A 46,848-nucleotide genomic window follows, 5' to 3' on the forward strand; every position below is an offset into this window, starting at 1 on the left:
GCCCCTTCCCGCGCTCCGCCGCCCCTCTCCGCCCGCTTCGCGCGCCCGCGGATCGACCCGCGGCGCCGGAGGCCCGCCGGGCTATGCATACGGATATGCATAACGCCGGACGCCGAGGTCACCCCCGCACGACGGCCGTCACATGATGTTGAGCTGCGTGAACACGGCAAGTCCGCCCACCGTCGATCTTCTCGAAAAGTCGGCGACCAGGTGTTGAATCGTCGTTGTGAATACGCATACACTGCCCGGACCTGAGACCCCCGTCACCCCACGGCGAAGGAGCCCGCAGTGAAACCGAGGTCCCCAGCCCCCGCCTGGACCGTGCCATGGTGACGGCGACGGCCGAGCGCTCCGCCGCGTCCGGCGCCGCCCCGGCCGGGCGGCCGCCCGGGCCCGGCGCGGGGCGCGGGCGGCGGATGCGCCGCGCGGCACAGCCGTACCTGCACCTCGCCCCCGCCCTCGCCGCGGTCCTGCTCACCACTGTCTACCCGCTGGTCTCGGCGCTCGTGACCAGCTTCCGGCACTGGCGGCTGAACGAGTCCACGGCGCCCGGCGGGTTCGTCGGACTGGAGCAGTACCAGCGGGCCTTCCAGGACGACACGTTCTTCAACAGCGTCATGGTCACGCTGTGGTTCACGTTCGTGTCGGTGGTGCTGTCGGTCGGGATCGGGCTCGCGATGGCCCTGGTCCTCAACCGGCGCGGCCCGCTCACCGGGCTGACGAAGGCGCTGCTGATCCTGCCGTTCGCGGTGGCGCCCGCGCTCAAGGGCTTCTCGTGGCGGTTCATGATGAACCCCGACCACGGCGTCTACGACAAGATGATCGACGCCGTGTTCCCGTTCGCCGCCGACGTGAACTGGCTGGGGGAGCCGTTCTGGGCGCAGATGGTGCTGGTCCTGACCGAGGTGTGGGGCTGGGCGCCGCTGATCGCGCTGATGCTGCTCGGCGGGCTCGCGTCCGTCCCGGGCGAGGTCAACGAGGCCGCGCGGGTGGACGGCTGCTCGGCGTGGCAGCGGTTCCGGTACGTGACGTTCCCGCTGCTGCGGCCGCTGCTGCTGATCGTCGTCTTCCTCAAGGCGGTCTTCTCGCTGAAGCTGTTCGACCAGGTCGTCACCATCACCGGCGGCGGGCCGGGCCGGGCGACCGAGACCCTCAACTACTACGCCTACACGCAGGGCTTCACGTTCCTCGACATCGGCTACGCCTCGGCCGTCTCGTGGATCCTCGTCGTCGCCCTCGGCGTCCTCGCGACGGGCTACCTGATCGCCATGAACCGGCAGGAGGCGAAATGACCACCCGTGACCTGACCGCGCGGAAGGCGCTGGGCGGCGGGGCGCACCTGGCCGCCGTGCTGGCGATCCTGTTCTTCGTCCTGTTCCCCATCGTGTGGCTCGCGCTCACCGCGTTCCGCCCGGCGGCGGAGGCGTTCTCGACCTCCCCGCTCTTCGCGCCGACGCTGGAGAACTTCCGCGCGATCATCGGCGGGGAGAACGACCTCACCGCCGCCGCCGTGAACAGCGTCGTGGTGGGCACCGCGACGACGCTGATCTCGCTGCCGATGGCGCTGCTCGCCGCGTACGCGTTCTCCCGGCACCGGTTCCCCGGGCACCGGTCGATGCTGCTCGCGATGGTCGCGACCCAGTTCATCCCGGGCGTCGCGATCGCGCTGCCGTTCCTGACGCTGTTCCACGACCTCGGCCTGCTCGACACCCGCACGTCGCTGGTGGTCGTGAACCTGTCGCTCGTCGTCCCCTACATCACCTGGCTGCTGAAGGGGTTCGTGGACGGGCTGCCGATCGAGATCGAGGAGGCCGCGCGGCTCGACGGCTGCGGCCAGGTCCGGCTGCTGTGGCGGGTGGTGACGCCGCTGGCCGCGCCCGGCCTGTTCGTCTGCGCGGTGTTCTCGTTCCTGCTGTCGTGGAACGAGTTCCTGTTCCCGACGTTCCTGGCCAAGGAGAACGCGACGACGCTGCCCGTCGGGCTGATGACGCTCGTCCGCCCGGAAGGCGTCGCGTGGGGGCAGATGGCCGCCGCCGGCCTGCTGGTGATGGTGCCGATGCTGGTGATGTCGCTGTTCGTCCGCAAGCACTTCGCGCAGGGCATGACGATGGGAGCGATCAAGTGAAGCGAGGGTTCCTGCGCCGGCGGGCGTCCCGCCCCGCCGCGGCCGCGCTCGCGGCCGTCCTGCTCGCCGCCGGGTGCGGGACGGACGCCGAACGGCACGAGCTGGCGGACGTCGTCCGCGCCGGCCCCGTCGACGACCTCGGGCTGCGCACCGGCAAGCCGTACGACGGGACGAAGATCCGGCTGCTGATCTGCTGCAACACCGCCGCCCAGTTCCTCGCCATGCAGGACCGGACGGGCACGGAGTTCACGAAGCGGACCGGCATCGAGGTCGAGTGGGCGAACATCCCGTACGAGTCGTTCCTGCAGAAGATCGTCGCCGAGAGCGCGCTCGGCACCGGCACCTACGACCTGGTCGCCTGGACGGACGCGTTCGGCGCGTCCGTCCGGCTCGGGGTGCAGCCGCTCGACGGGGTGATGGAGCGGGCGGGCATGACGCTCGAGGACTACCCGCCGCCGTTCCGGGAGGCCGCCACCGCCGGGGACCCGGGGACGACGTACGGGCTGCCGGTCCGCGGGTACGCGTACTCGCTGTACTACCGGCAGGACGTCTACGAGAAGTTCGGGTTCGAGCCGCCGGAGACCTGGAACGAGTACCTCGGGCAGCTCGACGAGCTGAAGGAGTCGAGCCCGCGGCACCCGATCGCCGGGCAGTACGGGCGCGGCAGCGGCCAGAACCTGTTCACGTGGCTGTCGATGCTGTGGAGCAACGGCGGCGAGCTGTTCGACGAGGACGGGAACGTGGCGTTCACGAGCCCGCAGGGCGTCCAGGCCACCGAGAAGTACATCGAGATGATCCGCAAGGGGTACAGCCCGCCCGCGTCGGCGAACTGGACCGAGACCGAGGCCACGCAGTCGATGGAGCAGGGCCACGCGGACACCGTCCTGACCTGGACCTGGCAGTACGACGACTTCACGAACCCGGAGAAGGTGAAGCCGGAGGTCGCGGAGAACATCCGGGCCGCGCAGCTCCCCGGCTGGGAGGGCAAGGAGCGCGCGTCCTACGGCATGACGTGGCTGATGGGCGTGCTGCGCAGCTCCGAGAAGCAGGGCGCGGCGTGGGAGTACCTCAAGTGGGTCTCCAACGCGAAGACCGAGCGGGCCATCGCGCTCGACAAGTCGAAGCCCGAGCAGGCCACGGGCATCACCGTCCACACCTCGAACATGCTCGACCCCGAGGTCAACGAGGTGAACGGCGGCATCCCGAAGCTCCAGTACGAGGCGCTGCGCACCGGCCGCGTCATCCCGACCTCGATCAACTGGCCGCAGATCCAGGACACCATCGAGGTCGCGATCAACAAGATGGCGCACGGCGCCGACGTCCGGTCCGAGCTGCGGAGCGCCGCCGCCCGCATCAAGAAGATCGAGGAGACCGGTGGCTGACACGCCGACCCCTGACCCGACCGGCCTGCAAGAGGTCGCGTACGCGCCGTACCGCGACCCCGAGGAGTTCATCACCGAGTGGACCGACCGCATCTGGGTGCGGCGCGGCGTCGGGCTGATCCGCGAGAACTACGCGGCCGACTCGATCGTCCACGGCGCCTACGGGACCGTGCGCGGCGTCGAGCCCGTCGTGGCGTCCACCCTGCAGAAGATCAGCGCGTTCCCCGACCGGGTCGGGCAGGCCGACGACGTCGTGTGGGAGGCGCGCGGCGACGACGCGTTCGTCAGCTCGCACCGCGTGTTCAGCGCGGGCACCCACACGGGCGTCTCGCCCTACGGCCCGCCGACGCACCGCCCGTTCGTCTCCCGCACGATCGCCACCTGCCTGTACCGGCGCGGCGTGATGGAGGAGGAGTGGGTCGTGCGGGACGAGCTCGCGGTCGTCCGGCAGCTCGGCCTCGACCCGGACGCCGTCGCGCGGGGCGTCGCGTTCCCGGCGGGCGGCGGGCGCATCCTCGGCGACCCGCCCGCCGACCCGCTGGCGTGCGGCGACTCGGGGCCGCGCCCGGCGGGCGGGGCGCGGCGCGGCGAGTGCGAGCACGTCCTCGGGCTGATCGAGGACGTGTGGAACGGGCGGCGGCTCGACCGCGTCACCGACTTCGTCGCCCGCGACGTCACCTGCCACACCACCGGGCACCGCGACGTGATCCGCCCGGACGGCTACCAGCGCACGCTCCTCGACCTGCTGGCGCCCTTCCCGGACGCCCGGGTCGAGGTGCGGGACGTCGCCGCGCACGACTCGGCGGCGCACGGCGGCGTGCGGGTCGGCGTCGTGTGGTTCCTGCGCGGCACGTACGGCGGGACGCCCGCGTACGGGGCGCCGACGGGCTCGCCCGTCGAGGTGCTCGGCGCGTCCCAGTTCCTGTTCCGCGGCGGGCGGATCGTCCGGGAATGGCGGATCTACGACGAGATCTCCGTGCGCGCGCAGATCGCGCACGCCCGCGGCGACGAACCGTCCCCGGCGAACTGACCCGCACCGCTTCCTGCCCGCTCCCTGCCCGCTTCCTGCCCGCTTTCTGCTTCGTCCCCTTCTTCCCGAAAGGTTGATCCATGCGTTTCTCTCCCGCCCGGCTCGCCGAGCTCGAAGGGTCCTACCGGATCCTCAAGGCGCCGGGCTCCACGCGTCCGGCGGCGCAGACCGACCCGGCCGTCGCCGAACGGGTGTCGTCGATGCTCGCCGACATCGAGGCCGGCGGCCTGGACGCCGTCCTGCGGTACGCGCGGGAGCTGGACGGCTGGGACCGGCCGGACGTCGAGGTGTCCGGCGCCGACCTCGCCCGCAGCGGCGACGCGCTCCCGCCCGGGCTGCGGGACGCGCTGGCGCTCGGCGTCGAGCGGACCGCGGCGTTCGCCCGGGAGCAGCGCGCCCGGCTGACCGACTTCGAGACCGAGCTGGCGCCCGGCCTGGTCGCCGGGCAGCGGTACGTGCCGGTGCAGCGCGTCGGCGCGTACCTGCCCGCGGGCCGGTTCCCGCTGCTGGCCGGGGCCTGCATGACGGTCGGCGTCGCCAAGACCGCCGGCGTCGGGACGGTCGTGGCGTGCACCCCGCCGCGCCCGGACGGCAGCGCCGACCCGGCCGTCCTGTACGCGGCGCACCTGTCGGGCGCCGACCGCGTGTTCGTGCTCGGCGGCGTCCAGGCGCTCGCCGCGATGGCGTTCGGGCTGCTCGGCGAGGCGCCCGTCGACATGCTCGTCGGCCCCGGCAACGCGTACGTCGCGGAGGCGAAGCGGCAGCTTTTCGGGACGGTCGCGATCGACCTGCTCGCCGGGCCGTCCGAGGTCGCGGTGCTCGCCGACGACACCGCCGACGCCGAGCTCGTCGCCGCCGACCTGCTCGGGCAGGCCGAGCACGGCACCGAGTCCCCGGCGGCGCTGGTCACGACGTCCGAGCGGCTCGGGCTGGCGGTCGTCGCGGAGGCGGAGCGGCAGCTCGCGGCGCTGAAGACCCGCGACATCGCCGGGCCCGCCTGGCGCGACTTCGGGTCGGTGACCTGGGCGGCGGACGAGGCGACCGCGGTGGCGCTGATGGACGACCTCGCCCCCGAGCACCTCGAGATCCTCACCGCCGACGACGACCGGTACCTGGACGCCCTGCACAACTACGGGTCGGCGTTCCTCGGGCCGTGGAGCACCGTCGCGTACTCCGACAAGGGCATGGCGGGCACCAACCACGTGCTGCCGACCGCGGGCGGCGCGCGGCACAGCGCCGGGCTGTCGGTGTCGCGGTTCCTCAAGCCGCTCACCTACCAGCGCGCCGCGCGCGAGGCGACCCCGCTGCTGGCCGAGGCCGTCGAGGTGATCTCCTCGTACGAGGGGATGGCCGCGCACGGCGCGACCGCGACGCTCCGGCTCGCCCGGTACCGCTGAACCCGTCCACGAACGACACGAAAGGCAGACGAACATGGCGGACGACGAGCGCCGCGACGAACGGAACGACGAACAGGCCGGCGGCGGGCCGGCGCCGGCGGGCTCCGGCGGGCGGATCCCCGACCGGGCGCCGGGCGCGGCGGTGGCGATGTCCGCGCCGGTCCCGCGGACCATGCCGTCCGACTTCCGCATCTCGCTGCGGCCCGGCCACGGCGCGGACGTCCCGGGGACGGTGCACGGCGCGCGGCGGCAGCCGCTGCGCGGGTTCGAGGACGCCTACACCGACATCGTCGACTACATCGTGCGGATCACCCACCGCATCTGGGAGGACCAGGACGTCGGCTACATCTACGACACCTACAGCCCCGGCTGCCGCCTCTACGACGACACCGGGTTCAAGTACGGCGTCGAGCAGCTGGTGACGGGAACGATCCAGAGCATCAACGCCTTCCCCGACTGCCGGCACTACGCCGACGACGTGATCTGGGCGGGCGACGAGGACCACGGGTTCGTCACGTCGCACCGCGCGATCAACATCGGGCACCACACCGGCCCGTGGCGCTGGAGCCCGCCGACCGGGCGCCGCATGGAGACGTGGGTGATCGCGAACTGCGTCGTCCGGGAGAACGAGATCTACGAGGAGTGGGTCCTCTACAACACGGCCGCGAAGCTCGCGCAGCTCGGCATCGACGTGCGGGAGGCCGCCCGGATCTACGGCAACGAGGGCGGCGTCGCGCCGCTCGGCGAGCGCGGCGTCACCGAGGTCGAGCGGCTGGCCGGCGGCCGCCGCCCGCAGCCGTACCCGGCGGCGGACCCGCGCGCCGGGTTCGACCTGGAGCACACCGTCCGCGCCCTGTTCCACGACACCTACAACCGGCGCGACCTCAGCGCGGTCGACCGCGCGTACGCGCCGAACGTCCGCTGGCACGGGGCGTCGAACCGGTCCGGGTACGGGCGCGCGGACGTCCGGGGGATGGCGCGGAACCTGCTCGCCACGTTCCCCGACCTGGGGATGCAGGTCGACGAGGTGTACTGGATGGGCAACGACCGCGACGGGTACGCGGCGTCCGTCCGGTGGACGGCGGCGGGCACGCACCGCGGCCACGGCCTGTACGGGCGCCCGACCGGACGGCGCGTCCACCTGTGGGGCATCTCGCAGCTGTACTTCTCCGGCGGCCGCATCGTCGAGGAGTGGACGCTGTTCAACGAGTTCGACGTCCTCGCGCAGCTCCTGCGCGACGACCCGCCCGCGGCCTGACCGCCGTGCACCGGTGCCGGACATGACGCGGATCGTCTGCGCGCAGCTCGCCCCGGTCGTCGGCGACCTGCGCGGCAACCGGGTGCGGTCGGCGGCGGCGGTGCGGGACGCCGCCGCGCTCGGCGCGCACGTCATCGTGCTGCCCGAGCTGGTGACGTCCGGGTACGTGTTCGCGTCCGCCGCCGAGGCCGCGTCCGTCGCGATCACCCCGGCCGACCCGGTCTTCGGGGCGTGGGCGGACGCGGCGGGCGGCGCCGTGGTCGTCGGCGGGTTCTGCGAGCGGGGCCCGGACGGGCGCCTGTACAACAGCGCCGCCGTCGTCGACCGCGGCGCGGTCGCCGCCGTCTACCGCAAGACGCACCTGTGGGACACCGAGCAGCGGGTGTTCGCGGCGGGCGACCGCCCGGTCCCGGTCGTCCGGACGGCGGCCGGGCCGATCGGCGTCCCGATCTGCTACGACCTGGAGTTCCCGGAGGTGGTGCGGGCGCTCGCGCTCGGCGGGGCGCGGCTGCTCGCGGCGCCGGTGAACTGGCCGCTGGTGGACCGCCCGGCGGGCGAGCGGCCGCCGGAGGCGGTGATCGCGATGGCCGCCGCCCGCGTCAACCGGGTGTTCGTCGCGTGCTGCGACCGGACGGGCGACGAGCGCGGCGTCGCCTGGACGGGCGGCACCGTGATCGTCGGCGCGGACGGCTGGCCGCTCGCGACGCCCGGCCCGTCCGGGTTCGCGGTCGCGGACGTCGACCTGGCGGACGCGGCCGACAAGACCGCGAGCCCCCGCAACGACCTGCTGGGCGACCGGCGCCCCGAGCTCTACTGACCGCGCGGGTCGGGGATGATCCGGAACGCGACGAACGCCGGGAAGGTGCTCAGGGACGCGTGGTCGTCGGGGTGGCTCTCGGCCATCTCCGGGACGGGTCGCGGTTCGAGCAGCTCCTCGATGAGGAACCCGGCCCGCCGGAACACGGCGCCGAGGTCGGTGAGGGGCCGCCGCCACGCGCGGATCGGCCAGTCGTGGCCGTCGCTGAGCGACTCCTCGACCGCCTCGACGTCGAAGTAGGAGCCGCCGCGCCGCCACCACGACATCGCCGGGTGCTCGGTGGACAGGACGACCGCGCCCGCGGGCGCCAGCACCCGGCGGAACTCGCGGAGCAGCGCGACCGGGTCGTCCAGGTAGTGGACGGCGAGGGCGAGGACGACGAGGTCCACCGAGCCGTCCGGCACCCAGGCCAGCGGGTCGGCGAGGTCGTGCACCCGCAGGTCGGCGCGGCCGCCCGTCCGCTCCCGGGCCAGCTCGACGAACGTGGGGCTGGCGTCGCAGCCGAGGACCCGCGCGCCCCGCTCCAGCAGCTCCGCCGCGTACAGGCCGGGGCCGCATGCCGCGTCGAACACCGTCGCGCCCGCGACGTCGCCCGCGAGCCCGAGCACGGCCGGCCGGTCGTACAGGGCGTTGTAGGCGCTGGTCTCGGCGTGCGCGGCGTATTCGCGGGCGAAGCGTTCGTACATGCCCCGATCATCCCAGACAAGATCAACCGCGCTGTTCGCGCAGGTGGCCGCGGTACGCGCGCCCCGTGCCCCCGGCGTCGGCACGGGCCGCCGCCGCGGCCTCGCCGGGCGGGCGCCGCGGCAGTACGGTGATCGCCGGGAATCCGGGAGAACCGGATGAAACCGTCCGGGCTCGCCGCGGGTCAGATCTTCTGACGCGCGCAGGCGGCGGTCGGAGGGAGAAGAGAACCGTGAGCAGTGCCGACGACCCCGCCGACCGGACGTCCACGCCCGGGCCGTACGCCGACCTGTCGCGCGCGCCCCGCCCGCAGCCGCCCCGCCCCCACTCGAACCGCCCGCACGCCGACCGCGCGGGCGCCGACCGCGCGGGCGCCGACCGGGCGGGCGCGCCCCGGCCGTCCGGCGGCGAGTACGCGGGCCCCGCGTGGATCGTCGTCCCGCTGCGCGCCGTCGCGTTCGTGATCGTCCTGCCGTTCCGGCTGCTGTACGACCTGATCCGGGTGATCGGCAAGGGGCTCGGGTGGGTGCTCGGCGGCATCTGGAACGCCCTGTACAGGTGGGTCCTCGCCCCCGTGGGCCGCGCCGTCGCCACGACGCTGCACTACCTGCTCGTCGTCCCGGCGCGGTGGATCTACCGCGCCCTGCTGACCCCGCTGGGGCACGCGATCGTCGCGGTCCTGAAGTGGATCGGGTGGCTGCTCGACCTGGTGCTGCTGAAGCCGCTCGTCTGGCTGCTGAACGTGCTGGTCGTGATCCCGGCCGTCTGGCTGTGGAAGTACGTCCTCTACCCGCCGCTCGTGTGGATCGGGAAGGGGTTCCGGGCCCTGGGGCGCGGCATCGCCTGGATGTGGAACGTCCTGGTCGTGACGCCGTGGGGCTACGCCGCGCGGTTCCTCAAGTGGACGTGGCGGGTGTTCGTCGCGACCCCGTGCTCGTGGCTGTGGAGGAACGTGCTCAGCCCGGTCGGGCGCGCCGTCGGCGCCGTGCTGAACGTGGTCGTGGGCATTCCGTACCGGGCCGTCCGGCAGGCGCTCCGCGACGTCCGGCTCTCGCTCCGCCGCATGTTCCGCGGCGTGTAGGACGCTTCCGGGCGCCCTCCGCCGCCGGGCACGGGAAGCGCGCCGGCTCCCGGAGGAACCGGCGCGCGCCCGATCACTTCTCGTTCTGGTCGGCCTCCGCGCCGCGCCGCTCGTTGCGCTCCCGCATCTTCGCGAGCAGCTCGCGCTTCGCCGCGGCGGCGTCGTCGCGGTCGCCGGACGTCCGCGCCGCCTCGCCGCGCAGCGCGCGCCGCGAGACGTTGCCGCGCTGGCCGCCGACACCCAGCATGTTGTTGCGCTTCTTGGCCATGGTCACTCCCGTGGTTCGTGCTCTGGACAGTGCTGCACGTCCGGCCCCGGGAGCACGGCGGGTCTCAGCCGCCGATCACGCTCCGCCCGGACGGGTCGGCGCGGCGGGGGCGGTACGCCCGGATCGGAAGCGGCCACCATCCGGTGGCCACGGCATTGATCAGCATGGGGCCAGGTTATGCGGCGGCACCCTGAATCGTCGACACGAAATCCCTGGGATACTGGCGGGCGATGTACCGACTCCTGTTCGCACTGGTCATCGCCCGGGTCCCGGCCGAGACCGTGCACCACCTGACGATGCGGGCGCTGCGGGCGGTCCAGTCCGTGCCGGGACTCGCCCCGCTGCTGCGCCGCCTGCTGGTCCCCCGCGACCCGGCCCTGGCCGTCCGCGCGCTCGGGCTCGACTTCCCGAGCCCGCTCGGCCTCGCCGCCGGGTTCGACAAGGACGCCGTCGCCTACGAGGCGCTCGGCGCCTTCGGGTTCGGGCACGTCGAGATCGGCACGGTGACCGGGCGCCCGCAGCCCGGCAACCCGCGGCCGCGGCTGTTCCGGCTCCCCCTCGACCGGGCCGTCGTCAACCGGATGGGGTTCAACAACGCGGGCTCCGAGGCCGCCGCCGAGCGGCTGCGCGGGCGCGGCTCCGGCACGGTCGTCGGGGTCAACATCGGCAAGACGAAGGCCGTGCCGGAGGCCGAGGCCGCCGCCGACTACGTCGCGAGCGCCCGGCGGCTCGCCCCCCACGCCGACTACCTCGTCGTCAACGTCAGCTCGCCGAACACCCCCGGCCTGCGGAACCTCCAGGCCGTCGAGCATCTGCGCCCGCTGCTCCGCACGGTGCGCGAGGCCGCCGACGGCGCCGCGGGCCGACACGTCCCGCTGCTGGTCAAGATCGCCCCGGACCTCGCGGACGCCGACGTCGACGCCGTCGCCGACCTCGCCCTCGAACTCGGCCTGGACGGCGTCATCGCCACCAACACCACCATCGGCCGCGACGGGCTGCGCAGCGCGCCCGAGCTGGCCGCCGAGACCGGCGGCCTGTCCGGCGCGCCGCTCAAGGACCGCTCGGTCGAGGTGCTGCGCCGCCTCCGCGCCCGCGCCGGCGACCGGCTCGTCCTCGTGTCCGTCGGCGGCGTCGAGACCGCCGACGACGTGTGGGAGCGCGTGCGTGCGGGCGCCACGCTCGTCCAGGGGTACACGGGGATGATCTACGGCGGGCCGCTGTGGGCGCGCCGCGTCCAGCGCGACCTGGCCCGCCGCCTGCACGGCAGCGCCTTCGCCACCATCGAGGACGCCCGCGGCTGACCCGCCCGGCAGGCCGCGCGGGTTCGGTGGAAGCGGACGTCAGTGGAAGAAGCCGTCGGCGATGAGTTCCGGCAGGACGGCGTCCGCGTGCGCGCGCACACTGCCGGCGTCCATTCCGGTGAGGCGCGCGATGGCGTCGAGGAGCGGTTCCAGGGGCAGCGAGCCGTCGCAGACGCCCGCGAGCCCGGCCTCGACCGTTCCGACGCCCGCCGCCCGGCGGAGCCGGCCGGTCTGGCGCAGCACGATCCGCTCCGGGTCCTCGGCGCCGGGCGGGCCGATCTGCTCCTGCACCAGACCGGGCGCCGCGCGCAGCGTTCGTCCACAGGCTGTGGAAAACTCGGCGCCCGCCCGGAACCCGTCGAGGACCTCGTCCACGTAGGCGCCGACGGGCTCCTCGACCGCGTGCCGCAGCTCCTCGACCCGCACCGGCCCGCCGCCGCGCCGCAGCGTGATCCACCCGAATCCGACGCCCGTCACCCGGTGCCGCTCGAAGTGCTCCAGCCACGCGTCGTACCGCGCGCGGTACTCCGGCGTGCCCGCCTCGCACGAGTCCCGCAGCCACAGTTCCGCGTACTCCGCCGGGTCCTGGACGTCCCGCTGGACGACCCACGCCGCGCACCCGGACGCCTCGGCCCAGCCGCCGACGCGCTCGTCCCACGGGACCCCGTCGACGTGCAGCCAATTGGCCAGGAGCTGGCAATATCCCCCGTCGTTCAGCATTTCCGCGGACTCCGTGACGAGCCGCCTGCAGAAGTCGTCGCCCGGCATTCCGGACTCGCGGTAGGTGAACGTGCGGTCGCCGGGCGGCGCGATGACGAACGGCGGGTTCGACACGATCAGGTCGAAGCGCCGTCCCCGCACGGGCTCGAACAGCGGCCCCCGGAGCGTCTCGGCGTTCTCGGTCCCGGACAGCGCGAAACTCATCTCCGCGAGGTCGAGCGCCCGCGCGTTGACGTCCGTCGCGGTGATGCGCCGCGCCTGCCCGCGCGCCCCGAGATGCACCGCCTGCACGCCGCATCCGGTCCCGAGGTCGAGCACGTTATCCACAGGGCTGTGGACAACCAGGCGCGCGAGGCTCCCGGACGCCCCGCCCGCGCCGACCACGTGATCGGGCGCCGGGACCCCGTCGCCCGGCCGCACCTTCCGGTCCGACACGACGTACCCGGCGTGGCCGTCCCCGCCGACGGCCTCCAGCGGCTCGACATGGAACAGCCCCCGGACCTCGCCGGCCGACTCCTCCGCGAGCCCCGCGCGGACGAGCTCGTCCGTCGTCCCGTCCGGGGGCACCGGCACCTGGAGCCACAGCAGCCGGGTCAGCACCTCCAGCGCCGACCCGCCCCGGGTCGCCCGCAGCGCGGGCACGATCTCGTCCCGCGCCAGCGCCCCGCCCGCCACCGGCCCCAGCAGCGCGCGCACACCGGCGACGGTGTACCCGGCCTCCTGCAGGACGTCACGGACACGGCTCAGCGGCACAGCAAGATCGGACATCCCCCCATCCTGCCCGCCGCCCCGCTCCCGCACCGCCGAACACCCCGGACGGGCGCGGACGGGCGGGCGCGGACGGACGGGCGCGGACGGACGGGTCAGGCGCGCCGCTGGTCGGGCGTCCTGCGGGTCAGGCGAAGTAGCGCTCGAAGCCCTGGGCGAGGGAGTCGGCGATGCGCTCGCGGAACCGCGGGTCCTTCATCTTGGCCGCCTCGTCCGCGTTGCGCATGTTGCCAACCTCCAGGAAGACCTTCGGGACGGTCGACATGTTCAGGCCGCCGAGGTCGTCGCGGAAGTCCATCCCCTTCTCGCCCAGGTAGTTCGAGTAGGGGACGCCGGTGCCCTCCTTGAAGGCGTCGCGGAGGGCGAGGCCCAGGTCGCGGGACGCGGGCACCACCGCGGCGTTCCGGCCGATCGACTCGGGCGCGATGATGTGGAAGCCGTGCCCGGACGCCGACGTGCCGTCCGCGTGGACGGACAGGGCCGCGTCGGCCTTCAGCTTGTTGGCGAGCCCGGCGCGCTCGGTAATGCACGGGCCGACGCCGTCGTCGCTGTCGCGGGTCAGGGTCACCTCGGCACCCTCGGCCTCCAGGGCCTTCTCGAGCCGCTTGGAGACGTCCCAGGTGAACGCGTGCTCGCTGTAGCCGTCGTCGGTGCTGGTGCCGGTCGTGTCGCACGCCTTGCTGCCGTTGCCGATCTTGACCTGCTTGTTGATCTCGTCCGGGTGGTCGGCGTTGCCGCCGTTGTGCCCCGGGTCGATCACGATCACCTTGCCGTCCAGCGGGGACGACGCGTCGGGCGACGCGGAACGCTGCTGTTCGGCGCCCGCGGGGGACGTGGCGCCCGCCGTCGGAGGCTGCGCCGCGTCCCCGGACCCGCCGCCCGTGCCGCAGGCGACGAGGGCGCCGAGGCTCAGCGCGAGGCCGACGACCGCAGGGCCGCCTCGTTTGATGCGCACAGGCAGATTCCTCCGTGATGGGTTCGTTATCGCCGATGCCAGTCTGCACCGGGCATCGAGTTCGTCAAACGAAAGTCACGGGGAAAGGCATTCCCGATCAGCGGAAAGGATCTTCCCGGCCGAGCAGCGCGGCGAGCGCCCGCGCCTCCTCCGCGTCCAGGCCGAGCACCACGCGGGGACGTCCCCACGGATGGTCGATGGAGTGCGCCACGTAACTCGCGACGGACTCCGACACCTGCTCGGTGAGGCCGCGCGCGTGCCTCCACCGCGACCAGGCCCGTTCCAACTCGCTCGCGGCGCGCTGCGCGCACGACACCAGCTCCGGATCACGCACGGCTGACCCCCCGATCGTCCACGACCCTTCCGTGCCGCCCCGGCGCGCGGGTCCGGGCCGGACGGCCGCGCCGGCGCCCGGCCGGGGGCCGTCCGGCCCGCCTGACCCCGGCCCGCCGAACGGTGAGTCCATTAACCCCCCGGCGGCCGTCCGGAGTCCGGCGAATGCCCCGGCCTTGGCCCGCCCGTTACCCGATGCGGACCGGTTCGGGAGACGTCAGGCGGGGACCGGGCCCGTGGTCGAGCGGACCACCAGGTGCGGGACGACGAGGTTCTGCCGGGCGGCGCGGGAGGGGTCGCCGATGCGGGCGGTGAGCATCTCGGCCGCGAGGCGGCCCATGTCGCGGCGCGGCTGGTCGACGCTCGTGAGGGAGATGTGCCGGATAGCCGCGAGATGGGTGTTGTCGTAGCCGATGACCGACAGGTCGGCGGGGACCCGCAGGTCGAGCTCCACCGCCGCCGAGAGCGCCCCGGTCGCGACGAGGTCGTTCGGCGCGAAGATCGCGGTGGGGCGGCGGTCGCGGCGCAGCAGGCCGCGCGCGGCCCGGTAGCCGCCCTCCTCGGTGAAGTCGCCCGGCTGCACGGCGATCTCGTCCTCCAGCCCGTGCCGCCGCATCGCCCTCTCGTAGCCGATGCGCCGGTACCGGGCGGCGGTCGAGCGGGTGCCCTCGATGTGGGCGATGCGCCGGTGGCCGAGCGACACCAGGTGGTCGACGGCGAGGCTGGCGCCGAGCTCGTCGTCGTCCACGACGATGTCGACGCCCTTGACGTCCCGCTCGCCGACCACGACGACGGGGACGCTCGCCGCCGCGTCCTTCAGCGAGTCGGGGACGACGCTGAGGAGCACCAGCCCGTCCACCCGCATCTCGAGGAACGCCTCGACGGCCTCGGCCTCGAACATCGGGTCCCAGCGGCCGCTGCCGACGAGCATGCGGAGCCCGGCGCCGTGCAGGCTCTCCTGCAGCCCGTCGAGGAACTCCGCGAAGAACGGGTTGTGCAGGTCGGCGACGATCGCGCCGATGAGGCGCGTGCGTCCCTCGACGAGGCTGCGGGCCACGGCGTTGGGCCGGTAGCCGAGTTCCCGCGCGGCCTGCAGGACGGCCTGCCGGCGGCGCTCGCTGACGTGCGGGGAGCCGCGCATCACCAGGGAGACGAGGGATTTGGAGACCCCGGCCCGCTCGGCGACGTTGCGGATCGTCGGCTTCGGCGCGGGCACGGACCTCCCCTCGTCGCGGGCGGCCGACGAGGGGCGCCGCGGCCTGGGCACCACGACGTCCCTCTGCGTCTTGTGCGGGGGGTCTACTTCACCAGACATGGCACTCCGTCCAGGGGGGCCTGCGGGACCTGCCGTCACGGCGCGCCTGGGGCCGCGGCGCGCCTCCTCCGCGCGGGAGGAGATGCCATGATGCCTTGGCTTCCCCACAAATCGTCGCAACAGGGAGTAACGGTCCGCCGCCAAACCGGGTTCGGGTCTGTGGTGTCCCGGATCACATCGCGGCACGGAGCGGGTCGCGCGAGGGGAACGGGACGCCCCGCGGCCGGCTCGGTACGGCGTGCCCCGGGCGGCGCCTCGGATACCCTGCGCAGGTGGCAGAACGTGCGGTGACCGGTGACAGGGCGCGGAGCCGGCAGCGCGGCGGGCAGGGACGTCGCAGGCTCAGCGTGGACGAACGACGGGAAGAACTGATCGAGGCCGCCCTGCAGCTGTTCAGCACGCGGTCGCCGGAGGACGTCTCCATCGACGACGTCGCGGCGGCGGCGGGCGCGTCCCGGGCGCTCGTCTACCACTACTTCGGCGGCAAGTACGAGCTGTACATCGCGGCGCTCGGCAGCGCGGCGAAGAAGCTGTCGGTGCTGCTGGAGCCGCCGACCGAGGGCAAGCCGCTGGAGCGGCTCGGCGTCTCGCTCGAACGGTACTTCGACTTCGTGGAGAGCCACGCGGCCGGCTACACGGCCCTGCTGCGCGGCGGCCCGGCCGACCGGTCGGGCGAGGTCGGCGAGATCGTCGACGGCATCCGCCAGCTCCTGCTGGACCGGATCCTGCACTCGCTGGCCGTGGACGTCCCGGAGCCGACGCTGCGGATCACGCTGCGCGCGTGGATGGCGGCCGTCGAGACGGCGGGGCTCGACTGGCTCGAGAACCGCGACGTCGCGCGGGCCGACCTGGAACGGCTCCTCGTCGACCACCTGGTCGTGATGCTGCACGTCGCGGGCCGGCACGACCCCGGCACCGGCGCCCTGTTCGACCGTCTCGCGCACGAGGAGCTCACCCCGGGGCAGGCGGCCGGGCCGCTGTCCGGGCAGGCGTGAGGTCCGGCCGGGCGGCCGGCTGAGCACCGCCGGGCCGGCGGGCCCCGCCGGGGCGATCGGTCCACTCGGGACGGGTGTGACCGCCGTGACTCGGGTGACCACTATCGGCCACCCCCTTGCCGCGCGCGCCCGCCGTGGTTCCGTCCATGTTCCGGGCATGCCGGAGTCCCGCCCGGCGAGTCGCGGGCGGGACGTCCGATCGAACCGTGAGCGGGCCGGGACCGCGATTCTCGGATGACCGTGGTCCCGGGCCGTTCCCGGCCCCCCTGTGATGCGTCCGGCGTGCCGGTGCGGGGCGCGCCGGCCCGGCGCGGCTACTCCGAGCGCTGCTGCGGGATTCCCGCCAGCAGCGCCCGCACCTCCGCCTCGCGGTAGCGCCGGTGCCCCCCGAGCGTCCGGATGGACGTGAGCTTGCCCGCCTTCGCCCAGCGCGTGACGGTCTTGGGGTCGACGCGGAACATCGTCGCCACCTCCGCCGGCGTCAGCAGGGGCTCGGCCTCTGGCGTACGTGCTGACATGTTTGCGGCCTCTCCTCCGTGGACCGATGACAGCGATCCTGCGATTGATCCTCGCGCGGTCACTGATGTCCCCTATGGCCCGAAAGAGCCACTATGACATCACAACGTGTAACCTTGCCACCACTGAGCGCAACAAGCAAGTTCCTGGCGTACGTTGCGGGCAAACATCCCCTCGTACGCCACGAGCTGCGCATCGGCGATGAACATCGGGTCACGCTGTGTGATTCTAGCGACACGTATAGTCGTATCGCGCGCAGATTCGGGAATTTTGTTCAGTACGTCCACGGGACCGGCATCCCGACGGGCTTCAGTTGGCGGACTCCAAAGCCCGGACGGGGCGCCAGCGGGCCAGGAGCCGCTTGTACATCGCGACGGTCAGCTCCGCCTCACCGCGCTCCATCCCGGTGAGGGCCACCGACATCTCCGCGACCGACTCGTCCGCCCGCAGCGCCTCGTCGTCCAGGAGACGGACGAGCCCGCCGTAGTCGAGCTCGACGAGCGCGCGGGGATGGAACTCGCCCAGCCACCGGGACAGCGTCTCCAAGCGCCCGGCGGAGAGCAGGTACACGTCGCCCGAGCCGTCCCCCAGGGTCTCCCGGACGATCGGCAGCGCGTGGTCCACGCGGCGGCGGGCCTCGCCCATCGACGTGACGTAGAGCAGCGTGCGCGGGGGCGCGGCCGTCGCGGGCCCCTGCCCCGCGAGCTCGCACGCGGCGCCGCCGTCCGGTCCGGGGGCGCCCAGGGTCAGCGAGCGCTCGGTGCGGACGAACGGCACGAACCAGTCCAGCGGGACGTGCCACGTGCTCGTCAGGATGTGCGGGCGCATCGGGCGCCCGGCCCGCTTCCAGCGCTCGAACGCCTGCGCGATGCGCTCGGACTGCGGCGGCGGGACGAACGCGGCGGCGACCCCCGCCGGGTGCTCGTCGCGGAACCGCTCGAACGCGATCCACGAGCGCAGCCGCGTCTCCCACGGGCACACGTAGATCATGTCGTCGGTGCGGCGCACGTAGGCGTCGCGGCTCTCCCGGTCCGGGACGGCCTCCGGCGGGACGGCGGCGAGCCGGTGGGCCGCGTCGCGCTGCTCGGCGCCGAGCGCGTGGATCCGTCGCGGGCGCCGCCGGGACTCGGCATAGGCCGTCCACAACGTCCGCGCCGGTTCCTGGAAGGCGGTCACCGGTTCGTATACCCGTAGGTACGCGGCGTACGGAAACACGAACGCATCGTGGCACGAGACCCGCCCGGCGGTCGCGGCGACGGGCCCGGCGAGACGCCCGCGTTACCTCCCGGTGGGGCTCCGCGCGCCCTAGGCTGATCAGTGGACAGGAAGGAGGGCACTACCGTGCCTAACGTCTTCGGGTCGCCCCACAAGGGCTCGGAACCCCGCCACGAGCAGGTCGTCTTCTGCCAGGACGAGGCCAGCGGCCTGCGCGCCATCATCGCGATCTACTCCACCGCCCTCGGGCCGTCCCTGGGCGGCACCCGCTTCTACCCGTACGGGTCGGAGGAGGAGGCGCTCGCCGACGTGCTGAACCTCTCCCGGGGCATGGCGTACAAGAACGCCCTCGCCGGGCTGGACCACGGCGGCGGCAAGGCCGTCATCCTCGGCGACCCCTCCAAGGACAAGACCGAGGCGCTCCTGCGCGCCTACGGACGGTTCGTCAGGTCCCTCGGCGGCCGCTACTACACCGCGTGCGACGTCGGCACGTTCAGCGAGGACATGGACCTCGTCGCCCGCGAGTGCGAGTTCGTCACCGGGCGGACCGTCGCGAACGGCGGCGCGGGCGACTCGTCCATCCTGACGGCCTACGGCGTGTTCCAGGGGATGCGCGCCGCCGCCGAGACGGTGTGGGGAGCCCCCACCCTGCGCGGCCGGCGGGTCGGCGTGGAGGGCGTCGGGAAGGTCGGCCACCGCCTCGTCGAGCACCTGCGCGAGGACGGCGCGGACGTCGTCGTCTGCGATGTGAGCGAGGCCGCCGTCGAACGCGTCCGGGCGCTGCACCCCGAGATCGAGGTCGTCGCGGACGGCGACGCGATGATCCGCGCGGACCTCGACGTGTACGCCCCGTGCGCGCTCGGCGGGTCCCTGAACGACGACACGGTGCCCGCCCTCGGCGCCCGGGTCGTCTGCGGCGCCGCCAACAACCAGCTCGCGCACCCCGGCGTGGAGAAGAACCTCGCCGACCGGGACGTCCTGTACGCGCCCGACTACGTGGTGAACTCGGGCGGTGTGATCCAGGTCGCGGACGAGATCACCGGGTTCGACTTCGAACGCGCCAAGTCGCGGGCGTCCGGCATCTACGACACGACCCGGAAGATCTTCGAGCTCGCCGCCGACGAGGGGGTCCCCCCGGCGGTGGCCGCCGACCGCCTCGCCGAGCGCCGGATGTCCGAGATCGGCCGTCTGCGCGGCATTTTCGTCTGACCCCGCACCGGCCGTCGTGGGGCGCCGTAACCGCGTCCCACGACGGCCGTCGGGCTCTTGACGTTCCGTTCGGCCCGGCGTGACCAGCGCTCACATGACGTCAAGTCGGTCCACTGGCACCTACCGGATACACTGGAGTTCCCGAACAAGAGCGCCGCCACGTACCGCCGAAGTACCGAGCCGGGCGCAAAACGGGTACGGTTGTACTCGTGACTGACGCATGGCTCATCAGGCATCGGTTCGTGTGGTACACGCGCGCGTTGATGGGCCCACGAAAGCCCTGACCATCGAGGGGGTCGAGCCAATGGGTCGCGGCCGAGCCAAGGCCAAGCAGGTGAAGGTTGCCCGCCAGCTCAAGTACAACAGCGGCAACACGGACCTCGACCGCCTGAAGAGCGAACTCGGAGTCAAGGACTCCGCCGGCGACGACTACGACGAGCTCGCCGAGAAGTACGCCGACTATGCCGATGACTACGGCACCGAGGACCGCAAGGACCAATCCTCGGGTTGATGTCTGACACCAGCGCCATCCCCCGCGTCGCGGGGGGTGGCGCTGGTGTTTGTTCACCCTGTTCTCTTGCGTCGCCCTCGGCGCGCTTCGGCCTGGGCGCGTTCGTACGGCTCTGAGAGCGCCGTGAGGCGTCCGGGGTTACCGGGTTTTGGCCAGGAACGCTCCAAAGGCCCTACGAGGCTTCTGGGGCCTTCGGGGGCGTCCGGGGCGGTCAGGTGAGGGTGGCCTGGCCGGTGCCCTCGGTGGTCTCCCCGAGGATCCAGGACGGGACGCCGCGCTCGGCGAGCAGACGCAGCGCCGCGTCGGCCCTGTCGGGCGCGACGATCGCGGCCATGCCCACACCGAGGTTGAACGTCTTGTCCATCTCGGCCTGGGGCACGTCGCCGTGGCTCTGCAGCACGCGGAACAGGGGCGGGACCTCCCAGGAACCGCGGTCCAGGACGGCGTCGACGTTCGCGGGCAGGGAGCGGGCGAGGTTCGCGGCGAGGCCGCCCCCGGTGATGTGCGCGAACGCGTGGACGCCCCCGGCGGCGGTCAGGGCGAGGCAGTCCTTGGCGTAGATCCGCGTCGGGGTGAGGAGCTCCTCGCCGAGAGTGCGGTCGAGGTCGCCGGGGCGGGAGTCGAGGGCCAGGTCCGTCGTGGCGAGGATGTGCCGGACGAGCGAGTAGCCGTTCGCGTGCACGCCCGACGAGGCCATCGCGATGACGGCGTCGCCCGCGCGGACGCGTTCGGGGCCGAGGATGTCGTCCGCCTCGACGACGCCCGTTCCGGCGCCCGCGATGTCGAACTCGTCCGGTCCGAGGAGGCCGGGGTGCTCGGCGGTCTCGCCGCCGACGAGGGCGCAGCCCGCGAGGGCGCACGCGTCGGCGATGCCGCCGACGATGTCGGCGATGCGCTCGGGGACGACCTTGCCGCAGGCGATGTAGTCGGTCATGAACAGCGGCTCGGCACCGCACACCGCGAGGTCGTCGATGACCATGCCGACGAGGTCGTGGCCAACGGTGTCGTAGACGCCGAGGCGGCGGGCGAGGTCGACCTTGGTGCCGACGCCGTCGGTGGAGGTGGCGAGCAGCGGGCGCTTGTAGCGCTGGAACGCGGAGGCGTCGAAGAGCCCAGCGAAGCCGCTGGCGTCGTCCACGACCTCGGGACGGCGGGAGCGGGCCACCCGGGACTTCATCAGCTCGACGGCGCGCTCGCCGGCCGCGATGTCCACCCCGGCGGCCTCGTACGAGGTCATCGTCCGGCCTCCAGCAGGTGCTTGCCGCGCTCGGACCGCTCGACCTCGATGGGGTAGACCCCGTCGAAGCAGGCGCGGCAGAGGCGGTCCTTGGCGATGTGCGACGCGGAGATCAGCTCGTCCAGCGAGATGAAGCCGAGGCTGTCGGCGCCGATGGAGTCGCGGATCTCCTCCACCGACAGGTTCCCGGCGATCAGCTCGGCGCGGGTGGCGAAGTCGATGCCGTAGAAGCAGGGCCACGCGACGGGCGGGCTGGAGATGCGGACGTGCACCTCGGCGGCGCCCGCGTCGCGCAGCATCCCGACGATCGCGCGCTGCGTGTTGCCGCGGACGATCGAGTCGTCGACGACGACGAGGCGCTTGCCCTCGATGGCCTCGCGCAGCGGGTTCAGCTTCAGCCGGATGCCGAGCTGCCGGATCGTCTGGGACGGCTGGATGAACGTCCGTCCGACGTAGGAGTTCTTGACGAGCCCCTGACCGTAGGGGATGCCGGACGCCTCGGCGTAGCCGATCGCGGCCGGGGTGCCCGACTCGGGCGTCGGGATGACCATGTCGGCCTCGACGGGGTGCTCGCGGGCCAGGCGGCGACCCACCTCGACGCGGGTGGCCTGGACGCTGCGCCCGGCGATGGTCGTGTCGGGGCGGGCGAGGTACACGTACTCGAACAGGCAGCCCTTGGGGCGGGCCTCGGCGAACCGCTCGGAGCGGACGCCGTCCGCGTCGATCGCGATCATCTCGCCGGGCTCGATCTCCCGGACGAACCGGGCGCCGACGATGTCGAGGCCGGCGGTCTCGGACGCGACGACCCAGCCGCCGTGGCCCTCCAGGGAGCCGAGGACGAGCGGGCGGATGCCCTCCGGGTCGCGGGCGGCGTACAGGGTGTGCTCGTCCATGAAGACCAGCGAGTACGCGCCGCGGGTGGCGGGCAGGACGTGCCGCGCCGCCTGCAGCGGGCCGCCCTCGCGGGCGCACAGCAGGGCGGTGAGGACCTCGGTGTCGGTGGTCGCGGTGAGGGTGCCCGGGGGCAGCTCCTCGGCGAGTTCGCGGGTGTTGATCAGGTTGCCGTTGTGGACGAGCGCGAGCCCGCCCGCGTCGGTCGGGCGGAACGTGGGCTGCGCGTTCTCCCACGTCGGCGAGCCCGTCGTGGAGTAGCGGCAGTGGCCCACGGCGATGTGGCCGCGCAGGGTGTTCAGGACGGACTCGTCGAAGACCTGGGCGACGAGGCCCATGTCCTTGAAGACGACGATACGGTCGCCGTCGCTCACGGCGATGCCCGCGGACTCCTGCCCGCGGTGCTGGAGCGCGTACAGGCCGTAGTAGGTGAGCTTGCTCACCTCCGCCTTGGCCGCCTGGTCCCCGGGGACCCAGACGCCGAACACCCCGCAGGCGTCCTGCGGGGGGCGGTCGGTGGGATCGATGTCGTGGCTCAGACGTCCATCACGGAGAGGCACGCCCGTCAGTCTAGATGCCACCTTCACCTGCTCGGATCGGTGGATCTCATTAAGCGACCTTTACCCCCTGCTACCACGGGCTTCAGGCGCGGCACGGAAATGTATGGCCCGAGACGGGGAGGACTGGATGACGCTGCCTGGGTACCACACCTACACACCCCCCGCCCCGCGCCCGCGCAGCGGGCTGGCGCGGGCGTCCCTGGTGCTCGGGATCGTCGGGCTCCTGGGGCTGGCGGTGTGCCTGCTGGGCGTGGTGCCCGCGCTCGTGGGACTCGTCCTCGGCGCCGTCTCGCTGGCCCGGCACGACGCCGACCGCTGGCCCGCCGTGGCGGGGGTCGCGTGCGCCGCGGTGGCGCTCGTCCTCGGCGGCGTGGCGCTGTTCGTCCTGCTGAGCAAGGCGGCGGAGTGCGGCGACGAGAGCCGGTACCCCAGCGCGGACGAGCGCCGCGGCTGCGTCGAGCGCGAGTTCCCCTTCGCGCGCTCCAGCCTGGCGCCCATCTCCAGGTGACGCCCGCTCCACCGACCGGCGCTAGGACGGCCCTCGGTCGGCCAGGATCCGGACGGCTTCGGCGTCGAGCGCGGACGCGTACACGCGGAGGTCGTCGATCAGGCCGCCGAACCCCGGTTTCGTCTGCTCGCTGCCGAGGAGGATGGGGCCCGCGGGCGGGACGACGGGCTCGTCCAGTCCCTCGGCCACGTCCTGCACACCGTCGACGTACAGGACCATCCCCTGGGCGTTCACGACGAACGCGATGTGGGTCCACTCCCCGACGGTGAGGCGCGCGTGGGTGTCCATGTAGTCGGGGCCCTTGGCGGTGAACAGCTGGAGCCGGAGACGCATGGCGTCCGGGTAAAGCCACAGGCCCAGACCTCGTGCGTCGTTCTCCCCGACCGGCTTGTACAGGAGGCTGCGCCACTCCCCCGTGGGTTCCTCGGTCACGTTCACGGAGAACGCCACCGTGAAACCGAAGATCTGGCTGAAGACGAGCTGGGGCGCGGCGGGGATCACGGCGCGCGCGTGTGCGCCGAGAGCGAGCGCCTCCCCGGCGCGTCCCGGGACGATCTCGGCGACCTCGTCCAGTTCGGCGTCCGGTGCGGCGCCGGACGCGACGTGCACCCGGCGGCCCTCCACGGTCGCGACGTCGAACGTCCAGTGCGCGACGAGCATGGCGTCACCTCCATGCCCCCGATCGGCCGGTGGTGACCACGCTCCCAGCGCGGGGGCGCGGTGGCAAGACCCGAATCCGGGCCCTACTCCAGGGGGAGGTAGGGCGACAGGTCCGCGCGCGCGCCGCTCGCCCGGACGCGGCCGTCCGCGACGGCGTCCGCCCATGCGAGGCGTCCGGTCGCGAGGGCGATCCACGTGGCCGCGTCCGTCTCGACGACGTTCGGCGGGGTGCCGCGCTTGTGGTGCGGCCCCTCGATGCACTGCACGGCCGCGTGCGGCGGGACCCGCACCTCCACCGACCGTCCGGGCGCCCGCCCGGCGAGGTCGTCCAGCAGGTGCCGCACCGCGCCCCGCACGACCGGGCGGGCCGCGCCCGTCCCGGCGTCCCCCATGGCCGCGACGGTCTCGAAGGCGGCGCGCCGCAGGTCCGCGGCGTCGTCCCCGCCGGTGTACGGCGGCAGGCCGAGCGCGGCGCGCTGCTCGTTCAGGACGGCGGCGGTCAACGGTTTCCGGGGCACGCACCGAAGCTACCGCGTCGGCGCCCCGCCGCCTCCGCCCGCGACCGGAGGCGGCGGGCGCGTTTTTGCGCGGCACGCCCCATGCGCCTACGCTCCGGGCGGCTGGCGCGCTCACCCGGGCGGTCGTCCCCCCAAAAGGCACGAGCCGCCGGAAATGACGGTAAAAAAGGACCGATGCCAGGCGGGGAGTGAACAGGACGGGGAGGCGGCGAACTCGCTCCCCGGAGGACACGGAGGTTCGTCAGATGCCCGAGGCGCTGCCCCTGCAGCCTGGTGACCCGCGAAGACTCGGCGCGTACGGGATCACGGGCCGGCTCGGCGTCGGTGAGCAGGGCGCCGTCTTCCTCGGCGCGGACCCCGCCGGGCGCACGGTCGCGGTCAAGCTGCTGCACGTGCGGCTGAGCGGCGAGCCCGCCGCCCGGGGCCGGTTCACCGCGGCGTTCGAGGCCGCCCGCCGGATCTCCGGGTTCTGCACCGCCGCGGTGCTGGACGCCGACGTGCAGGACGACCGCGCCTACGTCGTCTCCGAGTGCGTGGACGGCCCGTCCCTCCAGCAGCTCGTCGACGAGGAGGGCCCGCGCGGCGCCGCCGTCGTGGAACGCCTGGCCGTGGGCCTGGCGGTCGCGCTGGCGGCCGTGCACCGCGCCGGCGCGGTGCACCACGACCTGAAGCCCGCGAACGTCCTGCTGGGGCGGGACGGCCCCAAGATGTGCGACATCGGCGTGCACGGCGCGCTCGACGCGGTGCTCGGCGACACCCGCTGGGACCCCGACGCGAGCGACCCGTCCCACCTGCTCTACCGGGCACCCGAGCAGCTCAGCGGCCTGCGCGCGGACCCGCCCGCGGACGTCTTCGCCTGGGCCTCGACGCTGCTGTTCGCCGCGACGGGGGCGCCCCCCTTCGGCGACGGCTCGCCGTCCGAGACCGTCCAGCAGATCATGTACGACGACCCGGACCTGTCCGCGGCGCCCGACGCGCTCCGCGAGGTGCTGGCGGCCGCGCTCGCCAAGGACCCGGCCGCGCGCCCCACCGCCAAGGGCCTGCTCGAACGCCTCCTCGACGAGGGCGGCCCCCTCGCCGCCCGGATGCCCGCCTCGCTCGTCGCCGAGGGCCGCGCGCTCGCCGCCGGGGCCGTCCCGGCGCCGAAGCCCCCGCCCGCCGTGGAGCTCGACCCCGGCGCGTTCGAGGCGACCACCACGTTCGGCGCCGTCGCCGACGACCGGACGACCACCATGGGCGCCGTCACCGACGACCGGACGGCCGTGATCGGCGCGCTGCCGGCCGGGGACGGCGAGACCCGCACGTTCGACGCGGTCCCCGAGACCCGCGACCCGACCGCCCCCCACCTCATCCCCGGGCTGCGGGCGGTCGACGACGACGAGCCGCCGCGGCGCTCGCCGTCCTTCCCGTCGCTCCGCGGGATGCGCCGCCCCGGCAACCACGTGCTGGGCGTGGCGCTGTCGCTGCTGATCGGCGTCGGCGTCGGCATCGCGATCATCGCGCTCGTGCTGTGGCCGCAGCTCAAGGGCGACGACACCGCGGAGCCGCCCGCGGGCGCCGGCGACACCCGTCCCGTGTCGGTCGTCCCCAAGTCGTTCGCGGGGACCTGGACCGGCACGATGGTCAACAACAACAGCCAGGCGTCCTTCCCCCTCGAAGTCACGTTCGAGGAGGGCGCCACCACGGCGCGCGTCGTCTACCCGAAGGAGAAGTGCAATGGCACCCTCACGTTCGAGAGCGGCACCAACAGCAGCCTGAAACTCGCCCTGGAGGTCCCCCGGCCGTGCACCCCTGGAGCCGTGGAAGCCACCCTCCAGCCCGACGGCACCATCCGGTACGCCTGGACCCGGCCCGGCACGAATCTCGGCTACCAGGGCGCCCTCAGCCGCCGCTGACGCGCCCGCCCGTGAACCCGGTCACGTAAGATGGCCCGGCTCCCAGCATGACGCCGGGCGTCACGGGTCCCGGACCGTCCCACCCGCCACTTGGGTCTAGCCTTGGCCGTGCGGCAGACGGTTCTTTACTGTTCATTGACCTGAGGAGAGGACGTGGAGACCCCCACCTCCACCGCCCTTCGGCGCGGCGGACGCCGTGCCGCCGTGGCCGTGCTCGCCATCGCGACCGCCCTGCCCCTGCTGGGCACGTCGGCACCGACCGCGGCCGCCGCACCCGTCGCCGCCCCCATGGCCGACCCGGGCGACTCGGAGAAGTTCAGGCAGCTCAGCAACCAGATCGAGAAGCTGGAGAACGAGTACGGCGGCGACCTGGCGAAGCTGAAGGACACCCGGTACGCGGTCACCGAGGCCATGAAGAAGGCCAAGGTGCTGGAGAAGGACCTGGTGGCCGCCCGCGAGGTCGTCGCCCGCCTCGCCGCGACCCGCTACATGACCGGCGGCGAGGACCCGACCGTCCAGTTCCTGGCGGCCGCCGAGCCCACCGACCTGCTCAGCAACGCCAGCCTCATCAGCCACCTCGCGCAGAACAAGGCGGGCAAGGTCGAGCAGATCCAGACGCTGATCGACGAGCAGAACCAGGCGCGCAAGAAGGCCGAAGAGAAGATCGACGCCCTGGAGAAGGAGATCAAGGAGCTGAAGGGCCGCCAGGCGCAGATCAAGCAGCTCGTCAAGAAGTACAAGCCCGAGTCGCCGAGCACCGGCATGGGCGGCGTCACGTCCCGCATGCTCAACGTCAAGAACACCATGGACGTCGAGTTCGGACCGTTCCCGACCATCGGCTGCGTCCGCTACGCGGGCGACCCGCAGGACCACGCCACCGGCCGCGCCTGCGACTTCATGGTCACGACCGGCGGCGCCGTCGCGTCCGGCAGCGCCAAGTCCCAGGGCGACCAGGTCGCCGACTACGCCATCTCCCACGCCAGCCAGCTCGGCATCAAGTACGTCATCTGGCGGCAGCGCATCTACGACATGCGCAGCCCCGGCTGGCGCACGATGGAGAACCGCGGCGGCGCCACCGCCAACCACTACGACCACGTCCACATCTCAGTCTTCTGATCCCCTCCGGGAGGGCGCGTGGGGTCCTCTGCTGCACTGGCGCGCGTGCTGGACGGGGCGGGCGGGCCGCCGCTGCGGCCGCTGCCGGGCGAGGTCGCCGGGCTGCTGCGGTCGCTGGAGTGCCCGCCGCGGCTGGCCGCCCACCTCCGCCTCGTCCACGACGTCGCCGCGCGGCTCGCCGACTGGGTCGCGGAGCGGCACCCGGACGTCCGGTTCGACCGGCGGGCCGTGCTCGTCGGCGCCGCCACCCACGACATCGGCAAGACCCTGCACGTCGCCGAGCTCTCCGGGCCCGGCTCGTCCCACGAGGCGGCCGGGCGGGACCTGCTGCTGCGGCACGGCTTCGACGCCGGCCTCGCCCGCTTCGCGGCCACCCACGCGTCCTGGGCCGACCCGGGCGTCACCTTGGAGGACCTGCTGGTGAGCGTGGCCGACAAGGTGTGGAAGGGCAAGCGGGTCCCGGAGCTCGAAGACCTGCTCGTCGGCCGGCTCGCGCGGGCGGCGGGCCGGGAGCCCTGGGAGGAGTTCGCCGCCCTCGACGACTTCCTCACCGCCGTCGCCGACGCCGCCGACGAGCGCCTCGCCTACCAGAACGCCCACCCGGTCCGCTGAGGGACCGGGCCCGTCACGGCTGTTCGATCGTGACGGACACCTCCACCGAGTGGTCGTGCTCGTCCCGGCCCAAGACCGCCTGGCGCACCTCGTCGTGGGACACGGCGACGCCGCGGGCGGCGACGGCGTCGAACAGGGCGACCACCGCCGGGTGCACCGAGCCCTCCGGGAGCGGCCCGCCGGTGGCCGAGCGCCAGGTCGCGACGAGCTCGCGGCGCTCGGGCAGGACGCCGACGACCGTGCCGGGGCCGCCCCACCCGTCGGGCGCGGGCTCCGCCGTCGGCCAGCAGCACACGACCTCCGCCCGGTCCGGGGCGTCGCCCTCCCGCACGGCCGTCCAGAACTGCCCGGACGGGCCGAGGCCGTCGCTTCGCAGGTCGGCGAGCAGCCCCATCAGCAGGTCGTTCGCCGCCTCGTCGTCGGTCTCGTGGTCGCCGTCCGTCCGCACGGCGAGGGCGCGGGCCACGTAGGGGCGGGCGTGGCTCTCGCGCTCGGTCACCTCGACGGGGGCCGCGAAGGACGACACGACGAGCCGGGCGTTCTCGAACGCCGCGTCCTCGCGGGCGCGGTCGGCGAGGACCCGCTGCCGGTGCTCGTCCAGCGCGGACGCCGCGTCGCCGTCCCGGACCGCCGCCGCGACCGCCGGCAGCGGCAGCCCGGCGTCGCGCATCGCCCGGACCAGCGCGCCCGACCGCACCTGGCCCTCCGAATAGCGCCGGTACCCCGTCGCCGCGTCGACCTCCGCGGGGGAGAGGACGCCCTTCTCGTCGTAGTGGCGCAGCGCCTTCACGCTGAGGCCCGTCATGTTCGCGAACTCACCGATGCTCAACACGAATCCAGTGTCGAACCTCCCCTTACAGGAGGGTCAAACGCGCACTGCGGGGCTAGTAGGCACCTCTCGCGACAAGGCCGGTGGAGAAGGTCGCATCGCTGAGGAAGTCGGCGGTGAGCCGGACTCCGGTGAGCCGTTCCGCCAGAGCGAAAGCGCATGCGGTCGGGTCGAAGTCGACCTGTTCCCTGTGCTCATCGAGGTCGAATCCCACTTCCGCCATGAGAGGGACCAGTTCGTCCGGAGCGGCGCCGCCCCTCTGGGTGGGGAAGAGCGGCTCGAACTCGGTCCGCAGCTCGCCGTCCTCCCACCGGTTGAAGTCGCCTACGGCGTTCACGTTGCGGAAGTGGGAGATCAGGCGGGTTCCGCGCGACACCGGCTCCACCAGACGCCGCTGAATGCCCAGATAGCCGTTGATCTCCAGCCCCAGCACCCAGTCGCCCCCGTCGCCCAGGACGGCGGTCGCGCCGATGAGGAGCCGATCGTCCTCGAACTCGTCCCAGCAGGCCCACGTCCGGTTCGAAAGCTCGGCGTACCCGCGCAGGTCGCCGTCGGCCTCGGCCCGCATCGCCCGGAGGAAGTCCTGCGGGGTCATGCCGCGCACCAGGGTCGCGCAGTAGCCCTCGATCAGTTCGCCGAACGGTTCCTCATCAATCCATCGGTAGTCGTCCGCTGCAGCCGGCATGCGGGCAGTCTGCCGGCCGCCTCCGACAGACACGCGAAAAGGCGCCCTCCGGTCGGGAGGGCGCCTTTCGCCGCGTCGTCAGTCCGCGTAGCTCGGAAGCATGCGCTCGTGGGACTCGCGCAGTTCGTGCAGCGGGATGCTGAACAGCTCGTCCTGCCCCGCGACCGTCACGGACAGCGCGTCGCCGCCCGCCACGCCGAGCTGGGCCACCGGGACGCCGTGCGCCTCGCACAGCGCGGCGACCTTCGCCTCCGCGCCCGGCAGGATCGCGACCATCGCCCGCGCCACCGACTCGCTGAACAGCTGGACGAACGGGTCGCCGTGCAGGGTGACCCGCGCGCCGAGGCCGCCGCGCAGGCACGACTCGACCAGCGCCTGCGACAGGCCGCCGTCCGACAGGTCGTGCACCGTCGTCACCAGCCCGTCCCGGACGGCCAGCTGCAGGACGTTCGCGAGGGCGCGCTCCGCCGCCAGGTCGACCAGCGGCGGCAGCCCGCCCAGGTGCCCGTAGACGACGTGCGCCCACTCGGACCCGCCGAACTCCTCGCGGGTCTCGCCGAGCAGCGCGATCGTCGCGCCGTCCGTCGTCAGCGCCATGTTCACCCGCCGCCGGACGTCCTCGTGGACGCCCAGCACGCCGATGACCGGCGTCGGGTTGATCGGCGTCGAGCCGGTCTGGTTGTAGAAGCTGACGTTGCCGCCCGTGACGGGGACGCCGAGGTACTCGCAGGCGTCCGCGAGGCCGGTCACGGCCTGCTGGAACTGCCACATGACGCCCGGGTCCTCCGGGGAGCCGAAGTTGAGGCAGTTCGTCACGGCGAGGGGGCGGGCGCCGGTCGCGGCGACGTTCCGGTACGCCTCCGACAGCGCGAGCTGCGCGCCCGAGTACGGGTCGAGGCGCGTGTACCGGCCGTTGCCGTCCAGCGACAGCGCGATGCCCAGGCCCGACTCGTCGTCGATCCGCACCACGCCCGCGTTCTCCGGCTGCGCCAGGACCGTGTTGCCGAGGACGTACCGGTCGTACTGGGACGTCACCCACGTCTTGCCCGCCAGGTTCGGCGACCCGGCCAGCCACAGGACGGTCCGGCGCAGCTCGTCGCCCGTGGACGGGCGGGTCAGCCGGCCCGGCGTGTCCGCCTGGAGGGCGCCGAGGTCGTGCGGCGGCTCCAGCGGACGCCGGTAGACCGGGCCCTCGTCGGCGGCGGTGCCCGGCGGGATGTCGACGATCGTCTCGCCCTGCCAGCGCATCACCAGCCGGCCCGTGTCGGTGACCGTGCCGATCACCGTGGCGGGGATCTCCCAGCGGGCGCAGATCCGCATGAAGCGGTCGACGTTCTCCGGCGTGACGACCGCCATCATGCGCTCCTGCGACTCGCTCATGAGAATCTCCTCAGGGCGCAGCGTCGCGTCGCGGAGCGGGACGGCGTCGAGCTCGACGTCCATGCCGCCGGTGCCGGCGGCCGCCAGCTCGGTCGTCGCGCACGACACCCCGGCGGCGCCGAGGTCCTGCACGCCGACCACGAGATCCTCGCGGAACAGCTCCAGGCAGCACTCGATCAGGAGCTTCTCCATGAACGGGTCGCCGACCTGCACGGACGGGCGCTTCTGCTGCGACTCGTCGTCGAACGTCGCCGACGCCAGGACGGACGCGCCGCCGATGCCGTCCGGGCCCGTCCCGGCCCCGAACAGGATCACCTTGTTGCCCGGGCCGGGCGCCACCGCGCGCTGGATGTCGTCGTGCTTCATCACGCCGACGCACAGCGCGTTGACCAGCGGGTTCTGGGCGTAGCACGCGTCGAAGACGGTCTCGCCGCCGATGTTGGGCAGGCCCAGCGAGTTGCCGTAGCCGCCGACGCCCGCGACCACGCCGGGCAGCACCCGCTGCGTGTCGGGCGCGTCGGCCGGACCGAACCGCAGCGAGTCCATCACCGCGATCGGGCGGGCGCCCATCGACATGATGTCGCGCACGATGCCGCCGACGCCCGTCGCGGCGCCCTGGTAGGGCTCCACGTAGGACGGGTGGTTGTGCGACTCGACCTTGAACGTCACCGCCCAGCCCTGGCCGACGTCCACGACGCCCGCGTTCTCGCCCATCCCGACGAGCAGCGCGTCCGTCTGCGGCGCCTTGTCGCCGAACTGGCGCAGGTGCACCTTCGAGCTCTTGTAGGAGCAGTGCTCGCTCCACATGACCGAGTAGATCGCCAGCTCGGCCGACGTGGGGCGGCGGCCGAGGATCTCGCGGACCCGCCGGTACTCGTCGTCCTTCATGCCGAGTTCGGCGTACGGCTGCGGCCGGTCCGGGGTGGCCGCCGCGACCGCGACCGTGTCCGTCCCCTGGGGGACCTCGGGCCGCGGGCCGGCGCCGAGCGCCGGCTGGAGGCCCGTCCCGGGGCCCGGCTCGACGGCCGGGAACGGTTCGCCGCCCTCGCCCGGGGCGGGCGCCGGCTCCGGGGAGACGGCGTCCTGCGGGCCCGTGCCGCCGGCGGCGGGCTGCGGGCCGGTGCCGCTCTGCCCGAGCGGCGGGAACGGGTCGCTGTCCGGGTTCAGGGACGCCTGCGGCCCCGTGCCCGTCCCGATCGCCGGGAACGACCCGGTCGTCGGGCTGGCCGGGTACCGGGGGGCCTCGTCGGGCTCGTCGAAGCCGCCGCCGGACGTCCCGGCGCCGCGGCCCATGACGACGCCCTGAAGGCCCGTCCCCGGGGGGAACTCCACGTGCGGGAGGCCGTCGCCGGACGGCGAGGCGCCCGTCCCCATCGCGAACAGGGCGTCGGCGCCCGAGTACTGCTGCTCCGGCCCCGGGCCCACGGCGGGCTGCGGACCGGTGCCCGGCCCCACGGCCGGGAAGCCGCCGGTGCCGTGGCCGGGCCCTTGGCCCGCGGCGGGCTGGGGGCCGGTGCCGGGGCCGACGGCCGGGAAACCGCCCGTCCCGGGGCTGTGCTCACCGAACGGGCCGTGGCCCTGCCCCACGGCAGGCTGCGGGCCGGTGCCCGGGCCCACGGCCGGGAAACCGTCCGTGTTCGGGCCCACCGGCGGCTGCGGACCCGTGCCCGGACCGCCGTCGAACGGACCGGGCCCCTGCCCCACGGCAGGCTGCGGGCCGGTGCCCGGGCCGACCACCGGGAAACCGCCCGTGTTCGGACCCACCGGCGGCTGCGGGCCCGTGCCCGGGCCGCCGTCGAACGGGCCGGGCCCCTGCCCCACGGCGGGCTGCGGGCCCGTGCCCGGGCCCACGGCCGGGAAACCGCCCGTGTTCGGGCCCACCGGCGGCTGCGGACCCGTGCCCGGGCCGCCGTCGAACGGACCGGGCCCCTGCCCCACGGCGGGCTGCGGGCCCGTGCCCGGGCCGACCGCCGGGAAGCCGCCGGTGGCGGGGGCCACGCGCGGGAGCGGGCCGGTGCCGAGGGCCGGGAAGCCGCCGGTGCGGCTGCTGACCGGGGCGCCGTTCGGGTCGGGCATCGTGACGGTCGGGTCGGCGCCGACCGTGCCCGGAACGGCGCCCGACTGCTCCTCGGCGAGCGCGCGCGCGAACTCCCCGGCGGCCGGGTCGCCGCCCGGGACGGGCGCGGGGCCCTGGGCGGGGCCGGCCGGCGGGACGGGCGCGGGACCGGACGGCTCGGCGGCCGCGGGCGCCGGTGGTTCGGCGGGGTCCTGCGGGGCGTCGTCGTCCTCTTCGAGGATGGCGGCGAACCCCTGGGTGACCGACGGGTCGACCGGCTGGAGCTCGGGGTCGTCGGCGTCGGAGCTCAGCTCGGCGAGCCACTCGAGGGAGGGCTCGTCGGAGTTGTCCCGGGCCCTGCGCTCGGATACGTCGTGCCGTTGCTCGCTCATGCGTTGACCAGTCTCTTGACGATCGAGGTGAAGAAGCCGAGCCCGTCGGTGGACGGGCCGGTCAGGGACTCCACGGCGTGTTCGGGGTGCGGCATGAGCCCCACCACGTTGCCGGCCTCGTTGGTGATCCCGGCGATGTCGTCGAGGGAGCCGTTGGGGTTCAGGTCGACGTACCGGGCGACGATGCGGCCGGATTCGGCCAGCTCGTTCAGCGTCTCCCGGTCGGCGGTGTACCGTCCGTCGGCGTTCTTGATCGGGATGACCAGTTCCTGGCCCTCGCGGTACTCGCTCGTCCAGGCGGTGCCGGCGTTCTCGAGCCGGAGCCGCTGGTCGCGGCACACGAAGTGCAGGCCCGCGTTGGGCAGCAGCGCACCCGGCAGCAGGTGCGACTCGCAGAGCACCTGGAAGCCGTTGCAGATGCCGAGCACGGGCAGGCCCGCGCCCGCCGCCGCGACCACCTCGGTCATCAGCGGCGCGAAGCGGGCGATCGCCCCGGCCCGCAGGTAGTCCCCGTAGGAGAACCCCCCGGGCAGCACGACGGCGTCCACGCCCCGGAGGTCGTGGTCGCCGTGCCACAGGGCGACCGGCTCGGCTCCCGCGAGCCGGATCGCGCGTGCTGCGTCTTTGTCGTCAAGGGAACCTGGGAAGGTGATGACCCCAACCCGGGCAGCGTCCATCTGTTCTGTTCCTCCGAAATGAGGTGCGGCCGCGGACGGTCGGGTGGTCTCCGTCGATCACCGCTGCGCGTCGCATATCCCCCCGCGCGCGTACCAATCTACCCGGCACTCGTGATGAGCCGGTCGTCCGGGCGGCGAACCAGTGCCCCGTCTCGCCAGGTCAGCCGCTTCCGCAGGTGGACGACGGTGCCCCGGTCGGGCGCGTGGTCGATGTCGAGGTCGTCCACCAGTGCGCGCATGATTTTAAGCCCGCGCCCCGATTCGCTCAAAACCCCGCGTTCCGCGGGGGCCGGTCGCGGTCCGCGGCCCCGGTCGGCGATCTCCAGCTCGCAGACGGACTCGTCGACCCGCGCGGCGACCCGGTAGTCGCCGGTCGCGCGGGAGTGCCGGATCACGTTCGTGCAGGCTTCGGAGGCGGCGACGAGGACGTCGTCGACGCAGTCCTCGGTGGCGCCGAGGCCGCGCAGGGCGTCGCCGATGAGCCGCCGGATCAGCGGGACGGTCGGCGCCTCGCGGGGCAGCGCGAGGGTGAAGGTGACATCCACCGTGACACCTCGTGTCATGCCCCGGCTCGCTCGGACGTCCCCCGTCCCCGGAGCGTGTTCGAAGACTCGGCCGCAGGTAAGGCTTCCCCGGCGGAAACACGCGTAATCGCCACACTGTCGGGTCTTTACGTGAATCCTCGGTGACGTGGTCAACGTTTCACGGAAAGCGGACCGCGCCGGAACGCGCGGATCACCGGTTCGGCATTTCCGCCATTCCGGTCAGAGCACCCGGACCTCGAAGTTCTCGATCACCGGGTTCGCCAGCAGCGTCTCGGCGATCTTGCGGACCCGCTCCAGCGCCGCCTCGTCGGCCTCGCCCTCGAGCTCGACCTCGAACCGCTTGCCCTGGCGGACCGCGACGACGCCCTCGAACCCGAGCTGCGGCAGCTTCCGGGCGATCGCCTGCCCCTGCGGGTCGAGGATCTCCGGCTTGAGCATGACGTCGACGACGACACGCGCCACGACCGCCCCCTCACTGATCTGCGATTTTCCTGACGACCTGAAGCGTACGGCACCATTGACGAAAGCAGCCCACCGTCCCCCCGGACCACCGGAGCCGATACATGAACATCGAGGACCTGTCGCCGTCCGAACGCCGCCTGTGGGAGGCGTTCCCGAAGGGCGAGCTCGTCGACCTGTCCTCCGGGGACCCCGCGCTGGACGATCCGAGCCAGGCCGGCCGCTGGGGCCACGACCGGCTGATCCGCGCGGAGGTGCTGGTCGCGCTGCTGGCCGGGGCGGTCGAGCGCGCGCCGGGCCACGTCGCGGCCGTCCGGCTGAACGGCGCCCGCGTCTTCGGTTCGCTGAACCTGGGGCACGCGGCCGTCGAGGTCCCGCTGGCGCTGACCGGCTGCGCGTTCGACGAGGCCCCGCACCTGTACTGGGCGAGCATGAACAGCGTCCACCTGATGCGCTGCCGGCTGCCGGGGCTGGTGGCGTCCGGCACCCGCGTCGACGGGCACCTGTGGCTGGAGGGCAGCCACATCTTCGGCGGCCTGTGGCTGGACGGCGCGAACGTGACGGGCATCCTGAACATGTCGGGCGTCCAGCTGTCCAACCCGGACGGCGACGCGCTGCTGGCCGACCGGCTGACGGTCGAGGCGAACGTGTACTGCGACCAGGGCTTCGCCGCGACCGGCGAGGTGCGGCTCCCGGGCGCGCGCATCGGCGGGCAGCTGATCTTCCGGAAGGCGCGGCTGCACAACCCGGGCGGCGCCGCGCTGACCGCGAGCCGGCTGGACGTCGCCGCGAACGTGTTCTGCGACGGCGGGTTCACCGCCGAGGGCGAGGTGCGGCTGCGCGGCGCCCGCGTCGGCGGCTACCTGTCGTTCGTCGGCGCGCGCCTGGTCAACCAGGGCCGGACGGCGCTCAACTGCGACGACCTGGGCGTGGAGAACGACGTGTACTGCTCGGACGGCTTCGTCGCCGAGGGCGCGGCGTCGTTCGCGGGGGCGCGCGTCACCGGGCAGCTCAGCTTCAGCGAGGCCCGGCTGTTCAACCCGGACGGGACGGCGCTGAGCCTGCAGCGCGTCCAGGCGGAGGAGGTGCTGCTGCGTCCCGCCGAGCCGATCCGGGGCGTCGCGGACCTGTCGTACGCCCGCATCAACCTGCTGCGGGACGCGGCCGACACGTGGGCGGAGCGCCTCCAGCTGGACGGCCTCCAGTACGAGACGCTCGACCCGCCGATGACGGCGAAGGAGCGGCTCGGCTGGCTGCGCCGCGACACCGACGGGTACGCGCCGCAGCCGTACGAGCGGCTCGCGCAGACGTACCGGGCGCTGGGGCTGGACGCGGACGGGCGGTCGGTGCTGCTCGCGAAGGCCCGCGACCGCCGCAAGACGCAGGGGATCCTCCGCAAGGTCATCGGCTTGCTGCAAGACGGGCTCGTCGGCTACGGCTACCGCCCGTTCCGGGCGGCGACCTGGCTGATCGGGCTGCTGGCGTTCGGGACGATCGTGTTCTCGATCGACAAGCCCGACGTCCTGAACAGCGACGACAGCCCGCACTTCAACGCGTTCTTCTACACGCTCGACCTGATCCTCCCGATCGGCACCCTCGGCCAGGAGGGGCTCTTCGCCCCGAAGGGCGTCTCGCAGTGGATCGCGAACTTCATCGTCGCGGCGGGCCTGGTCCTCGGACTGACGGTCGCGGCCGGGGTCACCCGGGTCCTGTCCCGCGAGTGACGGGCCGGTGACGGACGGCGGCGGCCGCGGCGCGTCCGGGGATCGGCGGCGCCGATCGGGGTAGGGAACCCGTCAGGCGGGACTTGCACAGCACGGTGTGACGTCTGCCACGATGGCATAAGCGGCCTTCGTCCCTTACCGGGTACAAGGTCACTGACCCCGGCCGGCGTGCGGCGATCCCGTGTTCCGGCCCCGAACGAGGAGTGTCATCGATGACGATCTACTCCGTGCGAGGCGCGCCGGCCACCGCCGCGACGGCCGAGCCAGAGCCCGTCCAGCTGCTCACCCCCGAGGGCGAGCGCGTCGAGCATCCCGACTACCCCCTCGAGCTGTCCGCGGACGACGTCCGCGCGCTCTACCGCGACCTGGTGATCACCCGGCGGATCGACCGGGAGGCCGTGGCGCTGACCCGGCAGGGCGAGCTGGGCCTGTGGGCGTCGCTGCTCGGCCAGGAGGCGGCGCAGATCGGCTCCGGCCGGGCGCTCTCCGAGCACGACATGGTGTTCCCGACGTACCGGGAGCACGGCGTCGCGTGGTGCCGCGACGTGGACCCGCTGAACCTGCTGGGGCTGTTCCGGGGCGTCAACCACGGCGGCTGGGACCCGGCCGAGCACGGCTTCCACCTGTACACGATCGTGATCGGCAGCCAGACGCTGCACGCCACCGGGTACGCGATGGGCATCCAGCGGGACGGCGTCCTCGGCTCGCCGTCGGCGGGCGCGGCGATCGCCTACTTCGGCGACGGCGCGACCTCGCAGGGCGACGTGAACGAGGCGTTCGTGTTCGCGTCGGTGTTCAACGCGCCGATCGTGTTCTTCTGCCAGAACAACCAGTGGGCCATCTCCGAGCCGCTGGAGAAGCAGACGCGCATCCCCCTCTACAAGCGCGCGCAGGGCTACGGGTTCCCGGGCGTGCGGGTGGACGGCAACGACGTGTTCGCATGCCTCGCCGTCACGCGCAAGGCCCTGGAGGCCGCCCGCACCGGGCAGGGCCCGATGCTCATCGAGGCGTACACGTACCGGATGGGCGCCCACACCACGACGGACGACCCGACCCGCTACCGGATGAAGGCGGAAGAGGAGTCCTGGAAGCTCAAGGACCCGATCGAGCGCGTCAAGGCGTACCTGACCCGCGGCGACCTGGCGGACGCCGCGTTCTTCGACGGGGTCGAGGACGAGGCGAAGACCGTCGCCGCCGACCTGCGCAAGGGCTGCCTGGCCCTGCCGGACCCGCGGCCCGAGGCGCTGTTCGAGCACGTGTACGCCGAGCGCCACCCGCTGATGACCGAGGAGCAGGAGCAGTTCGCCGCCTACCTGGCGTCGTTCGAGGAAGAGGTCGCGTCATGACCGCGGAGACCCTGACGCTGGGGAAGGCCATCAACACCGGCCTGCGCAAGGCCATGGAGAACGACCCGAAGGTCCTCATCATGGGCGAGGACGTCGGGAAGCTCGGCGGCGTGTTCCGCATCACCGACGGGCTGCAGAAGGACTTCGGCGAGGAGCGGGTGATCGACACCCCGCTCGCCGAGTCGGGCATCGTCGGCACCGCGATCGGCCTGGCCCTGCGCGGCTACCGGCCGGTCGTCGAGATCCAGTTCGACGGGTTCGTGTTCCCCGCCGCCGACCAGATCATCACGCAGCTCGCGAAGATGCGGATGCGCTCGCTCGGCGCGCTCGACCTGCCCGTCGTCGTCCGGATCCCGTGCGGCGGCGGCATCGGCGCGGTCGAGCACCACTCGGAGTCGCCCGAGGCGTACTTCACGCACACCGCCGGGCTCCGCGTCGTCGCCTGCTCCAACCCGGCGGACGCGTTCGCGATGATCCAGCAGTCGGTCGCCTGCCCCGACCCGGTGATCTTCTTCGAGCCGAAGCGCCGGTACTGGGACAAGGCCGAGGTCGACGTCGACTCCGCCGACTGGACGGCGTTCGACGCGGCGCGCGTCGTCCGTCCGGGCGAGCACGTCACCGTGCTGGCCTACGGGCCGTCGGTGAAGACGTGCCTGGAGGCGGCGGCCGCCGCCGCGGGCGAGGGCCGGTCCCTGGAGGTGATCGACCTGCGGTCGCTGAACCCTCTCGACATGGACACCGTCGCCGACTCGGTGAACCGGACGGGACGCTGCGTCGTCGTCCACGAGGCGCCCGTCTTCAGCGGGTACGGCGCCGAGCTGGCCGCGCGCGTCACCGAGCGCTGCTTCTACCGGCTGGAGTCGCCGGTGCTCCGGGTGGGCGGGTTCTCCACGCCCTACCCGCCGTCCCGCCTCGAGGACCACTACCTGCCCGACCTCGACCGCATCCTCGACGCGGTCGACCGGACCTTCGCATGGTGACGCCGGTGACCGACACGAACCTGTTCAAGCTTCCCGACGTCGGCGAGGGCCTCACGGAGGCCGAGATCGTCAAGTGGCACGTCCAGCCGGGCGACACCGTCGAGATCAACCAGACGATCGTCGAGATCGAGACGGCCAAGGCCATCGTCGAGCTGCCCTGCCCGTTCGAGGGCGTGGTGGCCGAACTGCTGGTCTCCGAGGGCGAGACGGTGGACGTCGGCACGCCGATCATCGCGGTGGGCGCGGCGGGCGGCGCCGTCGCGACCCCGGTGTCCGAGCCCCCCGCGCAGGCGGCGGCGCTCAGCGAGACCGACGCCGTCCCGACGGCGGACGAGCCGGGCATGACGGCGCCCGACAAGCCGAAGCGCACGCCCGTCCTCGTGGGCTACGGGGTGAAGGAGGGCACGACCCGCCGCCGCCCCCGCAAGGCGACCGCCGCCGCCATGACCGACTCCGCGTTCACCGCCCCGCACGTGACCGAGTTCCTCCAGGTCGACGTCACGCGCACCATGGAGGCGGTCAAGCGCATCCGCGAGCTCCCAGAGTTCGCGGACGTGAAGGTGTCGCCGCTCCTGCTGGTGGCGCGCGCGCTGCTCACGGCCGTGGCGCGGCACCCGATGGTGAACGCGACGTGGGAGGACGCCCCGTCCGGCGCGGAGATCGTCGTCAAGCGCTACGTGAACCTCGGCATCGCCGCCGCGACCGACCGCGGCCTCATCGTGCCGAAGATCAAGGAAGCGCAGGACCTCGACCTGCCCGGCCTCGCGCGCGCGCTGAACGACCTCGCCGCGAAGGCCCGCGCGGGCAAGGCGTCCCCCGCGGACCTCTCGGACGGGACGATCACCATCACCAACGTCGGCGTGTTCGGCGTCGACACCGGCACCCCGATCATCACGCCCGGCGAGGCGGCGATCCTGGCCTTCGGCCAGATCCGCGACATGCCGTGGGTGCACGAGGGCGAGCTGGCGGTCCGCAAGGTCACCACGCTGGCCCTCTCGTTCGACCACCGCATGGTCGACGGCGAACTGGGCTCCCGCGTCCTCCGGGACGTCGGCGACATGCTGGAGGACCCCCTCCGCATGCTCGCCTGGAGCTAGCACCGCGACCGGCCGGGGAGCCCGCTCCCCGGCCGGTCCCGCAAGGCCGCGTCAGATCGACCGTGCCGAACGGCCTGGCCGGCGCCGCCTCGTCGATGACGACCCACCTGTTCAGCGGGTCATGATGTGGTGCCATCGGATGACCGGGTCGTCGAACCGGCGGCAAGGTTTTGAACGTGGTGTCCTTCAAGCCCGTCCGGCATGCCATGCGGCGGGCTCAGCGGGACGTGGACGGCGCCTCGGGCTTCGTGCGGATGTGGTGGCGGCCGATGGGGAGCATGAGGGGGCGGCCGGAGACGGGGTCCTCGATGATGCGGCTGTCGAGGTCGAAGACGGTGCGGACGGTGTCCTCGGTGAGGACGTCGCCGGGAGCGCCGGACGCGTGGACGCGGCCGCCCGCGAGGGCGATCAGGTGGTCGGCGTAGCGGGCGGCGAGGTTGAGGTCGTGCAGGACCATGACGATCGTCGTGCCGCGGGACCGGTTCAGGTCGGTGAGCAGGTCGAGGACGTCGACCTGGTGGCTCGGGTCGAGGAACGTGGTGGGCTCGTCGAGCAGGAGCAGGTCGGTCTGCTGGGCGAGGGCCATCGCGATCCACACCCGCTGGCGCTGCCCGCCGGAGAGTTCGTCGACGGCGCGGTCCGCGAGGCCGGTGGTGCGGGTCGCTTCGAGGGCGGCCGCGACCGCCGCGTCGTCCTCGCCGTTCCAGCGGGCGAAGAGGCCCTGGTGGGGGTGGCGGCCGCGGGACACCAGGTCGAGGACGGTGATGCCCTCGGGCGCGATCGGCGACTGGGGCAGGAGGCCGAGGGTGCGGGCCAGTTCCTTCGCGGGCATCCGGTGCACCTCGCGGCCGTCCAGGACGACCCGTCCGCCGCGGGGCGCGAGGAGGCGGGAGAGGGAGCGCAGCAGCGTCGACTTGCCGCAGGCGTTCGCGCCGACGATGACCGTGACCGCGCCGGGCGGCACCGTCATGTCGAGGGACTCGACGACGGTGCGGTCGCCGTAGCCGAGCGTGAGGCTTTCGGCCACGAGGGTGTGGGACGCGGTCATAGGGAGCCTCCGGCCCGGTGCGTGCGGACGATCAGGTACATGAGGTAGGGGGCGCCGAGGACGCCGGTGACGACGCCGACCGGGTAGCGCAGGTCGAACGCGAACTGCCCGGCGAAGTCGGCGACGAGGACCAGCAGGGCGCCGACGAGCCCGGCGGGCAGCAGCAGGGAGCCGCCCGTGCCGATCAGGCGGGCCGCGATGGGGCCGGACAGGAACGCGACGAACGCGATCGGTCCCGCGGCCGACGTGGCGAACGCGATCAGCCCGACCGCGGCGACGACCACCGCGATGCGGGTGCGCTCGACGCGGACGCCGAGGGCCGACGCGGTGTCGTCCCCGAGTTGCAGCGCCGACAGGTCGCGCGCCAGGAACAGCAGGACGGGCGCGAGGACGAGCAGCGCGACGAGGGTCGGCACGACCTCGGTCCAGGTGGTGCCGTTGAGGCTGCCGGTCAGCCAGCGGGTGGCCTCCTGGAGGTCCCACTCGCCGGCGCGGGACAGGACGTAGGAGGTGACGCTGTCGCCGATCGCGGCGGTGCCGATGCCGATCAGGATGAGCCGCATGCCGGCGACGCCGTCGCGGAACGCCAGGACGTACATCAGCAGGGCGACGGCGAGGGACGCGACGATCGCGAAGACCGACACCTGGGTGCCGCCGAGGCCGAACACGACGATCGCGACGGCCGCCGCCGCGCTCGCGCTCGAACTGATACCGATGATGTCGGGGCTGGCGAGGGGGTTGCGCAGCATCGTCTGGAACGTGACACCGCCCAGCCCGAACGCGAACCCGGCGGCGACCGCGAGGACGGCCCGGGGCAGCCGGAGCCGGCCGACCGTGAAGGACGCGCCGGGCACCTGCTCGCCGAGGACCACCCGGACGACGTCGCCGGGCGGGTAGAACGACCGGCCGACCATCAGCGAGACGGCGAACCCGGCGAGCACGAGCACGGCGAGCGTCCCGAGGACGGCGCGGCGCCGGGCGGCGCGCCGGCGGCGGCCGCGGGCGACGGCCTGGACGGCGGACGGCCGGACGGCGGCGGGGGCCGGGGCGCTCACAGCTCACGCACCTTCTGACGGCGGACGATGTGGATGAGGAACGGCGCGCCGATGATCGCCGTGATGATGCCGACCTCGATGTCCTCGGGCCGTGCGATCACGCGGCCGACGACGTCGGAGAGGGTGAGCAGCGACGCGCCGACGAGGACCGTGGACGGCAGCAGCCACCGGTGGTCGACGCCGACGAGCAGCCGGCAGGCGTGCGGGACGAGCAGCCCGACGAAGGCGATCGGCCCGGCGACGGCGGTCGCCGCGCCGCACAGGACGACCGCGCCGAGGGCCGCCGCCGCGCGGATGAGGGCGACGCGCTCGCCGAGCCCGGCCGCGACGTCGTCGCCGAGCGCGAGCGAGTTCAGGCCCCGCGCGGACAGCAGGCAGATCGCGAAGCCGGCGGCGAGGAACGGCAGGACCTGCCCGATGCGCTCGTAGGATCCGCCGCCGACGCCGCCGATCTGCCAGAGCCGGAAGCCCCCGGCGATGTCGTTGCGGGGCAGCACGACGGCGCTGACCAGGGACGCGAACGCCGCCGACGCCGCGGCGCCCGCGAGCGCGACCTTGAGCGGGGTGGCGCCGCCGCGGCCGAGGGAGCCGACGGTGTAGACGAACACGGCGGACACCGCGGCCCCGGCCATCGCGACCCAGATGTAGGCGGTGGGCGACGACAGCCCGAGGAACGCGACGCCGCAGACGACGGCGAGCGACGCGCCCATGTTGACGCCCAGGATCCCCGGGTCGGCGAGGGGGTTGCGGGTCACGCCCTGCATGACGGCGCCGGACAGGGCGAGCGCCGCGCCGATCAGCACCGCGAGCAGGGTGCGCGGGATGCGCTTGGCGACGGCCGCCTGCCCGATGGTGTCCTGCGCGCCGCCGAGCGCGGCCCAGACGTCCGCCCAGGCGACGTTCCGCGAGCCGAGCACGACGGACGCGAGCATCGCCGCGGCCAGGACGGCGACCGCGGCGAGCAGCCACAGCACGCGCACGCGCGCCGGACGCCGCACGAGGGCGGCGTCCGGCGGGCGTTCGGTGTCGGCCGTCGTCACTTGACTTTGGCGGCCGCTTCGGCGAGAGCCTTGACGTAGTCCTCCAGGACCCACGAGATCGCCAGCGGAGTCGGGTTGGCGGCGGTGCCCGCCGGGGTGGTGCCGGACATCAGGTAGACCGAGCCGCGCTCGATGGCGGGGACCTTCGACAGCAGCGGGTCGTCGCTGATCTGCTCGCGCAGCTTGGCGTCGCCGTAGCCGACGATGATGTCGACGTCGTCGAACATGTCGATCCGCTCGGAGCTGACGGTCTGGGAGAACTTGTCCGATTCCTTGGACGCCTCGGCGATGCTGCCGGGGGTCGTCATCCCGAGGTCCTCGAAGAACAGCGTGCGGGTGTCGTGGGTCGTGTAGAAGCCGACCTCGCTGACGTCGTTGGGGTCCATGTGCGTCATGAACATCGCCGACTTGCCCTTGAGCCCCGGGTGCTTCGCGACGGCCGCGGAGATGTCGCCCTCGATGTCCTCGATCAGCTTCTCGGCCTCGGCGACGAGCCCGATCGCCTTGGCGTTGACCCGGATGACCTCGCGCCACGGCGTCGCCCAGGGCGCGTCGGGGTAGGCCACGACGGGGGCGATCTCGCTGAGGGTCGCGTAGTCCTCCTTGGTGAGGCCCGAGTACCCGGCGAGGATCACGTCCGGCTCGGTGTCGGCGACGGCCTCGAAGTCGATGCCGTCGGTCTCGTCGAACAGGACGGGGCGTTCCGCGTTGAGCTCCTTGAGCTTCTCGTCCACCCACGGCAGGACGCCGTCGCCGTCGTCGTCGCCGAAGTTGGCGGCGGCCATGCCGACCGGGACGACGCCGAGGGCCAGCGGCACCTCGTGGTTGGCCCAGTTGACGGTGGCGACCCGTTCCGGTTTCTTCTCGACGGTGGTGGTGCCGAGCGCGTGCTCGATCGTCACGGGGAACGTTCCCGCGCCGCCGCCGGCGCTCTGTTCCGTGCTTTCCGACGAGTCGCCGCAGGCCGTGATGGTGCCCAGCAGAAGGGTCGCCGCCGCGATGAGGTGCAGGCCACGTGGACGTTTCAAACCGCTCTCCACCTTTGGAATCCGCCGCAAGCGCCAACCGACTTAGGTAAGGCTTGCCTTCGTGCGCACCCTAGGAGAAATGACCGACTTGTCGCAATCACCTCTTTGGGACAGCCGTTATCGCGATCGGGACGTCAACGTCCCCGGAACGCCCCCGGCGTCAGCCCGGTCGTCCGCCGGAACGCCGCGCCGAACGCGCTCGCCGAGCGGTAACCGACCTCCTCGGCCACGGCATCGATCTCCCAGCCGCGTGTGAGCAGCGTCACCGCGTGCTGCGCGCGCGCCGCCGCGACCCACCGCGCGAAGCTCGTGCCCGTCTCCGCGTGGAAGGCGCGGGTGATCGTGCGGGCGCTCACGCCGAGGTGCGCCGCCCAGTCCGCGAGCGTCCGCCGGTCGGCCGGGTCCGCCAGGACGGCGTCCGCGATCGGGCGCAGCAGGGCGGACGACGGCACCTGCAGGAGCAACTCGCGCGGCGAGGGGACGAGCACGTCCAGCACCATCGCCTCGGTCAGCGCCCGCGACCCGGCGGACAGGCCCGTGCCGGAGAGCCGCTCCAGCAGCAGCCGGAGCAGCGGGGTGATCTCGACGCCGACGGACGACGGGGAGATCGGGTTCACGGCGCCGAACCCGAAGAACGCGGCGCGGCACCACGTGCCCGCGGGCGCCGAGCCGGAGTGCGGCGTGCCCGACGGCATCCACAGGCCGAGCGCGGGCGTGATCGTCCACACCCGCGACCCCACGGCGGCCGTGGACGCGCCCCGTTCGTTCCACAGCAGCTCGTGGAAGGGGTGCGAGTGCTCGTTCCAGGTGGTGTCCCGGGCGAAGGACTCGTCCCAGTGCAGGATCGTGAACGGCACCTCGGCGGCCTCCGCCGCGTAGGACGGCAGGACGCGCGTCTCCCGGCCCGCCGCTCGGGCGCCGCTCACGCCACGGCCCGCTTTCCCAGGTTCACGGCACCGGCTCACTGCACGGGCACGTTGTCCACGTTGCCGAAGGGGCCGCCGACGAACGTCACCGTGGAGACGTTGCCGGGCGGGGCCGGGATGTAGGCGAAGCCCCGGACGGGCTCCTCCACGCCGGTGCGGAACGCGGCGCCGGTGGAGCCGACGTACGGGGCGGGCTTGCCGGGGGCGGCCTTGCCGACCCGGACGGCCCGGTAGGTGTCGGTGCTCCCGGGGACCTGGATCGCCATCGAGGTGAACACGCCGCCCGGGTAGTCGCGGTGCGGGTACGCCGCGTTCGGGGGCGTGGTGCCGGGCCCCTCGTTCACGATCTCGAAGACGGCGACGATGTAGGCGCCGTCCCGGTAGAACGGCTTGACGTCGAGGCGGCGCTTCTGCTCGCCGAACCGGGCGTAGCGGCTGGCGACCTTCGCGCCGTCGGACGCGCGGAACGCGGCGGGCGGGACGGCGGCGCCGCGGCCGTCGGCCGACGCGGTGGTGGAGCCGTTCACGCCCTCGGTGACCTCGCGGACCTCGTACTGGATCTCGACGCGGCGGTTGCGGGCGCGGGCCTTCTCGTCGTCCTTGCCGCCCTCCTTGGCGATGGGCTCGGTCTCGCCCTTGCCGTGCGCGGAGTACTTGAACGCCCCGCCGAGCCGCTTCTCCAGCTCGGCCATGACCGCCTCGGCGCGCTGCCGCGACAGCTTGAGGTTGTAGCCGTCGCTCCCCTTGCTGTCGGTGTGCCCGTTGAAGGTGAGGGGCCGCTTGTTCGGGTCGGCCTTCGCCTTGATCTCCTGGGCGGCCTCGTCGAGGACCTGCTTGGCGCGGCCGGACAGCTTCGCGGAGTCGAACGCGAACAGGACGTCCGTCCGGAGGTTGACGGTGACGTCGGAGCCGCTGGACGTGACGTCCTTGATCTCGCCCTCGGTGATGTCGTACAGGTACGCGGGGTTGCCGCCGTCGCCCTGGCCGCCGTTCGCGGGCGCGCCGCCGGTCCCGGTGACGGGGACGCCCGCGAACTCGCCGGCGGTGCCGGGCGTGATGGCGGTGAGCCGCTGGACGTTCTGCGGGATCGCCGGGTAGGCGGCGGTGAGCCGCTGCGGGGTGTTCGGCGCGAAGTTCTGCGGGGCGGGCGGCGCCGTCGGCTTGTAGAGCCTGCGGCCGACCGGGTCCAGCAGGTCGACGGCGAACGCGACGCTCTTCGGCGCCTGCTCCATCGACGTCACCGTGTAGGTGAGGACGGACGTGGCGCCCTGCCGCTGGACGCCGGTGATCTGGACGCGGGCGTGCAGGGCGGCGTCGCCGAACCAGCCCTCCCTGGCCAGTTCGCCCGGCTGGGCCGCCGGCGTGCTCGCCGTTCCGCTCGACGCGGCCGCCGGGGGCTCGCTCCCCTCCGCGTCGCCGGAGTCGGAGCACCCGGTCGCGAGCAGCAGCCCGGCGAGGAACGCGGCGAGGGGGACGCTCGATGAGGGGCGCATCGGCTCTCCGGTCGGTCGGGGGAGCGGGAGGTCGAGGCTTACGGTAGCGGTCCGGGCACCGGGAGCGCAGCGGCCCCCGCCGCGGGGCGGATTCTCGGGGTCCTCGCAACACCTGATGACTCACGTGGTTGTCAGTAGATCACGCAGGCGCTCGGCTGGGGTTCTCCAGCCGAGCGTTTTGCGTGGTCGGCTGTTGAGTTGCCGGGCGACA

44 protein-coding genes are annotated in these 46,848 nt (G+C 73.4%); 20 read left to right on the forward strand and 24 right to left on the reverse strand.

Annotated elements, in window-relative coordinates:
• The first annotated feature begins 326 nt into the window (after positions 1–326).
• The 7 genes from DMH08_RS16045 (at position 327) to DMH08_RS16075 (ending at position 8,009) form a co-directional block, all read left to right on the forward strand.
• Positions 327–1,292 (forward strand): carbohydrate ABC transporter permease, encoded by a 966-nt coding sequence (locus DMH08_RS16045; protein WP_125615268.1) that lies wholly within the window; start codon positions 327–329, stop codon positions 1,290–1,292.
• Entirely contained in the window at positions 1,289–2,125 is an 837-nt protein-coding gene (locus DMH08_RS16050; protein ID WP_051300723.1) for a carbohydrate ABC transporter permease, read from the forward strand. The genes DMH08_RS16045 and DMH08_RS16050 overlap by 4 nt, the downstream gene beginning before the upstream one ends.
• Positions 2,122–3,507, forward strand: coding sequence for an ABC transporter substrate-binding protein (locus tag DMH08_RS16055; RefSeq protein ID WP_026402721.1), 1,386 nt, complete (start codon positions 2,122–2,124; stop codon positions 3,505–3,507). The genes DMH08_RS16050 and DMH08_RS16055 overlap by 4 nt, the downstream gene beginning before the upstream one ends.
• Entirely contained in the window at positions 3,500–4,537 is a 1,038-nt protein-coding gene (locus tag DMH08_RS16060; RefSeq protein ID WP_233617632.1) for an ester cyclase, read from the forward strand. Before DMH08_RS16055 ends, DMH08_RS16060 begins: the two co-directional genes overlap by 8 nt.
• An 80-nt stretch (positions 4,538–4,617) precedes the next feature.
• Positions 4,618–5,934 carry a histidinol dehydrogenase gene (gene hisD, locus DMH08_RS16065; protein ID WP_026402723.1) on the forward strand — a complete coding sequence of 439 codons (1,317 nt, stop codon included), beginning with the start codon at positions 4,618–4,620 and terminating at the stop codon, positions 5,932–5,934.
• Between the two features lie 34 nt (positions 5,935–5,968).
• Positions 5,969–7,192, forward strand: coding sequence for an ester cyclase (locus DMH08_RS16070; RefSeq protein WP_084550275.1), 1,224 nt, complete (start codon positions 5,969–5,971; stop codon positions 7,190–7,192).
• Positions 7,193–7,214: 22 nt separating this feature from the next.
• Entirely contained in the window at positions 7,215–8,009 is a 795-nt protein-coding gene (locus DMH08_RS16075) for a nitrilase-related carbon-nitrogen hydrolase (RefSeq protein ID WP_125615271.1), read from the forward strand.
• Here DMH08_RS16075 and DMH08_RS16080 read toward each other — a convergent pair.
• Positions 8,003–8,695 (reverse strand): class I SAM-dependent methyltransferase, encoded by a 693-nt coding sequence (locus DMH08_RS16080; protein WP_026402726.1) that lies wholly within the window; start codon positions 8,693–8,695, stop codon positions 8,003–8,005. The two genes, DMH08_RS16075 and DMH08_RS16080, sit on opposite strands and share 7 nt — an antisense overlap.
• A gap of 230 nt (positions 8,696–8,925) precedes the next feature.
• On the opposite strand from DMH08_RS16080, the gene DMH08_RS16085 reads away from it, so the two are divergent.
• Positions 8,926–9,774, forward strand: a complete 849-nt coding sequence (locus tag DMH08_RS16085) for a hypothetical protein (protein ID WP_125615274.1) — start codon at positions 8,926–8,928, stop codon at positions 9,772–9,774.
• Between the two features lie 73 nt (positions 9,775–9,847).
• On the opposite strand, the gene DMH08_RS16090 is transcribed toward DMH08_RS16085, so the two are convergent.
• Entirely contained in the window at positions 9,848–10,042 is a 195-nt protein-coding gene (locus tag DMH08_RS16090) for a DUF6243 family protein (RefSeq protein ID WP_125615277.1), read from the reverse strand.
• Between the two features lie 230 nt (positions 10,043–10,272).
• Here DMH08_RS16090 and DMH08_RS16095 point away from each other — a divergent pair, with 230 nt between their 5' ends.
• Positions 10,273–11,343 (forward strand): quinone-dependent dihydroorotate dehydrogenase, encoded by a 1,071-nt coding sequence (locus DMH08_RS16095; RefSeq protein ID WP_026402729.1) that lies wholly within the window; start codon positions 10,273–10,275, stop codon positions 11,341–11,343.
• A gap of 39 nt (positions 11,344–11,382) precedes the next feature.
• On the opposite strand, the gene DMH08_RS16100 is transcribed toward DMH08_RS16095, so the two are convergent.
• The 4 genes from DMH08_RS16100 to DMH08_RS16115 form a co-directional block, all read right to left on the reverse strand.
• Positions 11,383–12,831: a DUF7059 domain-containing protein gene (locus tag DMH08_RS16100; protein ID WP_125615280.1), complete on the reverse strand. Its 1,449-nt coding sequence runs from the start codon at positions 12,829–12,831 to the stop codon at positions 11,383–11,385.
• Positions 12,832–12,958: 127 nt separating this feature from the next.
• Positions 12,959–13,786: an N-acetylmuramoyl-L-alanine amidase gene (locus DMH08_RS16105; RefSeq protein WP_325052925.1), complete on the reverse strand. Its 828-nt coding sequence runs from the start codon at positions 13,784–13,786 to the stop codon at positions 12,959–12,961.
• Between the two features lie 97 nt (positions 13,787–13,883).
• Entirely contained in the window at positions 13,884–14,120 is a 237-nt protein-coding gene (locus DMH08_RS16110; RefSeq protein ID WP_026402732.1) for a hypothetical protein, read from the reverse strand.
• A gap of 216 nt (positions 14,121–14,336) precedes the next feature.
• Positions 14,337–15,389 carry a LacI family DNA-binding transcriptional regulator gene (locus DMH08_RS16115; RefSeq protein ID WP_425248253.1) on the reverse strand — a complete coding sequence of 351 codons (1,053 nt, stop codon included), beginning with the start codon at positions 15,387–15,389 and terminating at the stop codon, positions 14,337–14,339.
• Between the two features lie 317 nt (positions 15,390–15,706).
• Between DMH08_RS16115 and DMH08_RS16120 the strand changes: the two genes are divergently transcribed.
• On the forward strand, positions 15,707–16,429 hold the full coding sequence (locus DMH08_RS16120; RefSeq protein ID WP_125615283.1) for a TetR/AcrR family transcriptional regulator: 723 nt from the start codon (positions 15,707–15,709) through the stop codon (positions 16,427–16,429).
• A 314-nt stretch (positions 16,430–16,743) separates the two neighbouring features.
• Here DMH08_RS16120 and bldC read toward each other — a convergent pair whose 3' ends face one another.
• Positions 16,744–16,947: a developmental transcriptional regulator BldC gene (gene bldC / locus DMH08_RS16125; protein ID WP_012850682.1), complete on the reverse strand. Its 204-nt coding sequence runs from the start codon at positions 16,945–16,947 to the stop codon at positions 16,744–16,746.
• A gap of 307 nt (positions 16,948–17,254) precedes the next feature.
• Positions 17,255–18,121 carry a hypothetical protein gene (locus tag DMH08_RS16130; RefSeq protein ID WP_425248252.1) on the reverse strand — a complete coding sequence of 289 codons (867 nt, stop codon included), beginning with the start codon at positions 18,119–18,121 and terminating at the stop codon, positions 17,255–17,257.
• Between the two features lie 165 nt (positions 18,122–18,286).
• Here DMH08_RS16130 and DMH08_RS16135 point away from each other — a divergent pair, with 165 nt between their 5' ends.
• Positions 18,287–19,369 (forward strand): Leu/Phe/Val dehydrogenase, encoded by a 1,083-nt coding sequence (locus tag DMH08_RS16135; RefSeq protein ID WP_125615285.1) that lies wholly within the window; start codon positions 18,287–18,289, stop codon positions 19,367–19,369.
• A 304-nt stretch (positions 19,370–19,673) separates the two neighbouring features.
• Positions 19,674–19,880, forward strand: coding sequence for a DUF3073 domain-containing protein (locus DMH08_RS16140; RefSeq protein ID WP_026402736.1), 207 nt, complete (start codon positions 19,674–19,676; stop codon positions 19,878–19,880).
• 211 nt (positions 19,881–20,091) lie between these two features.
• Here the strand turns inward: DMH08_RS16140 and purM are convergent, their stop codons facing one another.
• On the reverse strand, positions 20,092–21,117 hold the full coding sequence (gene purM, locus DMH08_RS16145; protein ID WP_125615288.1) for a phosphoribosylformylglycinamidine cyclo-ligase: 1,026 nt from the start codon (positions 21,115–21,117) through the stop codon (positions 20,092–20,094).
• Positions 21,114–22,568: an amidophosphoribosyltransferase gene (gene purF / locus DMH08_RS16150; RefSeq protein WP_125615291.1), complete on the reverse strand. Its 1,455-nt coding sequence runs from the start codon at positions 22,566–22,568 to the stop codon at positions 21,114–21,116. Before purF ends, purM begins: the two co-directional genes overlap by 4 nt.
• Positions 22,569–22,695: 127 nt before the next feature.
• On the opposite strand from purF, the gene DMH08_RS16155 reads away from it, so the two are divergent.
• The gene (locus DMH08_RS16155) at positions 22,696–23,076 is read left to right on the forward strand and encodes a hypothetical protein (protein ID WP_034518111.1); all 381 of its coding nucleotides are present in this window, start codon (positions 22,696–22,698) and stop codon (positions 23,074–23,076) included.
• 21 nt (positions 23,077–23,097) lie between these two features.
• Here the strand turns inward: DMH08_RS16155 and DMH08_RS16160 are convergent, their stop codons facing one another.
• Positions 23,098–23,736 carry a LamG domain-containing protein gene (locus DMH08_RS16160; RefSeq protein WP_158642324.1) on the reverse strand — a complete coding sequence of 213 codons (639 nt, stop codon included), beginning with the start codon at positions 23,734–23,736 and terminating at the stop codon, positions 23,098–23,100.
• Between the two features lie 83 nt (positions 23,737–23,819).
• Positions 23,820–24,254, reverse strand: coding sequence for a sterol carrier family protein (locus DMH08_RS16165; protein ID WP_125615298.1), 435 nt, complete (start codon positions 24,252–24,254; stop codon positions 23,820–23,822).
• Between the two features lie 245 nt (positions 24,255–24,499).
• On the opposite strand from DMH08_RS16165, the gene DMH08_RS16170 reads away from it, so the two are divergent.
• The 3 genes from DMH08_RS16170 to DMH08_RS16180 all read left to right on the forward strand — a co-directional run bounded on the left by DMH08_RS16170 (position 24,500) and on the right by DMH08_RS16180 (position 27,877).
• Entirely contained in the window at positions 24,500–26,149 is a 1,650-nt protein-coding gene (locus tag DMH08_RS16170) for a serine/threonine protein kinase (protein ID WP_125615301.1), read from the forward strand.
• A 153-nt stretch (positions 26,150–26,302) separates the two neighbouring features.
• Positions 26,303–27,265: a coiled-coil domain-containing protein gene (locus DMH08_RS16175; protein WP_026402742.1), complete on the forward strand. Its 963-nt coding sequence runs from the start codon at positions 26,303–26,305 to the stop codon at positions 27,263–27,265.
• A gap of 18 nt (positions 27,266–27,283) precedes the next feature.
• Positions 27,284–27,877 (forward strand): HD domain-containing protein, encoded by a 594-nt coding sequence (locus tag DMH08_RS16180; protein WP_233617633.1) that lies wholly within the window; start codon positions 27,284–27,286, stop codon positions 27,875–27,877.
• 13 nt (positions 27,878–27,890) lie between these two features.
• Here DMH08_RS16180 and DMH08_RS16185 read toward each other — a convergent pair whose 3' ends face one another.
• The 6 genes from DMH08_RS16185 to purS form a co-directional block, all read right to left on the reverse strand.
• Entirely contained in the window at positions 27,891–28,709 is an 819-nt protein-coding gene (locus tag DMH08_RS16185; protein WP_125615304.1) for a MerR family DNA-binding transcriptional regulator, read from the reverse strand.
• Between the two features lie 52 nt (positions 28,710–28,761).
• Positions 28,762–29,391, reverse strand: a complete 630-nt coding sequence (locus DMH08_RS16190) for a DUF6461 domain-containing protein (RefSeq protein ID WP_125615307.1) — start codon at positions 29,389–29,391, stop codon at positions 28,762–28,764.
• 78 nt (positions 29,392–29,469) lie between these two features.
• Entirely contained in the window at positions 29,470–31,659 is a 2,190-nt protein-coding gene (purL, locus tag DMH08_RS42815; RefSeq protein ID WP_125615332.1) for a phosphoribosylformylglycinamidine synthase subunit PurL, read from the reverse strand.
• A gap of 1,556 nt (positions 31,660–33,215) precedes the next feature.
• Complete coding sequence (purQ, locus tag DMH08_RS16205; RefSeq protein ID WP_026402746.1) at positions 33,216–33,896, reverse strand: phosphoribosylformylglycinamidine synthase subunit PurQ; 681 nt, start codon at positions 33,894–33,896, stop codon at positions 33,216–33,218.
• Between the two features lie 98 nt (positions 33,897–33,994).
• Complete coding sequence (locus tag DMH08_RS16210) at positions 33,995–34,441, reverse strand: ATP-binding protein (RefSeq protein ID WP_026402747.1); 447 nt, start codon at positions 34,439–34,441, stop codon at positions 33,995–33,997.
• A gap of 219 nt (positions 34,442–34,660) precedes the next feature.
• The gene (purS, locus tag DMH08_RS16215) at positions 34,661–34,903 is read right to left on the reverse strand and encodes a phosphoribosylformylglycinamidine synthase subunit PurS (RefSeq protein ID WP_026402748.1); all 243 of its coding nucleotides are present in this window, start codon (positions 34,901–34,903) and stop codon (positions 34,661–34,663) included.
• A gap of 101 nt (positions 34,904–35,004) precedes the next feature.
• On the opposite strand from purS, the gene DMH08_RS16220 reads away from it, so the two are divergent.
• The 4 genes from DMH08_RS16220 to DMH08_RS16235 all read left to right on the forward strand — a co-directional run bounded on the left by DMH08_RS16220 (position 35,005) and on the right by DMH08_RS16235 (position 40,047).
• Complete coding sequence (locus DMH08_RS16220) at positions 35,005–36,624, forward strand: hypothetical protein (protein ID WP_125615310.1); 1,620 nt, start codon at positions 35,005–35,007, stop codon at positions 36,622–36,624.
• Positions 36,625–36,836: 212 nt separating this feature from the next.
• Positions 36,837–37,970, forward strand: a complete 1,134-nt coding sequence (pdhA, locus tag DMH08_RS16225; RefSeq protein WP_125615312.1) for a pyruvate dehydrogenase (acetyl-transferring) E1 component subunit alpha — start codon at positions 36,837–36,839, stop codon at positions 37,968–37,970.
• Positions 37,967–38,950, forward strand: a complete 984-nt coding sequence (locus DMH08_RS16230) for an alpha-ketoacid dehydrogenase subunit beta (RefSeq protein WP_026402751.1) — start codon at positions 37,967–37,969, stop codon at positions 38,948–38,950. The genes pdhA and DMH08_RS16230 overlap by 4 nt, the downstream gene beginning before the upstream one ends.
• Positions 38,944–40,047, forward strand: a complete 1,104-nt coding sequence (locus DMH08_RS16235) for a dihydrolipoamide acetyltransferase family protein (protein WP_125615314.1) — start codon at positions 38,944–38,946, stop codon at positions 40,045–40,047. Before DMH08_RS16230 ends, DMH08_RS16235 begins: the two co-directional genes overlap by 7 nt.
• A gap of 217 nt (positions 40,048–40,264) precedes the next feature.
• Here the strand turns inward: DMH08_RS16235 and DMH08_RS16240 are convergent, their stop codons facing one another.
• From DMH08_RS16240 to DMH08_RS16265, 6 genes are all read right to left on the reverse strand, one after another.
• Positions 40,265–41,095, reverse strand: a complete 831-nt coding sequence (locus DMH08_RS16240) for an ABC transporter ATP-binding protein (protein WP_026402753.1) — start codon at positions 41,093–41,095, stop codon at positions 40,265–40,267.
• On the reverse strand, positions 41,092–42,150 hold the full coding sequence (locus tag DMH08_RS16245; RefSeq protein ID WP_026402754.1) for a FecCD family ABC transporter permease: 1,059 nt from the start codon (positions 42,148–42,150) through the stop codon (positions 41,092–41,094). The genes DMH08_RS16240 and DMH08_RS16245 overlap by 4 nt, the downstream gene beginning before the upstream one ends.
• Positions 42,147–43,190, reverse strand: coding sequence for a FecCD family ABC transporter permease (locus DMH08_RS16250; protein ID WP_026402755.1), 1,044 nt, complete (start codon positions 43,188–43,190; stop codon positions 42,147–42,149). The genes DMH08_RS16245 and DMH08_RS16250 overlap by 4 nt, the downstream gene beginning before the upstream one ends.
• Positions 43,187–44,218 carry an iron-siderophore ABC transporter substrate-binding protein gene (locus DMH08_RS16255; protein WP_233617635.1) on the reverse strand — a complete coding sequence of 344 codons (1,032 nt, stop codon included), beginning with the start codon at positions 44,216–44,218 and terminating at the stop codon, positions 43,187–43,189. The genes DMH08_RS16250 and DMH08_RS16255 overlap by 4 nt, the downstream gene beginning before the upstream one ends.
• 134 nt (positions 44,219–44,352) lie before the next feature.
• Positions 44,353–45,144 (reverse strand): AraC family transcriptional regulator, encoded by a 792-nt coding sequence (locus tag DMH08_RS16260; RefSeq protein WP_125615317.1) that lies wholly within the window; start codon positions 45,142–45,144, stop codon positions 44,353–44,355.
• Between the two features lie 35 nt (positions 45,145–45,179).
• The gene (locus DMH08_RS16265; protein WP_125615320.1) at positions 45,180–46,637 is read right to left on the reverse strand and encodes an OmpA family protein; all 1,458 of its coding nucleotides are present in this window, start codon (positions 46,635–46,637) and stop codon (positions 45,180–45,182) included.
• Positions 46,638–46,848: the final 211 nt, after the last annotated feature.

The sequence above is a fragment of the Actinomadura sp. WAC 06369 genome (genome assembly GCF_003947565.1).
GTDB lineage: Bacteria > Actinomycetota > Actinomycetes > Streptosporangiales > Streptosporangiaceae > Spirillospora > Spirillospora rifamycini.

Bases quoted from the DNA above. Each gene is read 5' to 3' on its own strand.
- DMH08_RS16045 (WP_125615268.1), top strand. From the start codon at position 327: ATGGTGACGGCGACGGCCGAGCGCTCCGCCGCGTCCGGCGCCGCCCCG.
- DMH08_RS16050 (WP_051300723.1), top strand. From the start codon at position 1,289: ATGACCACCCGTGACCTGACCGCGCGGAAGGCGCTGGGCGGCGGGGCG.
- hisD (WP_026402723.1), top strand. From the start codon at position 4,618: ATGCGTTTCTCTCCCGCCCGGCTCGCCGAGCTCGAAGGGTCCTACCGG.
- DMH08_RS16070 (WP_084550275.1), top strand. From the start codon at position 5,969: ATGGCGGACGACGAGCGCCGCGACGAACGGAACGACGAACAGGCCGGC.
- DMH08_RS16075 (WP_125615271.1), top strand. From the start codon at position 7,215: ATGACGCGGATCGTCTGCGCGCAGCTCGCCCCGGTCGTCGGCGACCTG.
- DMH08_RS16080 (WP_026402726.1), bottom strand. From the start codon at position 8,695: ATGTACGAACGCTTCGCCCGCGAATACGCCGCGCACGCCGAGACCAGC.
- DMH08_RS16090 (WP_125615277.1), bottom strand. From the start codon at position 10,042: ATGGCCAAGAAGCGCAACAACATGCTGGGTGTCGGCGGCCAGCGCGGC.
- DMH08_RS16095 (WP_026402729.1), top strand. From the start codon at position 10,273: ATGTACCGACTCCTGTTCGCACTGGTCATCGCCCGGGTCCCGGCCGAG.
- DMH08_RS16100 (WP_125615280.1), bottom strand. From the start codon at position 12,831: ATGTCCGATCTTGCTGTGCCGCTGAGCCGTGTCCGTGACGTCCTGCAG.
- bldC (WP_012850682.1), bottom strand. From the start codon at position 16,947: ATGTCAGCACGTACGCCAGAGGCCGAGCCCCTGCTGACGCCGGCGGAG.
- DMH08_RS16140 (WP_026402736.1), top strand. From the start codon at position 19,674: ATGGGTCGCGGCCGAGCCAAGGCCAAGCAGGTGAAGGTTGCCCGCCAG.
- purM (WP_125615288.1), bottom strand. From the start codon at position 21,117: ATGACCTCGTACGAGGCCGCCGGGGTGGACATCGCGGCCGGCGAGCGC.
- DMH08_RS16155 (WP_034518111.1), top strand. From the start codon at position 22,696: ATGACGCTGCCTGGGTACCACACCTACACACCCCCCGCCCCGCGCCCG.
- DMH08_RS16160 (WP_158642324.1), bottom strand. From the start codon at position 23,736: ATGCTCGTCGCGCACTGGACGTTCGACGTCGCGACCGTGGAGGGCCGC.
- DMH08_RS16170 (WP_125615301.1), top strand. From the start codon at position 24,500: ATGCCCGAGGCGCTGCCCCTGCAGCCTGGTGACCCGCGAAGACTCGGC.
- DMH08_RS16190 (WP_125615307.1), bottom strand. From the start codon at position 29,391: ATGCCGGCTGCAGCGGACGACTACCGATGGATTGATGAGGAACCGTTC.
- purL (WP_125615332.1), bottom strand. From the start codon at position 31,659: ATGAAGGACGACGAGTACCGGCGGGTCCGCGAGATCCTCGGCCGCCGC.
- purQ (WP_026402746.1), bottom strand. From the start codon at position 33,896: ATGGACGCTGCCCGGGTTGGGGTCATCACCTTCCCAGGTTCCCTTGAC.
- DMH08_RS16220 (WP_125615310.1), top strand. From the start codon at position 35,005: ATGAACATCGAGGACCTGTCGCCGTCCGAACGCCGCCTGTGGGAGGCG.
- pdhA (WP_125615312.1), top strand. From the start codon at position 36,837: ATGACGATCTACTCCGTGCGAGGCGCGCCGGCCACCGCCGCGACGGCC.
- DMH08_RS16230 (WP_026402751.1), top strand. From the start codon at position 37,967: ATGACCGCGGAGACCCTGACGCTGGGGAAGGCCATCAACACCGGCCTG.
- DMH08_RS16235 (WP_125615314.1), top strand. From the start codon at position 38,944: ATGGTGACGCCGGTGACCGACACGAACCTGTTCAAGCTTCCCGACGTC.
- DMH08_RS16240 (WP_026402753.1), bottom strand. From the start codon at position 41,095: ATGACCGCGTCCCACACCCTCGTGGCCGAAAGCCTCACGCTCGGCTAC.
- DMH08_RS16265 (WP_125615320.1), bottom strand. From the start codon at position 46,637: ATGCGCCCCTCATCGAGCGTCCCCCTCGCCGCGTTCCTCGCCGGGCTG.